This window comes from Kitasatospora phosalacinea (assembly GCF_000717185.1).
Classification (GTDB): domain Bacteria; phylum Actinomycetota; class Actinomycetes; order Streptomycetales; family Streptomycetaceae; genus Kitasatospora; species Kitasatospora phosalacinea_A.
Genome location: NZ_JNYE01000093.1, coordinates 1 through 56,718 on the forward strand (window position 1 = coordinate 1; position 56,718 = coordinate 56,718).

The 56,718-nt window shown below is 76.2% G+C and carries 50 protein-coding genes and 1 pseudogene (2 of these 51 cut by a window edge); 29 read left to right on the forward strand and 22 right to left on the reverse strand.

The window, feature by feature from the left end:
• Positions 1-79: 79 nt before the first annotated feature.
• Positions 80-1,360, reverse strand: a complete 1,281-nt coding sequence (locus OO57_RS30025) for a DHA2 family efflux MFS transporter permease subunit (RefSeq protein WP_234337562.1) — start codon at positions 1,358-1,360, stop codon at positions 80-82.
• 39 nt (positions 1,361-1,399) lie between these two features.
• Positions 1,400-2,854, reverse strand: a complete 1,455-nt coding sequence (locus OO57_RS30030) for an RNB domain-containing ribonuclease (RefSeq protein WP_033255866.1) — start codon at positions 2,852-2,854, stop codon at positions 1,400-1,402.
• A gap of 210 nt (positions 2,855-3,064) precedes the next feature.
• Here OO57_RS30030 and OO57_RS30035 point away from each other — a divergent pair, with 210 nt between their 5' ends.
• Entirely contained in the window at positions 3,065-3,484 is a 420-nt protein-coding gene (locus OO57_RS30035; protein ID WP_033255867.1) for a DUF3995 domain-containing protein, read from the forward strand.
• A gap of 477 nt (positions 3,485-3,961) precedes the next feature.
• Positions 3,962-4,762: a peroxide stress protein YaaA gene (gene yaaA, locus OO57_RS30040; protein WP_033255868.1), complete on the forward strand. Its 801-nt coding sequence runs from the start codon at positions 3,962-3,964 to the stop codon at positions 4,760-4,762.
• Positions 4,763-4,845: 83 nt separating this feature from the next.
• On the opposite strand, the gene OO57_RS30045 is transcribed toward yaaA, so the two are convergent.
• The 3 genes from OO57_RS30045 to OO57_RS30055 are packed head-to-tail and all read right to left on the reverse strand — an operon-like array spanning position 4,846 to position 7,738.
• Positions 4,846-6,117 (reverse strand): bifunctional RNase H/acid phosphatase, encoded by a 1,272-nt coding sequence (locus OO57_RS30045; protein WP_234337563.1) that lies wholly within the window; start codon positions 6,115-6,117, stop codon positions 4,846-4,848.
• A 4-nt stretch (positions 6,118-6,121) separates the two neighbouring features.
• Positions 6,122-6,865 carry a zinc ribbon domain-containing protein gene (locus tag OO57_RS30050; protein WP_033255870.1) on the reverse strand — a complete coding sequence of 248 codons (744 nt, stop codon included), beginning with the start codon at positions 6,863-6,865 and terminating at the stop codon, positions 6,122-6,124.
• 36 nt (positions 6,866-6,901) lie between these two features.
• Positions 6,902-7,738: a Nif3-like dinuclear metal center hexameric protein gene (locus OO57_RS30055; protein ID WP_033255871.1), complete on the reverse strand. Its 837-nt coding sequence runs from the start codon at positions 7,736-7,738 to the stop codon at positions 6,902-6,904.
• 574 nt (positions 7,739-8,312) lie between these two features.
• On the opposite strand from OO57_RS30055, the gene lanL reads away from it, so the two are divergent.
• The 5 genes from lanL (at position 8,313) to OO57_RS47005 (ending at position 17,343) form a co-directional block, all read left to right on the forward strand.
• Entirely contained in the window at positions 8,313-11,114 is a 2,802-nt protein-coding gene (lanL, locus tag OO57_RS30060; protein WP_158715275.1) for a class IV lanthionine synthetase LanL, read from the forward strand.
• A gap of 122 nt (positions 11,115-11,236) precedes the next feature.
• Complete coding sequence (locus OO57_RS39955; RefSeq protein ID WP_051778434.1) at positions 11,237-13,204, forward strand: alpha/beta fold hydrolase; 1,968 nt, start codon at positions 11,237-11,239, stop codon at positions 13,202-13,204.
• 126 nt (positions 13,205-13,330) lie between these two features.
• On the forward strand, positions 13,331-13,474 hold the full coding sequence (locus OO57_RS44235; RefSeq protein WP_158715276.1) for a VenA family class IV lanthipeptide: 144 nt from the start codon (positions 13,331-13,333) through the stop codon (positions 13,472-13,474).
• A gap of 131 nt (positions 13,475-13,605) precedes the next feature.
• A complete protein-coding gene (locus OO57_RS30070) occupies positions 13,606-15,312 on the forward strand; it encodes an ATP-binding cassette domain-containing protein (RefSeq protein WP_158715277.1) in 1,707 nt (568 codons plus the stop codon).
• 156 nt (positions 15,313-15,468) lie between these two features.
• A complete protein-coding gene (locus OO57_RS47005; RefSeq protein WP_158715278.1) occupies positions 15,469-17,343 on the forward strand; it encodes an ATP-binding cassette domain-containing protein in 1,875 nt (624 codons plus the stop codon).
• Positions 17,344-17,484: 141 nt separating this feature from the next.
• On the opposite strand, the gene OO57_RS30080 is transcribed toward OO57_RS47005, so the two are convergent.
• Positions 17,485-18,561 carry a Zn-dependent alcohol dehydrogenase gene (locus tag OO57_RS30080; protein WP_033255873.1) on the reverse strand — a complete coding sequence of 359 codons (1,077 nt, stop codon included), beginning with the start codon at positions 18,559-18,561 and terminating at the stop codon, positions 17,485-17,487.
• Between the two features lie 273 nt (positions 18,562-18,834).
• On the opposite strand from OO57_RS30080, the gene OO57_RS30085 reads away from it, so the two are divergent.
• The 5 genes from OO57_RS30085 (at position 18,835) to OO57_RS30105 (ending at position 24,545) form a co-directional block, all read left to right on the forward strand.
• Positions 18,835-19,884, forward strand: a complete 1,050-nt coding sequence (locus tag OO57_RS30085) for a M48 family metallopeptidase (protein ID WP_051778438.1) — start codon at positions 18,835-18,837, stop codon at positions 19,882-19,884.
• Positions 19,885-20,112: 228 nt separating this feature from the next.
• A complete protein-coding gene (locus OO57_RS30090; RefSeq protein ID WP_234337569.1) occupies positions 20,113-20,703 on the forward strand; it encodes a class I SAM-dependent methyltransferase in 591 nt (196 codons plus the stop codon).
• Between the two features lie 243 nt (positions 20,704-20,946).
• Entirely contained in the window at positions 20,947-22,359 is a 1,413-nt protein-coding gene (locus OO57_RS30095; protein ID WP_033255875.1) for a hypothetical protein, read from the forward strand.
• Between the two features lie 7 nt (positions 22,360-22,366).
• Positions 22,367-23,419, forward strand: a complete 1,053-nt coding sequence (locus OO57_RS30100; protein WP_033255876.1) for an N-acetylmuramoyl-L-alanine amidase — start codon at positions 22,367-22,369, stop codon at positions 23,417-23,419.
• A 247-nt stretch (positions 23,420-23,666) separates the two neighbouring features.
• Positions 23,667-24,545, forward strand: a complete 879-nt coding sequence (locus tag OO57_RS30105) for a hypothetical protein (protein WP_418909922.1) — start codon at positions 23,667-23,669, stop codon at positions 24,543-24,545.
• 188 nt (positions 24,546-24,733) lie between these two features.
• Here the strand turns inward: OO57_RS30105 and OO57_RS30110 are convergent, their stop codons facing one another.
• The 3 genes from OO57_RS30110 to OO57_RS30120 all read right to left on the reverse strand — a co-directional run bounded on the left by OO57_RS30110 (position 24,734) and on the right by OO57_RS30120 (position 28,044).
• The gene (locus OO57_RS30110; protein ID WP_081974065.1) at positions 24,734-25,813 is read right to left on the reverse strand and encodes a prenyltransferase; all 1,080 of its coding nucleotides are present in this window, start codon (positions 25,811-25,813) and stop codon (positions 24,734-24,736) included.
• Entirely contained in the window at positions 25,810-26,550 is a 741-nt protein-coding gene (locus tag OO57_RS30115) for a class I SAM-dependent methyltransferase (RefSeq protein WP_033255877.1), read from the reverse strand. Before OO57_RS30115 ends, OO57_RS30110 begins: the two co-directional genes overlap by 4 nt.
• 174 nt (positions 26,551-26,724) lie before the next feature.
• Positions 26,725-28,044 carry a glycosyltransferase family 4 protein gene (locus OO57_RS30120; RefSeq protein ID WP_033255878.1) on the reverse strand — a complete coding sequence of 440 codons (1,320 nt, stop codon included), beginning with the start codon at positions 28,042-28,044 and terminating at the stop codon, positions 26,725-26,727.
• Positions 28,045-28,264: 220 nt separating this feature from the next.
• On the opposite strand from OO57_RS30120, the gene OO57_RS30125 reads away from it, so the two are divergent.
• The 6 genes from OO57_RS30125 to OO57_RS30150 all read left to right on the forward strand — a co-directional run bounded on the left by OO57_RS30125 (position 28,265) and on the right by OO57_RS30150 (position 35,108).
• Complete coding sequence (locus OO57_RS30125; protein ID WP_033255879.1) at positions 28,265-28,930, forward strand: TetR family transcriptional regulator; 666 nt, start codon at positions 28,265-28,267, stop codon at positions 28,928-28,930.
• 245 nt (positions 28,931-29,175) lie between these two features.
• Entirely contained in the window at positions 29,176-30,639 is a 1,464-nt protein-coding gene (locus OO57_RS30130; RefSeq protein WP_051778440.1) for a prenyltransferase/squalene oxidase repeat-containing protein, read from the forward strand.
• Positions 30,636-31,415, forward strand: coding sequence for an SCO2322 family protein (locus OO57_RS30135; protein WP_234337564.1), 780 nt, complete (start codon positions 30,636-30,638; stop codon positions 31,413-31,415). Before OO57_RS30130 ends, OO57_RS30135 begins: the two co-directional genes overlap by 4 nt.
• Positions 31,416-31,528: 113 nt before the next feature.
• Positions 31,529-32,614 (forward strand): CbiQ family ECF transporter T component, encoded by a 1,086-nt coding sequence (locus OO57_RS30140; protein WP_033255920.1) that lies wholly within the window; start codon positions 31,529-31,531, stop codon positions 32,612-32,614.
• Positions 32,611-34,227 (forward strand): ABC transporter ATP-binding protein, encoded by a 1,617-nt coding sequence (locus OO57_RS30145; RefSeq protein WP_033255880.1) that lies wholly within the window; start codon positions 32,611-32,613, stop codon positions 34,225-34,227. Before OO57_RS30140 ends, OO57_RS30145 begins: the two co-directional genes overlap by 4 nt.
• A complete protein-coding gene (locus OO57_RS30150) occupies positions 34,224-35,108 on the forward strand; it encodes an ECF transporter S component (RefSeq protein ID WP_234337566.1) in 885 nt (294 codons plus the stop codon). The genes OO57_RS30145 and OO57_RS30150 overlap by 4 nt, the downstream gene beginning before the upstream one ends.
• Positions 35,109-35,166: 58 nt before the next feature.
• Here OO57_RS30150 and OO57_RS30155 read toward each other — a convergent pair whose 3' ends face one another.
• Positions 35,167-35,487, reverse strand: coding sequence for an antibiotic biosynthesis monooxygenase family protein (locus tag OO57_RS30155; RefSeq protein WP_033255922.1), 321 nt, complete (start codon positions 35,485-35,487; stop codon positions 35,167-35,169).
• A gap of 65 nt (positions 35,488-35,552) precedes the next feature.
• On the reverse strand, positions 35,553-36,050 hold the full coding sequence (locus OO57_RS30160; protein WP_033255881.1) for a DUF1772 domain-containing protein: 498 nt from the start codon (positions 36,048-36,050) through the stop codon (positions 35,553-35,555).
• Positions 36,051-36,193: 143 nt separating this feature from the next.
• Here OO57_RS30160 and OO57_RS30165 point away from each other — a divergent pair, with 143 nt between their 5' ends.
• Together OO57_RS30165 and OO57_RS30170 are read left to right on the forward strand one after the other, a co-directional pair.
• Positions 36,194-37,144, forward strand: a complete 951-nt coding sequence (locus OO57_RS30165; RefSeq protein WP_033255882.1) for an AraC family transcriptional regulator — start codon at positions 36,194-36,196, stop codon at positions 37,142-37,144.
• A 326-nt stretch (positions 37,145-37,470) separates the two neighbouring features.
• Positions 37,471-39,039, forward strand: coding sequence for a hypothetical protein (locus tag OO57_RS30170; RefSeq protein WP_033255883.1), 1,569 nt, complete (start codon positions 37,471-37,473; stop codon positions 39,037-39,039).
• A 112-nt stretch (positions 39,040-39,151) separates the two neighbouring features.
• Here OO57_RS30170 and OO57_RS30175 read toward each other — a convergent pair whose 3' ends face one another.
• On the reverse strand, positions 39,152-39,739 hold the full coding sequence (locus OO57_RS30175; RefSeq protein WP_033255884.1) for a TMEM165/GDT1 family protein: 588 nt from the start codon (positions 39,737-39,739) through the stop codon (positions 39,152-39,154).
• Positions 39,740-39,842: 103 nt separating this feature from the next.
• Positions 39,843-41,273: pseudogene (locus OO57_RS41635) on the reverse strand (dolichyl-phosphate-mannose--protein mannosyltransferase); the annotation flags it as partial.
• Between the two features lie 169 nt (positions 41,274-41,442).
• Between OO57_RS41635 and OO57_RS30185 the strand changes: the two are divergent.
• Positions 41,443-42,456 carry a MerR family transcriptional regulator gene (locus tag OO57_RS30185; RefSeq protein ID WP_033255886.1) on the forward strand — a complete coding sequence of 338 codons (1,014 nt, stop codon included), beginning with the start codon at positions 41,443-41,445 and terminating at the stop codon, positions 42,454-42,456.
• A gap of 187 nt (positions 42,457-42,643) precedes the next feature.
• On the opposite strand, the gene OO57_RS30190 is transcribed toward OO57_RS30185, so the two are convergent.
• Positions 42,644-43,930, reverse strand: a complete 1,287-nt coding sequence (locus OO57_RS30190) for an MFS transporter (protein WP_033255887.1) — start codon at positions 43,928-43,930, stop codon at positions 42,644-42,646.
• A gap of 140 nt (positions 43,931-44,070) precedes the next feature.
• On the opposite strand from OO57_RS30190, the gene OO57_RS30195 reads away from it, so the two are divergent.
• Positions 44,071-44,634 (forward strand): MarR family winged helix-turn-helix transcriptional regulator, encoded by a 564-nt coding sequence (locus OO57_RS30195; RefSeq protein WP_033255888.1) that lies wholly within the window; start codon positions 44,071-44,073, stop codon positions 44,632-44,634.
• A gap of 113 nt (positions 44,635-44,747) precedes the next feature.
• Here OO57_RS30195 and OO57_RS30200 read toward each other — a convergent pair whose 3' ends face one another.
• The 3 genes from OO57_RS30200 to OO57_RS30210 all read right to left on the reverse strand — a co-directional run bounded on the left by OO57_RS30200 (position 44,748) and on the right by OO57_RS30210 (position 48,032).
• Entirely contained in the window at positions 44,748-46,553 is a 1,806-nt protein-coding gene (locus tag OO57_RS30200) for a glycosyl hydrolase family 18 protein (protein WP_033255889.1), read from the reverse strand.
• Between the two features lie 267 nt (positions 46,554-46,820).
• Positions 46,821-47,339 (reverse strand): hypothetical protein, encoded by a 519-nt coding sequence (locus OO57_RS30205; protein ID WP_033255890.1) that lies wholly within the window; start codon positions 47,337-47,339, stop codon positions 46,821-46,823.
• A 129-nt stretch (positions 47,340-47,468) separates the two neighbouring features.
• Complete coding sequence (locus OO57_RS30210) at positions 47,469-48,032, reverse strand: DoxX family protein (RefSeq protein ID WP_033255891.1); 564 nt, start codon at positions 48,030-48,032, stop codon at positions 47,469-47,471.
• A 115-nt stretch (positions 48,033-48,147) separates the two neighbouring features.
• Here OO57_RS30210 and OO57_RS30215 point away from each other — a divergent pair, with 115 nt between their 5' ends.
• Together OO57_RS30215 and OO57_RS30220 are read left to right on the forward strand one after the other, a co-directional pair.
• On the forward strand, positions 48,148-48,465 hold the full coding sequence (locus tag OO57_RS30215) for a barstar family protein (RefSeq protein WP_051778442.1): 318 nt from the start codon (positions 48,148-48,150) through the stop codon (positions 48,463-48,465).
• Positions 48,466-48,482: 17 nt separating this feature from the next.
• Positions 48,483-49,121, forward strand: a complete 639-nt coding sequence (locus tag OO57_RS30220; RefSeq protein ID WP_033255892.1) for a MarC family protein — start codon at positions 48,483-48,485, stop codon at positions 49,119-49,121.
• On the opposite strand, the gene OO57_RS30225 is transcribed toward OO57_RS30220, so the two are convergent.
• On the reverse strand, positions 49,122-49,553 hold the full coding sequence (locus OO57_RS30225) for an Lrp/AsnC family transcriptional regulator (protein ID WP_033255893.1): 432 nt from the start codon (positions 49,551-49,553) through the stop codon (positions 49,122-49,124).
• Positions 49,554-49,718: 165 nt separating this feature from the next.
• Here OO57_RS30225 and OO57_RS30230 point away from each other — a divergent pair, with 165 nt between their 5' ends.
• Together OO57_RS30230 and kynU are read left to right on the forward strand one after the other, a co-directional pair.
• Positions 49,719-50,546, forward strand: a complete 828-nt coding sequence (locus OO57_RS30230; protein WP_033255894.1) for a tryptophan 2,3-dioxygenase — start codon at positions 49,719-49,721, stop codon at positions 50,544-50,546.
• Positions 50,547-50,565: 19 nt separating this feature from the next.
• On the forward strand, positions 50,566-51,795 hold the full coding sequence (kynU, locus tag OO57_RS30235; RefSeq protein WP_033255895.1) for a kynureninase: 1,230 nt from the start codon (positions 50,566-50,568) through the stop codon (positions 51,793-51,795).
• Positions 51,796-51,866: 71 nt separating this feature from the next.
• Here kynU and OO57_RS30240 read toward each other — a convergent pair whose 3' ends face one another.
• Positions 51,867-53,279 (reverse strand): choice-of-anchor A family protein, encoded by a 1,413-nt coding sequence (locus OO57_RS30240; protein ID WP_158715279.1) that lies wholly within the window; start codon positions 53,277-53,279, stop codon positions 51,867-51,869.
• Between the two features lie 185 nt (positions 53,280-53,464).
• On the opposite strand from OO57_RS30240, the gene OO57_RS30245 reads away from it, so the two are divergent.
• Positions 53,465-54,133: a 4'-phosphopantetheinyl transferase family protein gene (locus OO57_RS30245; protein ID WP_033255896.1), complete on the forward strand. Its 669-nt coding sequence runs from the start codon at positions 53,465-53,467 to the stop codon at positions 54,131-54,133.
• 12 nt (positions 54,134-54,145) lie between these two features.
• Here OO57_RS30245 and OO57_RS30250 read toward each other — a convergent pair whose 3' ends face one another.
• Together OO57_RS30250 and OO57_RS30255 are read right to left on the reverse strand one after the other, a co-directional pair.
• Entirely contained in the window at positions 54,146-54,502 is a 357-nt protein-coding gene (locus OO57_RS30250; protein WP_033255897.1) for a hypothetical protein, read from the reverse strand.
• Between the two features lie 69 nt (positions 54,503-54,571).
• Complete coding sequence (locus OO57_RS30255; RefSeq protein ID WP_033255898.1) at positions 54,572-55,357, reverse strand: inositol monophosphatase family protein; 786 nt, start codon at positions 55,355-55,357, stop codon at positions 54,572-54,574.
• A gap of 104 nt (positions 55,358-55,461) precedes the next feature.
• Here OO57_RS30255 and OO57_RS30260 point away from each other — a divergent pair, with 104 nt between their 5' ends.
• Both OO57_RS30260 and OO57_RS30265 read left to right on the forward strand, forming a co-directional pair.
• A complete protein-coding gene (locus OO57_RS30260; protein WP_033255899.1) occupies positions 55,462-56,448 on the forward strand; it encodes an Lrp/AsnC family transcriptional regulator in 987 nt (328 codons plus the stop codon).
• A 35-nt stretch (positions 56,449-56,483) separates the two neighbouring features.
• Positions 56,484-56,718 carry the 5' portion of a DUF2277 family protein gene (locus tag OO57_RS30265; RefSeq protein WP_033255900.1) on the forward strand. It continues 2 nt past the right edge of the window, so 235 of the gene's 237 nt are visible here — the first part of the coding sequence; it begins with the start codon at positions 56,484-56,486; the stop codon is cut by the window's right edge — 1 of its three bases falls inside, at position 56,718.
• A protein-coding gene (locus tag OO57_RS30270; RefSeq protein ID WP_033255901.1) for a membrane protein crosses the window boundary here: on the reverse strand, positions 56,689-56,718 show its end. It continues 456 nt past the right edge of the window; the window shows 30 of its 486 coding nt (coding positions 457-486); its start codon lies beyond the right edge, outside the window; it ends in the stop codon at positions 56,689-56,691. The genes OO57_RS30265 and OO57_RS30270 overlap by 32 nt on opposite strands.

Genomic DNA, 56,718 nt, shown 5'->3' on the forward strand with positions numbered 1-56,718 from the left:
GCCTGGCTCCACACCTACAATCACCACCGCGGACACACCGCACTCGCCGGCCAACCACCCGCCAGCCGCGTCCCCAACCTCACAGGACAGAACAGCTAGTGACCACGGTGCCGATCACGGCGACGCCGAGCGACTGGCCGACCTGGCGGCTGGTGGAGGCGACCGCGGCGGCCACCCCGGCCTGGGAGAGCGGCATCCCGGAGACCGCGGAGTTGGTGATCGGGGCGTTGACCAGGCCGAAGCCGATGCCGAACAGGGCGTACGCGGGCAGCAGCAGGAGCGCGGAGGAGTCCGCGGTGAGCCGGGTCAGCAGCAGTCCGCTGGCGGCGATCGCCGCACCGGCCACCAGCAGCGGCAGGCGCGGGCCGCGCCCGGCCACGATCCGGCCGGAGAGCGGGGCGGCGAGCAGGGTGAGTCCGGCCATCGGGAGCGTCCACAGGCCCGCCACCACCGGGGTGTAGTGGCGGACGTCCTGCAGGTAGAGGGTGTTGAGGAAGAGGAAGCCGCCGAGCGCCGCGAACGCGCACACGGCGGTGACGGTGGCGCCGGTGAACGGGGCGCTGCGGAAGAACCGGGGGTCGATCAGCGGTTCGGCGACCCGGAGCTCCCAGAGCGGGAAGGCGACGAGCGCGCCGACGGCGAGCGCGACCAGGGCGAGGATGCCGGGCGAGGTCCAGCCGTGGCCGGGGCCCTCGATGATCGCGGCGGTGCCGCAGCCCAGCAGCACCACCATCAGCAGCTGCCCGACCGGATCGAGGCGGCGGGCCCGGGGCGCCCGGGACTCCGGCACGTGGCGGAAGGTCAACAGGCAGGCGAGCAGCCCGACCGGCACGTTGATCAGGAAGATCGACGGCCAGCCCGCGGTGTCCACCAGGAAGCCGCCGATCAGCGGGCCGAGCGCCATGCTGATGCCGATCACGCCGCCCCAGACGCCGATCGCCCGGGCCCGTTCCGCGGGGTCGGTGAAGGTGTTGGTGATGATCGACATCGCCACCGGGTTCATCATCGACCCGCCGACCGCCTGCACCGCCCGGAAGCCGATCAGCCAGCCGAGCCCGGGCGCGAGGCTGCACAGCAGCGAGCCGAGCACGAACAGCACCAGCCCGGTCATGAACACCCGCTTGCGGCCGATCCGGTCGGCCACCGAGCCGGAGAGCATCAGCAGCGAGGCCAGCACCAGCGTGTAGGCGTCGATCACCCACTGCAGGCCGGAGGCGGGCGCGTCCAGGTCCTTCTGGATGGCGGGCAGCGCGATGTTCACGACGGTGTTGTCCAGGCCGACGATGAACAGGCTGAGGCAGCAGATGGCCAGGATCAGCAGCCTGCGACGGCGGTCCGGCACGGCGATCGGTCGGCTCATCGTCCGATCATCCCACCACCTCATGAACGCTTCCTGGGACTACCCGGCGGCCGCCAGCGCGAACCGGACCGTGCGGCTGGCCGGATCCGCCACGGTCAGCCGCACGGTCACCCGGTGCCCCAGCGGCAGCCGCCCCGGCGCGTCGCACTTGGCGACCACCGCCGGGTCGCGCAACTGCACCGTCCCCACGGTGGGGCGGCGCTCGTCCACGTCCACCACCACCGCCTCGAACTCCTCCCCCTCCCGCCCGCGCAGCAGCTCCGCCTCCACCAGGTCCACGCAGGCCCGCTCCACCTCGTGCGCCCGCCGGTCCCCGGCCTCCATCAGCCCCGGCACCAGCGGCAGGACGTCCCGCACCCAGCCCGGCACGTCGGTGCCGCCCGCCACCGCCAGGCACACCTCCAGCGCGTACCGGTCGCCGAGCCGCCGCAGCGGCGCCGTGCAGTGCGCGTACGGGGCGGCCAGCGCCGCGTGCACCGGGTCGGCGGGCGGGGCGGTGCCGCGGGCGGTGTCGAAGGCCCGGTAGCCCGCGCCGCGCAGCAGCCCGGTGCACTCGTTGAGGAAGGCCGCGTCGGCGGTGCGGCCCGGGTCCAGGGAGCGGACCAGCTCCGGGTACGGCAGGCCCTCCGGCCAGTCCACGCCCAGCGCGGCGGCGGTGCGGCGCAGCCGGGCGTACGCGGACTCCGGCGCCGCGGGCAGGGTCCGCAGCAGGCCGATCCCGGCGTCCAGCATCAGCTCGGCGGCGGCCGTGCCGGTGAGCAGCGAGACCTGCGCGTTCCAGCCCTCGGCGGGCAGCGGCGCCCGGTAGCCGGGCCGGTAGCCGCCGTCCTCGGCCGTCACCTCCTGCTCGGGGACGGGCAGGCTGACGCCGCCGCGCCGCTGCTCCTGCGCCTCGCGCAGGGCGCCGACCTCGGCGAGCAGGGCCAGCTGCCCGTCGGCGGCGCCCGCGTCGATCCGGCCCTGGACGCCCGCGTAGTCGAGCCGGCGGCGGGAGCGGACCCGGGCCCGGCGCAGGTCCGCCAGGACGAGGGCGCCGTCCGCGTCCAGGTCGAGCTGCCAGAGCAGGGCGGGCCGCAGCTCGCCGGGCAGCAGGCTGGCCGCGCCCTCGGACAGCCGGGCCGGGTGCAGCGGCACGTTCCCGTCCGGGAAGTACAGGGTCTGCACCCGGTGCCCGGCCTCGGTGTCGATCGCCCCGCCCGGGGTGACGTACGCGCCGACGTCGGCGATCGCGTAGTGCACCCGGTAGCCGGTGCCGCGGCGGGACAGCTGCATCGCCTGGTCCAGGTCCCGGGAGCCCGGCGGGTCGAGGGTGAACAGGTCCAGGTCGGTCGCGTCGAACTCCGGCAGCCGGGGCAGCGCGGCTGCCCGGTCGGCCTCCGCGAGCACCTCCGGCGACCAGTCGGTGCGGATCTCCAGACGGGTCCTGAGGTCGGCGAGCTCGGTGTTGATCCTGGCGGTCTGGGCGGCCCGGACGCTGAGGTGTCGGCGCGGCATGGTCGCAGCGTAAGCGGCGGTAGCGTGGAAGGCGCGGTGAAACAGCCGTGAAGGCGGTTGTGGCGCACGGGGATTGGCCACGAGGAGGGGTGGGGGCACGTGACGGTGCGAACGGGTGCGGGGCGGTCGGCCTGCGACGGGTGCGGGCAGCCGGAGCGGGACGGGGACGGAACCGCGGGGGCGGACGCGACAGCCGGTACGGCCCGCGGGGTGCGGACCACCGCGGTCGCGGTGGCGGGCGCGCTCGCGGCGGTCGGCGGGCTGCACGCGCTGTGGGCGCGCTCGCCGTGGCCGTGCCGCAGCCGCGCCGAGTTCGCCGACCTGGTGGTCGGCACCACCCCCGAACACCTGCCCTCCCCCGCGGCCTGCCTGGGGGTCGCGGGCCTGCTCGGCACCGGCGCCTACCTGGTCGCCGCCCGCGGCGGGGCCCTCCCCGCCACCGGCCCCCGCTGGCTCCGGACCGCGGGCGCCGCCGGAGTCGCCACCGTCCTGCTCGCCCGCGGCCTGGCCGGCCCCCGCCTCCTCACCGACCGCTCCCCGGGCTTCGTCCGCCTCGACCGCCACCTGTACGCCCCGCTCTGCGCCGCCCTGGGCACCGGCGCAGCAGTCGTCGCCGCCCGCGGCAGGTGAGACCCACCACCGGAGACCACCCCCACCCAGCCACCGGGGGCCCGCCCAACAGGGGCGACACCCCCACCACCCGGCAGGCCCGGAATTCGGGACACCACCCGCCCCACCCCTCGCGCGCAAGCGCGGCAAGCAGCTCCGCCACCACCCACACCACGCCCGCCCTGCGCGCAAGCGCGGCAACCGCCAACAGCTGGGACACCCCCAGGCGCAAGCGCGGCAAACAGCCCCGCTGCCCCCTCCTCCCCCGGCGGGCCCGGGATTCGGGGCGCTCACCCGCCCCCGCCCCGTACACGCAAGCGCAGCAATCGCCAACGGCAACAGCTGGGACACCTCGTCCACCCCACTCCCGCGCACAAGCGCGGCAAACAGCCCCACCGCCTCCCCACTCCCCCGGCGGAGCCGGGATTCGGGGTGGGGGCGGGCGGGTCGTTAGGGTGGTCGGGTTCGGGTGCTACAGGTTGTTGAAGGGGTGTCGCCGTGCTGGTTCTGCTGCCGCCGTCGGAGGGGAAGGCTGCGCCGGAGGCGGGTGTGCCGGTGGAGTTGGCGGGGTTGTCGCTGCCCGGGCTGGCCGGTGCCCGGCGGCGGGTGCTGGGGGCGCTGGTGGAGCTGTGCGCCGGGGACGGGGAGCGGGCGGCGGAGGTGCTGGGGCTGAGCAAGGGGTTGCGCGGGGAGGTCGACAAGAACGCCGGGCTGCTGACGGCGGGGGCCCGCCCGGCGGGCGAGGTGTACACCGGGGTGCTGTTCGACAACCTGGGCCTGGCCAAGCTGGACGAGGCCGCCTACGCCCGGGCCGAACGTTCGCTGCTGGTGTTCTCCGGCCTGTGGGGCGCGGTGCGGATCGGCGACCGGATCCCGCCCTACCGCTGCTCGATGGGCGTGAAGCTGCCGCCGCTGGGCGCACTGGGCCCGTACTGGCGGGGCGAGTTGGACGCGGCGCTGCCGGCGGAGGCCGCGGACGGGCTGGTGCTGGACCTGCGCAGTTCGGCCTACGCCGCGGCGTGGAAGCCCGCGGGCGCGGTCGCGGGCCGGACGGTGACGGTGCGGGTGCTGCAGGAGCGCGAGGTGGACGGGGTGCTGAAGCGCTCGGTGGTCTCGCACTTCAACAAGGCGACCAAGGGCCGCCTGGTGCGCGACCTGCTCGCGGCCGGCCTGGAGCCGACCGCCCCCGGCGAACTGGTCGACGCCCTGGAGCAGTTGGGCCACCGGGTGGAGGTCTCCGCGCGCGGCACCGAGCGCAAGCCGTGGCAGTTGGACGTGGTGGTGGCGGACGTCCACTGAGCGGCGCGGCGGACGTCGGCCGGTTGACGAGCATCAACTGTTTGACGTTCGTCAATTGACTGACATACGCCCCCGGACGGTGCTCAGCGCAGGTGCGAGGTGTCGTTGAGCAGCCGCAGCGAGGCGTTGCCGTCGCGGTAGTACTGGACGGCGCAGAGCGAGGCGGCGGACAGTTCCATCCGGTGCACGGCGTCCGGCGGGGCGCCCAGGGCGAGCCGGACCAGGGTCTTGATCGGGCTGACGTGGGAGACCACCAGGACGGTCTTGCCGGGGTGGCGGGCGATGATCCGGTCGCGGGCCTGGGCGACCCGCTGGGCCAGGGTGGTGAGGGACTCGGTGCTGCCGGTGGGCTTGGCCTTGGCGGAGCCCAGCCAGGTGGTGAGGTCGTCGGGGTGGCGTTCCATCACCTCGGCGAAGGTGAGGCCCTCCCAGGCACCGAAGTCGAGTTCGCGCAGGCCCTCCTCGATCCGCACCTCCAGGCCGAGGCGCCGGGCGGTGGCCTCGGCGGTCTGCCGGGTGCGCAGCATCGGGGAGGCGACCACGACCTGCACGGTGCCGCGGGCGGCCAGCGAGTCGGCGGCGCGTTCGGCCTGCCAGCGGCCCTTCTCGGAGAGGCCGGGGTCGCTGCCGGTGCTGCCGGAGAAGCGCTTGTGCGGGGTGAGCGGGGTCTCGCCGTGGCGCAGCAGCACCAGGGTGGTGGGGGTCCCGAGGTCGGCGGGTCCGGCCCAGCCCGCCCGGGGGGCACCCGCAACGGACCCGGCGGCCGTAGCCGTCCCGGCGGCCCCGGCGCCCGGCACGGTCCCGGCGCCCGTCACGGCCCCGCTGCCCGCCACCGCCCCGGCGCCCGCGGCGGGCAGCGGTTCGTCGGTGGCGGCCACGGTGGAGACGGCGGGCGCGGCGGGCCGGGGGGCGGGCTCCCACTGGCGGCCCTGTCGGCCCGCGTCCATCGCCTCGTTGGCGAGCCGGTCGGCGGCCTTGTTGCGCTCGCGCGGGATCCAGTCGTACGTGACGTTCCCGGCGGGCAGGACGGCGCGGGCCTCGGCGGCCAGCGGCCGCATGTCGGGGTGCTTGACCCGCCAGCGACCGGACATCTGTTCGACGACCAGTTTGGAGTCCATCCGGACCGTGACCCGGGCGTCCGGGTCGAGGTCGCGGGCGGCCTTCAGCCCGGCGATCAGGCCGCGGTACTCGGCGACGTTGTTGGTGGCGTGGCCGATGTACTCGGCGGCCTCGACCAGGACCTGCCCGGTGTCGGCGTCGCGGACCACCGCGCCGTAGCCGGCCGGCCCCGGGTTGCCCCGGGAGCCGCCGTCGGCCTCGACGACGTACCGGGCGCCCGCCACCGGATCCGCCACGGTCTCAGACGCCCGACTCGCCGGTGCGGACCAGGATCCGGCCGCAGTTCTCGCAGCGCAGCACCTTGTCGGCGGGCTCGGCCTTGATCGCGTTGAACTCGGTGATCGAGAACTCGGTGCGGCAGCCCTCGCAGCGGCGCTGGTAGAGGCGGGCCGCGCCGACGCCGCCCTGCTGCTCGCGCAGCCGCAGGTAGGCCTTCATCAGGTCGGCGGGGATGACGTTGGCGATGGCCTCGCGGTCGCGGCGGACCTTCTCGACCTCGGCGTCGATCTCGGCGAACACGGCGTCGCGGCGGGCCTCGGCCTCGGCGACGACCACCGAGGAGTGCTCCAGGCGGGCGGTCAGCTCGACGACCCGGGTCTGGGCGGACTCCAGGCGCTCCATCACCTCGAGGACGATGTCCTCCAGGTCGCCCTGGCGCTTGGCCAGCGAGGCGTTCTCGTGCTGGAGGTTCTCCAGGTCCTTGGGGGAGCCGACCGCACCGGAGTCCATCCGCTGCTGGTTGCGGGCGGCCCGGGCACGGACCTGCTCGACGTCGGCCTCGGCCTTGGCCTGCTCGCGGGTGGTGTCGCCGAGCTGGGCCTGGGCGGCGACGACCAGGTCCTTGAGGGCGTTGTGGTCGGCGCCGGCCTTGTCGATCTCGGCGTGCTCGGGCAGGGTGCGGCGCCGGTGGGCCAGCTGGTCGAGGCGGGAGTCGAATGCCTGCAGGTCGAGCAGGCGGATCTGGTCGGCGGGCGCGGCGTTCACGCGGCAGGGCTCCTGTTGAGTTGGTTCGGCGGGAGGTCAGGGGGCGTACGGCATCGGCGCGTGCGCCGTCCACGGGTCGGTGACCCGGGTGGAGACGCGGGTCTCCAGCGGCCAGCCGCGGCTCTCGGCGCGGCCGGTGAGTTCGCGGGCGGCGAGGGTGAGCCAGGGCCACTCGGTGGCCCAGTGCGCGGCGTCGACCAGGGCGACCGGGGCCGCCTCGGTGGCTTCGGAGGCCGGGTGGTGCCGCAGGTCGGCGGTGACGTACGCGTCGACGCCGGCCGCGCGGGCCTCGGCCAGGAAGGAGTCGCCGGAGCCGCCGCAGACCGCGACCCGGCGGACGAGCCGCTCGGGGTCGCCCGCGGCGCGCACGCCCGCCGCGGTGGCGGGCAGCCCGGCGGCGACCTGCGCCGCGAACGCGGCCAGGGTCACCGGCTGCGGGAGCTCGCCGATCCGGCCGCTGCCGCGGCGGCCCGCCGGGTCGGTCGGGTCGGCCACCAGCGGGCCGGTGACCTTCAGGCCGACGGCCTCGGCGAGGGCGTCCGAGACGCCGGGGTCGGCGTGGTCGGCGTTGGTGTGCGCGACGTGCAGGGCGATGTCGTGCTTGATCAGGGTGTGCACCACCCGGCCCTTGAAGCCGGTCGCGGCGACCGTGGTGGTGCCGCGCAGGTAGAGGGGGTGGTGGGTGACCAGCAGGTCGGCGCCCCATTCGACGGCCTCGTCCACCACGGTCTGCACCGGGTCGACGGCGAAGAGCACCCGGCGGACCTCGGCCTCCGGGTCGCCGCAGACCAGGCCCACCGCGTCCCAGGACTCCGCCCACTGCGGGGGGTAGACCTCTTCGAGCACGGCGATGACGTCGGAGAGTTTCGGCACCTGTCGAGACTACCGCGTGCCACGGCCGGGCCCGGTCGCGCTCCCGGCGTGCGGACCGGGCCCGACCGTCGTACACCTGCGCGTCAATCAGGCGGGAGGCGGCGGACGGGAGCTCCGGCGGCCCTCCGAGCGGCCCCGGGCGCGGAAGCGGCCGGTGGCCGCGCGGTGCGCCCTGGTCACACGCCCCGGGGCGAACGCATTCGAAAACGAAACCGGATCACCCTTACGGGTGAAGTGACCCGGCCGGTGTTGAGTCGCACCCTCCCCGAAAGTAACTTCTAGTCCTGCGAACGAGAGTTGCCTCGACCAGGGGGGTCGAAAAGGCGACCGGCCGGAATTCCCGCGTTGCGAAGCGTTGTGAAGCGTGGAGACCCACGCGGAGAACGGCGGACGTGGAATTCGGCGGGCGCCGCCGAGGCTCTCGTGACTTCCGCAGACCGTTCGGTCGAGTCCACCGCGAAGGGGTGTGAAGCAGATGGGGGCGGGCACACCGCTGCGCAGGGCAGGGGGGCCGGGGCCGGTCGACGACGGGTCGGGTGTGGACGGCACGTTGGTGGAGGTGGCGCGGGCGGCCGTGACCGACAGCAGGGCCCGGGGAGGCGGCGGCGACTGGACGGTCGCGGTCGAGGGCTTCTGGTGCACGGTGCGGCCGCCCGGCCGCGAGCTCCCCGCCCAGGGCTGGAAGCTGCACGTCAGCGCGGCCTCCTCGGTGGCGGTCGAAGTGCTGTCCGCGGTCGCCTCGGCGGTCGCCGACGACCCGTGCGCATTCAAATTCACCGCCGACCTGGAGAAGCTCCACGAAATCAATTCCCGGAACAGCGAGCGCGGATCGGCCGGGAAATTCCTCACCGTCTACCCGGGCGACGACGAGCAATTCCGGCGGCTCGCCGAGGAACTCCACCGCGCTACCGCGGGAATGCCAGGCCCGGTGATTCTCTCCGACCGCCCGTACCGTCCCGGCAGCCTGGTGCACTACCGCTACGGCGCGTTCGCCGGGCGGTCGGCGCTCGGCAACGACGGCGCCTACCGCTCGATGCTGCGCGCCCCCGGCGGCGCCCTGGTCGAGGACGTCCGCACCGCCGTCTACCGCCGCCCGCCCTGGGTGGCCGACCCCGTCGAGGGGGCGGGATCGACCACCGGCGGCAAACCGGCCCCGGCCCCGGCCACCGGCAGCGGGCAAGTGCCCGCCCAGCCCGGCCCCGGCCCTCAGCCCGGCCCCGGCTCTCAGTCCGGCCCTCAGCCCGGCCCCGGCGCCCGGCGCCCCGGCGGCGTGCTGCTGGACGGCCGCTGGGCGCTGACCGCCGCGCTGCGGCACAGCGCCAAGGGCGGGGTGTTCCTGGGCAGCGACCGCACCACCGGCGCGGAGGTGGTGGTCAAGCAGGCCCGGGCGCACATCGAGGTCGACCGCGCCGGGACGGACGCCCGCACCGCCCTGCGGCACGAGGCCGAACTGCTCGGCCGGCTCGCCGACAGCGGCCTCACCCCCCGGGTGCACGCCCTGGTCGAGCAGCAGGACTCGCTGTTCCTGGTCCAGGAGCGCGTCCCCGGCCAGGCCCTGGGCAGCTGGGTCGCGGCCCGGCTGCGCCGCGACGGCACCCCGGACGTCCGCTGGGCCGAGGCCGGGCCGCTGGCGCTCGCCCTGCTCGACCTGGTGGAGCGGGTGCACCGCCGCGGGCTCGTCCTGCGCGACCTCTCCCCCGGCAACGTGCTGGTCACCCCGGACGGCGACGTCCGGCTGGTCGACCTCGAACTCGCCGTCCCCGCCGGGGCGCTGGCCGGTTCCGCGGGCACCCCGGGCTACCGCGCCCCCGAGCACTCCGGCCCGCACCTGACCGGACGGGCCGCCCGCAGCACCGACCTGTACGCGCTCGGCGGCCTGTACTTCCTGCTCGCCACCGGCCACGACCCGCTGCTGCCCGACGACCTGCCACTGGCCCGTCCGGTCGGTGAACGGCTGGGCCGCTGGCTGGCGCTGGCCGCCCGCGAGGGCGACACCGCCCGCCGGCTCGCCCCGCTGGTGCTCGGCCTGCGCGCCGAGACCGCCGACCAGCGCTGGAGCCTGGAGCGCGTCCGCACCGCGCTCGCCGCCGAGACGTCCCCCGCCACCGGCGCCACCACCGGGACGTCCACCACCGGCGCGCCCACCGCCGCCCCGCCCGCCACCGCCCCGCCCGCGCTGGACCGGCTGCTGCACGACGGCCTGCGCGACCTCGCCCGCAGCGCCACCCCGCAGCGCCGCGACCGGCTCTGGCCGACCGTCCCGAACGGGCTGCTCACCGACCCGTGCAACGTCCAGCACGGCGCCGCGGGCGTCCTCGCCCTGCTCGCCCGGGTCGCCCTCGCACCGCTGCCCGACCCGGCCCGGGAACGCGCCCGCGCCACCGCCGCCGTCGCCGCCACCTGGATCGAACGCCGCTGCGCCGCCGAACCCGTGGTCCTCCCCGGCCTGCACTTCGGCCGGGCCGGCACCGCCTGGGCCCTGTTCGACGCCGCCGACGCCCTCGGCGACCCCGGCCTCGCCGAACGCGCCGCCGGACTCGCCGCCCGGCTCCCGCTCGACTGGCCCAACCCCGACGTCTGCCACGGCGTCGCCGGAGCCGGCCTCACCCAGCTCCGCGCCCACCGCGCCACCGGCGCCCGCACCTTCCTCGACCGCGCCGCCCGCTGCGTCCGGCACCTGCTCGCCGCCGCCCGCGAGGAGCCGTACGGGACGGTCTGGCCGGTGCCCGCCGACTTCGACTCGGCCCTCGCCGGGGCCACCCACCTCGGCCACGCCCACGGCGTCGCGGGCGTCGGCGGCTTCCTGCTCGCCGCCGCGGACGCCCTCGCGGACAGCGGCGACCCCGCGCTCGCCGCCACCGCGGCGGACGCCCGGGCCGCGGCCGACCGCGCCGCCCGCACCCTGGCGGCCACCGCCCGCTGCGACGGCCCCGCCGCGTGGTGGCCGCAGAGCCACGGCGACCCCGACCACGTCCGCCTCGCCCACTGGTGCAGCGGCTCCTCCGGCGTCGGCACCTTCCTCGTCCGGCACTGGCGGGCCACCGGCGACCCCGACTCCCACCGGCTCGCCCTCGCCGCCGGCCGGGCCGTCCTGGACGCCCGCTGGCACGCCGGCACCAGCGCCTGCCACGGCCTGGCCGGGAACGGCGAGTACCTGCTCGACCTCGCCGAAGCCACCGGCGAGACCCGCTTCCGCCACGGCGCCCAGGACCTCGCCGCACTGATCGCCGCCCGCACCGCGCTGCGCGACGGCCTCCTCGTCCTCCCCGACGAGACCGGCACCACCGCCACCCCCGCCTACGGCACCGGCACCTCCGGCCCGCTCGCCTTCCTGCTCCGCCTCCGCCACGGCGGGCCCCGGATCTGGTTCCCGTAGGGCACCTCCGCCCGCGCCCGCAGCCCCCGTCCGCCCCGCCGCTCCCCCGGGCCCGCCGCTCCCCCGGTCGGCCGTTCCCCGGGCCCCGATCTCGCGTCCCGTCCCCCGAAAGGTGATCCCCGATGAGCACGCAGACCGTGCACCTCGCGTTGCGTCGGCTCAGCTTCACCTTCGCCGGTGACGGCTCGCACGCCGCCTGCCTCGCCGCCGGGGCCGACGGCGGGTGGTACGCGGAGAGCTGGCGCCTCCCGGCGGACGGTCCGGCCGTGCCGGTCGCGCTGCCGTCGGAGGAGGGGCTGCGGGCGCAGTTGCTGGCGCTGCCGGACGGCCGGGTGCTGGTGTGCCGGCACGACGGGGACCGGCACGCGCTGGTGCTGCTGGCGGCCGGGGAGCCGGAGGTGCCGTTGGCGGCGCTGCGGCTGCCGGGCCTGCGGATGCTGGCGGTGCCCGGCGGGGCGGCGTCCGCGGACGGGCCGGTCGCGGTGCTGCTGGGGACGGACACCCGTCCGGTGACGACGGTGTGGCTGCTGGCGGCGGACGGGTCGGCGCCGCGGGAGGTCGCGCAGTTGCCGGGGTTGCACGGCGGCGGGGTGTGGCTGGACGCGGCGGGGCGGCTGCTGGCGTTGGACCGGGTGGTCGGCGGGATGGTGAAGACCGTCGTGCTGGATCTCGAACTGGGCACCACCACCGCGCTGTTGGAGTTGGGCGAGAGCAGCAACGACCGGCTGGTGCTGTTCGATCCGGCGACGGGCTTCGGGATGCTGCGCAGCGACGCGCCGGGGGTGGACCGGCTCGGCTGGGCGCTGATCGGCGGCGGCGAGCCGGTGCGGTTCCCGGACTGCCTGCACCAGCCGGGGCGGCTGCTGCGTCCGGTCGCGGCGGCGCCCGGGCTGGTGGCGGGCGCGGAGCCGCAGGTGGTGCTCCAGGTCGACCACGGGGCGGCGTCGGCGCTGGTGCTGTGGCGGGCGGGCGAGAAGCAGTTGTGCCCGCTGCCGGTGCCGCCGGGCCGGCTGGGGGCGGTGGGGCACTGGTCGGCGGCGGGGCTGCGGATGCCGTACTCGGCGCCGGACCGCCCGGCGGCGCTGGCCACGCTGGACGTGGCGGCGCTGCTGGCGGCGGAGCCGCTCCCGGCGGGTGCTCCGGTGGCGCTGCCGCTGCCGTTGGCGCCGCTCGGCTTCCCGGCCTCCCAGCGGCCCGGCCCGGCGGCTCCGGCGGCTCCGGCGGCTCCGGCGGCTCCGGCGGCTCCGGCGGCTCTGGCGGGGTGGCGGCTGGACGGGTCGGCGGAGCCGGGGGACGGCGGCCGGTGGCGGTCGGCGCAGTGCCTGGAGCTGGCGGGTCCGGCCGGTCCGGTGGAGGCGGTGGTGTACGGCGGCGAGTCGTGGCTGTCGGCGCCGCACCTGGTGCTGGCGCTGCACGGCGGCCCGGCGGACGCCTGGCGGCTGGAGTTCGATCCGGCGCTGCAGCGGATGGCGGCGGACGGGCTGGCGGTGCTGGCGCCGAACCAGCGCGGTTCGACGGGGTACGGGCCGGAGTTCGCGATGGCGATCCGCGGCGCGTGGGGCGGGCCGGACCTGGAGGACGTGCTGGCGCTGCTGGAGGGCGTGGCGGGGCAACGGGCCGCGCTGGGGCTGGAGCCGCCCGCGCTGTTCGGGGTGAGCTACGGCGCGTTCCTGGCGCTGCTGGCGGCGGCGCACGCCCCGGTGGGGGCGGTGGCGCGGTGCGCGGTGGTGGCGCCGTTCCTGTCGGGCGGGCGGCTGCTGGCGGAGGCGGCGGCCCCGGTGCGGGCGCTGACCACCCGGTTGGGCGGCGACCGGGAGCTCGACGACGCCCGCGGCCCGCGCGACGTGCTGCGGGTGGCGCACCGGCTGCACGCGCCGCTGCTGGTGGTGCACGGGGACCGGGACGAGGTGGTGCCGGTGGGCCAGTCCCGTTCGCTGCGGCACGAGTTGCTGCGGCTGGGGCGGGTGGAGGGCGTCGACTTCCGGTACGTGGAGGCGGCGGGGGCGGGGCACGAGGTGCTGGCCGAGGAGGGCGCGGCAGCGGTGCACGAGCTGCTGGCGGGCTTCCTGCGGACCGGCCGTCCGACCTGACGCCGTCCCAGGAACGCACGGACTTCCCGGCGCCGGGCGCGTGCGGGAGCAGGATCCGCGGTGGTGCGCCGCCGCGGTCGTCGGGCACGCCCGTGCTCGGCGGAACCCCATAGGGAGGGAAACACCATGGAGAACACGACCTCGTTCGAGACCGACCTCGCGGCCCTGCAGGAGCTGCCGGAGCTGGAGACCGTCGAGCTGGGCGGCCACGGCGGCGGGTGCCAGTACACCTGTCTGATCCTGACCTGCCTGATCTTCACCATCAGCTGAACCACCGGCTGAGCCGTCAGCTGACGTCGGGGCGCCTCGCCCGGGCCGTGTCCGCTCCCGTTCGCGGGGGCGGGCACGGCCCTCCCGTGCCCGGTCCGTCCTCGTCCTTCTTTCTTCCAACGGGAGTTCTCGTGCGTGGGTCGTCGGTCGCGCTGACGGTGTCGGTGCCGCTGGAGGCGGCGGCGACGCTGGCCCTGCCGGGGGTGGCGGGGGTGGTGCTGGACGCGGTGCTGGCGGGCCGTCCGGTGGGGTGGGCGGTCGGGGGGTTGGCGGCGCTGCTGGCGGTGGGTGCGGCGGCGTCGGCGCTGGCCGCGGTGGCGGGTCCGGCGTGCACGGCGGCGGACACGGTGGCGTTGCGCGGCGCGCTGGTGCGGCGGGTGCTGTGGCTGCGTCCGTTCCCGTCGGCGGTGGAGCGGTTGTGCGGGGAGCGGCCCGGCCCGGGTGACCTGACGGCCCGGCTGGTGGGTGCGGCGGCGGACGCGGGGGCGGCGCGGGCGGCCCGGTTGGCGGCGGCGACGGCGCTGGTGACGTCGGCGGGGGCGGTGCTGGGGCTGGGGGTGCTGTCGCCGTGGCTGGCGGTGGCGTTCTTCGCGGGGGTGCTGCCGGGGGTGGTGCTGGTGCGGTTGTTCATGCGGACGGCGGAGGACGTGTTCGTCCGCTACCAGGAGGCGCAGGGGCGGTTGGCGGACCGGCTGGCGGACGCGCTGGCGGGGGTCCGGACGGTGCGGGCGGCGGGGGCGCAGCGGCAGGAGGCGGCGCGGGTGCTCGGCGTGCTGCCGGAACTCGGGGACGCGGGGCGGGCGTTGTGGCGGGCGCAGCGCCGGACGGTGGGGCAGGTGACGCTGCTGGTCGCGGCGGTGGAGCTGACGGTGCTCGGTACGGCGGGGCAGTTGGTGGCGGCGGGGCGGCTGCCCGCGGGGGCGTTCGCGGCCGCGGCGGGGTGGGCGGCGTTGGGGCTGGGGTTCTTCGAGCAGGTGGAGGCGCTGGTGGGGGTGGCGCACGCGCGGGCCGGGCTGGCCCGGGTGCGGGAGGTGGCGGGGCTGCCGGGGCCGGGCGCGGGCGGGCGCGAACTTCCGGACGGGCCTGGTGAGTTGGTGTTCCGTTCGGTACTGGTGCGGGACGACGAGGGTGCGGTGGTGTTCGGCCCGCTGGAGCTGACGGTGCCGGGCGGGGCGACGGTCGCGGTGGTGGGGCGCTCGGGTGCGGGCAAGTCGCTGCTGGCCGCGCTGGCGGGCGGGTTGCGGCTGCCGGACGGCGGCGAGGTGCTGGTCGACGGGGTGCCGGTGGCGGCGCTGTCGGTCGCGGAGCGGCGGCGCGCGGTCGGCTACGCCTTCGAGCGCCCGCTGCTGATCGGCCCGGCCCTGGACGAGGCCCTGGAGGGCGCGGACCCGGCGGCGCTGGCGGCGGCCCGGGCGGACGGCTTCCTGGCCCGGCTGCCGCACGGCGGCCGTACGCCGGTGGGTGAACTCCAGCTCTCCGGCGGCGAGTTGCAGCGCCTGGGGCTGGCCAGACTGCTGGCCGGGAACGCCCGGGTGGTGGTGCTGGACGACGCGACGTCCAGCCTGGACGCGGCGACCGAGCACCAGGTCGACCGGGCGCTGCACGAGTCCACCCGGGGCCGCACCCGCCTGGTCGTCACCCACCGCGCGGCGGTCGCGGCCCGGGCCGGGCTGGTGGTGTGGCTGGACGGCGGCCGGGTCCGCGCGATCGACACCCACGGCGCGCTGCTCGCCGACCCGGCGTACCGGGCGGTCCTGTCGGGCGCGGCCGCGGACGCGGACGAACGGCGGGACGGAAGGAGCCGGGGGCCCGGGGAGCGGCGGGCCCGGGTCCGCTGACGGCGCACTGCCGTTGCACGCAGCAGCACGGGCCTCCGACGGGCTCCGGCCGTCAGCAGCATCGACTCGCCGCTCCCCGGCCCCCTGTCAGGGCACTCGGGGCACTCGGGGCACTCGGGGCGCACGTCAACTACACACGCGGGAGGAGCGGTTTTCGTGGGGCGGCATCGGCGGGCGCTGGGCGGGCGGGGGTTGCGGGAGCTGGCCGCGGTGGTGCCGGGGCGGGCGGTGTGGCGGCTGGCGGGGTGGTCGGCGGTGGAGGCGCTGCCCGCGCTGTGCTCGGGGCTGCTGGTCGCGGCGGCCGCGGACCGGGGCTTCCTGGCGGGGCGCCCGGGGGCGGGTTTCGCCTGGCTGGGGGCACTGGGGGCGGTGACGGCGCTGCGCGCGCTCGCGGCGCGGGCGGTGTTCCCGCACCTCGCGGAGGTGGTGGAGCCGCTGCGGGACGCCCTGGTGGCGCGGGTGGTGCACGGGGCGCTGTCGCGGCCCGTCCCGGACGGTCCGGCGGAGATCGCCCGGCTCACCGAACAGGTGGAGTCCGCCCGGCAGTTGACCGCCACGCTGCTGCGCAGTGCGCGCGGGGTGGGCTTCGGGCTGCTGGCGGCGCTGCTGGGGCTGGGGCTGCTGGCGCCGCCGGTGCTGCCGCTGGTGCTGGTGCCGCTGCTGCTGTCGGGGGCGCTGTTCGTCCGGCTGCTGGGGCCGCTGGTGGTGCGCCGCCGGGCGGTGGTGCTGGCGGACGAGCGGATCGCGGCCGAGGCGGGCCGGGCGTTCGCCGGGCTGCGGGACGTGGCGGCGTGCGGGGCGCAGCAGCGGGTGTCGGCGCACCTGTCGGCGCTGGTGGAGGCGCAGGGCGAGGCGCTGCGGGCGGTGGGCCGGGCGGCGGCGGCCCGGTCGCTGACGGTCGCGGTGGGCGGGCGGCTGCCGCTGCTGGCGGTGGTGTGCGCGGCGCCGTGGATGGTGGGCCGCGGCTGGCTGACGGCCGGGCAGGTGCTCGGCGTGGCGACCTACCTGCTGCAACAACTGGAGCCTGCGGTAAGGGCGTTGGCGGGCATGCTGGGCAGTTGGCTGCTCGACCTGGCGGTGGTCCTGGACCGGCTGACGACCGCCTGCCCCGCCCCCGCGTCGCCCACGCCGCCCGTTCCGTCCGTTCCGTCCGTTCCGTCAGACGACAGTTCGTTGAGCGTCGAAGGGTTGCGGTACGCCCACCCGGGGAGCGCCGAACCGGTGCTGGACGGCGTGCGGTTCGAGCTCCGCCCGGGCGCGCACCTGGCCGTGGTCGGCCCGAGCGGCACCGGGAAGTCAACGCTGGCGGCGCTGCTGGCCGGGGTGCTCGTCCCGGACGCGGGCCGGGTCCTGCTCGGCGGCCGGGACGCGGCCGCCCTCCCCACGCCGGAGCGGGCCGCCCGGCTGGCGCTCGTCCCACAGGAGGCGTACGTCTTCGCGGGCACCGTCCGGGAGAACCTGTGCTGGCCGTCCGGCGACCGCTCGGACGCCGAACTCGCCACCGCCGCCCACCGGGTGGGCTCCGCCCGCCTGCTCGCCCGTCTCGGCGGCCCCGACGGCCGGATCGCCGCCCCGGCCGCCCTGTCCGCGGGCGAACGCCAACTCCTGGCCCTGACCCGGACGTTCCTCTCCCCCGCGCCGATCGTCGTCCTGGACGAGGCCACCTGCCACCTCGACGCGGAAGCCGAACGCCGAGCCGAAGAGGCGTTCGCCGCCCGCCCCGGCACCCTGGTCGTCATCGCCCACCGCATCAGCTCCGCGACCCGCGCCGACCGCATCCTCCTGCTCGACGCCCCCGGCCCCCTCCTCGCCACCCACGCCGACCTCCAGGTCCTCTCCTCCTTCTACCGCGCCTGCTCGGGCCACCTCCCGCCAGCCGACGGGGAACGGCAGACCACCCCGCCAGAGGCCCGGGAAACAACCACGAGCCCGAGCCCCGGAAGGGCCCCCTCAGGAACCCGAGGAACGGCTGAGCCGAGCCGCGAAAGGGCCCCGTCAGGGGCCCGGGGAACGGCGGGGCCGAGCTGCTGACGGCCGGAGCCCACCGGAGGTCCGAGCTGCTTCGGGCCGCCGCAACAGAACCCGCAGCCACCGCACGCACCGCCACTGCACCCCTCGCAGCCCCGAGCCCACCGGCCCACCGGCCCACCGGTCCGCCAGTCCGCCGGTCCGTCAGTCCGTGAGCAGGACGGTCCGCAGCCCCTCCCCGGCCCGCATCTGGGCGACCGCCTCGTTGACGCGGGCCAGCGGCAGCCGGTGAGTGATCATTCCGGCGAGGTCGAGCCGCCCCGCGCGCCACAGGTCGATCGCGAGGCCGACGGTGCGGCGGACGTCGCCGCCGCCGTACATCGAGGGCAGCAGGCGCTTCTCGTTGAAGAAGAGTTCGCCCATGCTGAAGGCGACCTTGTCGTCCTGGGCCCCGGCGCCGATCACCACGACCGCGCCGCCGCGGCGGGCCGCGTCGTAGCCGGCCCGGACGGTGGCGGCGCGGCCGACGGCCTCGAAGACGTGGTCGTAGCCGCCGGGCAACTCGCGGGCGGCGTGCTTGAGTTGTTCGGGGGCGATGGCGTCGGTGGCGCCGAAGCCGAGGGCGCGTTCGCGGCGGGAGGCGACGGGGTCGACGACGGTGATGCGGGTGGCGCCGCTGATCCGGGCGCCCTGGACGGCGGCGATGCCGACGCCGCCCGCGCCGATCACGGCGACGGTCGAACCGGCTTCCACCCGTGCGGTGTTGACGACGGCGCCGAGTCCGGTGGTGACGCCGCAGCCGATCAGGGCGGCGAGTTCGTGGGGCAGGTCGGCGGGCACCGGGATGACGCTGTCGGCGGCGACGACGAGTTCCTCGGCGAACGCACCGGTGCTGTAGAAGCCGTACACGTCGGTGTCGCCGCCGATCCGGAAGGCGGGGGTGGTGAGGCGGCGGATCGAGGCGGTGCACAGGTGGGTGCGGCCGGCCCGGCAGGCGGGGCAGTGGCCGCACGGGGGCATCCAGCAGAGCACGACCCGGTCGCCGGGGGCGAGGCCGGTGACGCCGGGGCCGACCTCGACGACGTCCCCGGCGCCTTCGTGGCCGGGCACGAAGGGGGCGGGCTGCGGCAGGATCCCGGCCATCGCGGACAGGTCGGAGTGGCAGAGGCTGGCGGCCCGCACCCGGATCCGGACCCGGCCGGGCCCGAAGCCGACGGCTTCGACGTCGTCGCGGACGTCCAGGGTGTCCTGTCCGGTCTGCTGCAGGATCGCTGCGCGCACGGGCTGCTCCCAGGGTGATCGGCCGCCGGTGACGGCAGGGTGACGGCACCGGGCGGAACGCGTTCCACCGCGGCCGCCCCTGTATAGCGCATCCCCGGCTCCCGGCGGGCGGTTCGGGTGCCGACCTGCCTCCCCGACCCGCTTCCCGCAACCCGCTTCCGCCGGCCCGTCGGCTGTGGCAGGATCCGCCGCCGTGTCCACTGCCGAAACCCCGCCCGTCCCGGCCCCGGCCGAACCGGCCCCCACCGTTCCCGCCTGCGGCACGGCGCGTCGGTGGGCGCGTTCCTGCTCGCGGGGGCGGTGCACCTGGTGTCGCTGGCGGTGCTGCTGGCCGGGGTGTGCCTGGTGGTGGGGTGGCCGCTGGGCGGCTGGCCGGCCCGGGTGCTGGGCGTGGTCGCGCTGGCGGTGGCGTTCCTGCTGCGTCCGCGGCTGGGCCGCCCGCGGCGTTCCGGGGTGCTGACCCGGGAGGCCGCGCCGACCCTGTACGGGCTGGTCGACGCGGTCTCGGCGGAGCTGGGCGCGCCGAAGGTCGACTCGATCGTGGTGGACTCCGACTTCAACGCCGCCTTCGGCGTCCTCGGTCTGCGCCGCCACCGGCAGTTGGTGATCGGCCTGCCGCTGTGGACGGTGCTCACCCGGCAGCAGCGGGTCGCGCTGCTCGGGCACGAGATCGGGCACTGCGTGAACGGGGACTCCCGGCGCGGCGTGTGGACGGCTTCCGCCATCGGCGCGCTGAACGAGTGGTACGTGCTCACCTACCCGTCGCGCGACAACGAGACGAACGCCAACCTGGTCGTCGCCATCGCCTCCGCCGTCACCGTCCTGCTGCTGGGCGTGCTCAACTTCGGGGTGCGGGCGCTCAGGAGGCTGATGTACCGCCTGTACCTGCGCAGCGGGCAGGCGGCCGAGCACCGGGCCGACCTGATGGCCGCGCGGCTGGCGTCCCCGCGGGACGCGCGGGGCATGCTGCAGGCGATGCTCAACGACTCCACGCTGGACGCGGTGCTGACCCGGCAGCGGGCGCTGCCGCGGGCCGGTGGCCGGGCGGTGCGGGCGGCCGGGCCGATGCCGGGGCTGTGGGACGCGCTGGCCGAGGCGGCCCGGACGGTCCCGCCGACCGAGGTGGAGCGCCGGGTGCGGCTGTCGGAGCGGGAGGTGTCCGCCACCGACGTCTCGCACCCGCCGACCTACCTGCGGCTGCGGCTGCTGGCCTCGGCCCCTCCGGCCGACCGTCCCCCGCTGGTGCTGGACGCCGGGCGGGACGCCCTGATCGACGCGGAGCTGGCGCCGAGCCGGGCCCGGATCGCCGCCGAGCTGCTGTGACCGCCCGGGAACCGTCCTGCGGCGGGGGCGTTCCTACCATCCAGTAGGGTCCTGGGGCAGCCACCCCCGGCCCGGCAGGAGCGCCCGATGACCGACCCCACCCCCGCCGCCCCGTCCCCGTCCGCGGCCCTCCCCGCGTCCCCGTCCCCTTCCGCCGCCCCGTCCGCGGCCGGCGGGCCCGTCCCGGCCCCGCCGGTCCTGGCGGCCTTCCGGGCCGCGACCGGTTTCATGCCGGAGGACGAGGGCCTGGCCCTGTACGCGGCGGCGCTCGACGCGGCCGGGCGCACCGGCCTGCCGCTGCTGGAGATCGGCACGTACTGCGGGCGTTCGGCGATCCTGCTGGCGGACGCGGCCCGCCGGGCCGGGACGGTCGCGCTGACCGTCGACCACCACCGCGGCTCGGAGGAGCAGCAGCCGGGCTGGGAGTACCACGACCCGTCGCTGGTCGACCCGGAGGTCGGCCTGATGGACACCCTGCCGCGGTTCCGCCGCACCCTGCACGCGGCGGGCCTGGAGGAGCACGTGGTCGCGCTGGTCGGCCGGTCGCCGCAGGTCGCGGCGGTGTGGCGGGGCCCGCTGGCCCTGGTGTTCGTGGACGGCGGGCACACCGACGAGCACGCGACGGGCGACTACGAGGGCTGGGTGCCGCACCTGGCCGCGGACGGCCTGCTGGTGGTGCACGACGTCTTCCCCGACCCGGCGGACGGCGGCCAGGCGCCGTACCGGGTGTACCTGCGGGCGCTCGCCGAGGGCTTCGAGGAGGTGTCGGTGACGGGCTCGCTGCGGGTGCTGCGCCGCGCCGCCGCGACGTCCGGCTGACTCGCACCGGGCACGTCCGACCCCGTCCGGGAGCGAAATTCCCGGGCCCGGACGGGAACGATCACCGCCGCTGCGGCGTCGTCCCCACCGCGACGCGTTGCCGATCCGCCGTGACCGCGCGCACCGGCGGCCGGTACGGTGTCGGCGGCAGACGACGAACGGCCCGTACGGGGAGCGGCCCGTACGGCGCACGGGCACCGGCCACCCGGTGCGGGACCGGTCAGTTGGGGGCGAGGTCAGGGCATGACGGAACAGGGCAGTGCCGCGAGGGCGGTCTGGGACCCGACCGCGAACAACGGCGCGGGCGGCTGGGTCCGCCGCCCGGTGGCGGCCGACCCGGCTGCGGCGGGGCCGCCCACCACGGCGATCCCGCTACCGCCGATCCCGCCCGGCCCGGCGGCCCCGGCCGCGCCCGTGCCCCCGCAGGCCGGGCAGCAGCCGCCCGCGGCCCCGTTCCAGCCCGGTCCGCCGCCGCAGGGCCTGCCGCCCCAGCAGCAGGCCCCCCAGCCGCAGCAGCAGGGGTACGGCTACCCGCCGCAGCAGACCTTCGGCGGCCAGCAGCCCGGCTTCACCCCGCCACCCGGCCCCGGCCCCGGCCCCGGCCCGCAGCAGGCGCCACCGCAGCAACAGCAGCCGCCGGGCTACGGCTACCCGCCGCAGCAGCCGCCCCAGCAACAGCCGCCGCAGCCGTCCTTCGGCGGCCCGCCGCCAGGCTTCGGCGGCCCGCAGCAGCCGGGCTTCACCCCGCCGCCCGGCCCCGGCGGCCCGTCGTTCGGCGGGAACCAGGGCTTCGGGGGCAACCAGAGCTTCGGCGGCCAGCAGTCCTTCGGCGGCCAGCAGCAGTTCCCGAACGGCCCGGGCGGCCCGGGCGGCCCGAACAACCCGGGCGGCTACGGCGGCTACCAGGAGCCGGAGTTCGACTACGAGGAGGATCCGCGCCGCCACCGCACCCCGCTGCTGATCGGCGCGGCCGTGGCGCTGGTCCTGCTGATCGGCGGGGCCGTGGTGCTGGTGCTGCAGAACAGCGGCTCGAACGACTCCCCGTCCGCCGGCGGCAGCAGCAACCCGACCGCGGCGCAGCCGAGTCCGGGCGCGGGCGGGTCGGGCGGCAGCCAGGGCGCTTCCCCGGCGGCGTCCGCGTCGCCGTCGGCCTCGGCGTCGGCGTCCGCATCGGCCTCGCCGTCGGCCGGGCCGGAGGCGCAGGCGCAGGCGCAGGCGCTGGACGCGCTGCTGAGCGAGGGCGAGGACGCGAAGGCCCCGATCGGCAACGCGGTGGCGAAGGTGCGCAGCTGCCCGGCGAAGGCGGAGGTCGACAGTGCGGCGCAGGTGTTCGACACCGGTGCGCAGCAGCGCGAGACGCTGCTGGGCAAGCTGGCCGACCTGAAGACCGACAGCCTGCCGGGCGGTGACGCGGCGGTGGCTTCGCTGCGGACGGCCTGGCAGACCTCGGCGGACATCGACCGGGCGTACGCGGCCTGGGCGCGCACCGTCTCGGAGAAGGGCTGCACCAACAACCAGGTGCCCAGCACGGCCGATCTGAGCCGTGCCAACGACCTCAACCCGAAGGCCACCCAGTCGAAGCAGGACTTCGCGGCGAAGTGGAAGCCGATCGCCCAGGCCTACGGGCTGACGCCCCGCACCGGGGACAGGATCTGAGGAACACGTGACAGGCCGTACCACCCCGCACCACGTCCGTCCCGACGGTCCCGAGGACCCGGACCCGTACGCCGACCCGTACGCCGACCCGGCGCGGCGGGCCGCGCGCTGGCGGCCGGCCGCGAAGGTGGCGGCCGTGGTGCTGCCGGTGTGCCTGATCGGCTGGCTGGGCTGGCAGGCCGTGGCCAACAGCTCGCGGGACGTCACCTCGAACGCCTCGGCGCCGCGCACGCCGAGCTACGCGGAGGGCGACCGGGTGGACGGTTCCGACGCGGACGGCGGCTCCCCGGCGGCCTCCGCCGCGGGTCCGGGCGCAGCGGCCGCCCCGTCGGCCGCGCCGTCGCCGTCGGCCGGGGCCTCGGCCGCGGCCGCGCCGGGCGGGGGGCCGAAGCCGCTGGCCGGGCGGACGGTGCTGCTCGACCCGGGCCACAACACGGGCAACGCCGAGCACACCGCCGAGATCGGCCGCAAGGTGGACATCGGCAACAGCCGCAAGGAGTGCGACACCACCGGCACCTCGACCAACGCGGGCTACCCGGAGGCCGAGTTCACCCTGGACGTGGTGCACCGGGCCCGGCAGATCCTCCAGGACCGGGGCGCGACGGTGGTGCTCACCCAGGACGGCGACCGCCCCTGGGGCCCGTGCATCGACGAACGCGCCCGGCTCGGCAACGACGCGAAGGCGGACGCGGCGGTCTCGGTGCACGCGGACGGCGCGCCGTCCTCCGGCACCGGCTTCCACGTGATCATGCCCGCCCGGGTGGTCGCCGGACCGGCCGACACCTCCGCGATCGTCGAGCCCTCGCACCGGCTGGGCGTGCTGCTGCGCGACGCCTTCAAGGCCGGCACCGGGGAGCCGTACTCCAGCTACATCGGCCAGCAGGGCCTGGACACCCGCAGCGACCTGGGCGGCCTCAACCTGTCCAAGGTACCGAAGGTGTTCATCGAGTGCGGGAACATGCGCAACTCGGGCGACGCCCAGCGGATGGCCGACCCGCAGTGGCGGCAGAGCGCCGCCCAGGCCCTGGCCGATGCCCTGACCAGCTATCTCACCGGGTGAGCCGACCGGCCCGCCCCCGATCCCACCCCGATTCCCGGCGCCCCCTCCCGTACCGATTCGGTGCGGATCCGGAGGGCGCCGTGCACGCGGCGTCGCCTTGGCTCTAGGCTTTTGCCCCGTCGTACCGACCCGGTACCACGGGGGCCCGGTCAACCGCCCGCCGACCACGACTACACCAATGAGGGGAACGTCAGTGAATCTGCGCGCTCTCACCAGGGGAGACGCCGCCGTCGCCGGTGCGGCCGTATTGCTCCTGATTTCATCCTTCCTGCCGTACCGGAGTGTGGACTGCGGTTCGTACTGCCGGGGCGACAACTCCCGCAACGCCTGGACGTCGGACTACTTCCCGGTGCTCCAGTCGATCTTCCTGCTCGGCATCATCGGTGCCGCGCTGATCGTGCTCGGCGCCCTGCAGAAGGCGACCCTGGGCAACAAGGAGTTCCTCGGGCTGCGCCTCGACCAGTGGGGCGGCGCCGCGATCGTGATCGCCCTGTGGAACTCGCTGTGGGCCCTGGGCGGCAGCGCCCCCGAGGGCGTGGACATCGGCGGCGGGGCCTGGCTCGGCCTGGTCTCGGTGCTGGTGATGGCCGGTGTCGTGATCGCGGGCCGCGCGGTGCCCGCGCTGCAGGCCCCGCTGAGCACCGGCGCCCCGGCCGTCGGCCAGCAGTACCCGCCGTACGGCGCCCAGCAGCAGCAGCCGGGTGCGGCCGGCTACGGCTACCCCGGTGCGCAGCAGCAGCAGTTCCCCGGCCAGCAGCCCGAGCAGGGCGGCCAGCCGTTCGGCCAGCAGCAGCCCGCTCCGGGCGGCTACGGCTTCCCGCAGGCCGCCCAGGCCGCGCCGTCCCCGGCCGCGGCCGCGGTCGCGCCGCTGCCCACCGCGGTGCAGCCCGCCGTCCAGGAGCAGGTCCCGGCGCAGGGCGGCGCCCCGTTCGCGCCGTTCTGGTTCGCCGTCCCGGCGGTGCGCCAGCTCGCCAACAAGGACAACCCGGCCGCCCCGGCGGTCGGCGAGCTCGTCCCCGGCACCTGGTACCTGGCCGTCGACCAGCGCGGCGCGGCCCTGGTCGCCCAGCTCCCGGACGGCACCCACGGCGTCCTGAACGACACCACCGGCATCCAGCGCGGCTGACGCCCCCGTCGCCCTCGGGGCACGCACGGCGTGCACCCGGGGGCGCGGGGAACTGCGCGCAGCGGCAGGATCCGGTGCCGAAGGCCCGCCCCGAGAGGGAACTCCCCTCCCCGGGCGGGCCTTCGCGTTGCGTTCACCGCGCCCCGCGCCCCGCACCCCGCGCCCCGCACGGCCCGGCGCCGGAACCGCTAGCAGCAGTCGCTGACCACCAGCCCGCCCGGCAGGTGCTCGCCGCCGAAGACGCTGACCGTCGCGTGGTCGCCGCCGAGGGCCGCGACGGCGAGCAGCAGCGCACCGGCCGTCCAGGTGGTGCGTTCCTCGGGCCAGATCGCGTGGTCCTCGTAGACGTAGCCGGTCCAGTAGGAGCCGTCCTGGTGGCGCAGGTGCTGGATCCAGCGGAGGATCTCGACGGCCCGGTCGGACTGCCCGGCGGCCCACAGGGCGAGGGCGAGTTCGGCGCTCTCGCCGCCGGTGACCCAGGGGCGGTCGCTGACGCAGCGGACGCCGAGGCCGGGGACGACGAAGCGGTCCCAGTCGGCGGCGAGGCGGCGGGTGGCGTCCTCGCCGCGCAGGGCGGTGCCGAGGACGGGGTAGTACCAGTCCATGGAGTAGCGGTCCTTGTCGAGGAACCGCTCGGGGTGGCGGGCGATGGCGTGCCGGAGGCGTCCGGCGGCGAGTTCCCAGTCGGGTTGCGGCCGGTCGAGGTGGTCGGCGACGGCGAGTCCGCAGCGCAGGGCGTGCAGGATGGAGCAGGAGCCGGTGAGCAGGGCGTCGGTGGCGGCGGTGCCGTCCTCGTCCTGGCGCCAGGCGACGGCGCCGCCGGGGAGGCTGAGCCGGACGGTGTGGTCGAGGGCGCGGCTGACGGTGGGCCAGATCCGTTCGAGGAAGCGGTCGTCGCCGGTGGCGAGGTGGTGGTGCCAGGCGCCGACGGCGACGTACGCGCAGAAGTTGGTCTCGCGGGCGAGGTCGGTGGCGGTGCCGTCGGGGGTGCCGGGCTGTCCGTAGGCGTAGGCGGCGTACCAGGAGCCGTCGGGGTTCTGCCGGTCGGCGAGCCACCGGTAGGCGGCTTCGGCGGCGGCGTGCTCGCCCGCGGTGTCGAGGGCCATGGCGGCCTCGGTGTGGTCCCAGGGGTCGAGGTGGCCGCCGTGGAACCAGGGGATCGCGCCGTCGGGCTGCTGGTGGGCGAGGATCGAGCGGACGGTGTCGGCGGCCTGCGCGGCGTCCAGGACGCCGTCGAGCAGCAGGGCGGCGGGGACGGCGGCCGTCACGCGCCCGCTCCGGGCTCGTGCGGCTTGCTGGCGTAGACGACGAAGGACTTGCCGAGGACGGGGTTGAGGGCCTTCTCGGCGGCCTTGGTGAGGGTGGAGATGACGGGGGTGCCGACGATGTCCCAGACCAGCAGTTGGTGGTAGGCGCGCACCGGCAGGGCCTTGTCGTTGTTGACGCCGACCGCGCACTTGATCCACCAGTAGGGAGCGTGCAGGGCGTGCGCGTGGTGGGTGCCGTACGGGGTGAGGCCGGCTCCGCGGACCTTCTCGACGAGTTCGTCGCCCTTGTAGATCCGGATGTGGCCGCCCTCGACCTCGTGGTACTCGTCGGACAGCGCCCAGCAGATCTTCTCGGGCAGGTAGCGGGGGACGGTGACGGCGAGCAGTCCGCCGGGCTTGAGGACGCGGACCATCTCGGCGAGGACGCCCTCGTCGTCGGGGATGTGCTCCATCACCTCGGAGATGATGATCTTGTCGAAGGTGGCGTCGTCGAAGGGCAGGTTGAGCGCGTCGCCCTCCATCGCGGTGGCGCCGGCCCCGGCGGGGGCCTCGCCGGCCTGCTCCATGGCGGCGAACCACTTGCGGACCTCGGCGATCTCCTCGGCGTTCCGGTCGAGGGCGACCACGTTGGCGCCGCGCCGGTAGCACTCGAACGCGTGCCGGCCGCCGCCGCAGCCCAGGTCGAGCACCCGGTCGCCGGGGGCGAGCGGGAAGCGGGAGAAGTCGACGGTCAGCACTGCGGGCTCCCATTCGCGGAGGGGTGGGGTACTTCGGAGTTGACGGTTCGTCACCCGACGAAGTGTCGTCCGACACGGGGCCGGTCGGCACGGGGCCGGTCGGCACGGGGCCGGTCGGCACGGGGCCGGTCGGCCGGAGCTGCGCGGGTCGGCGCTGCGCGGGCCGACCCGCCGTCAGCCGACGTAGCGCCAGCCGGGGCCGGAGCGGGCGGCGGCGCCGGTGCCGGTGGCGATCGCGGCCCGGTAGCGCTCGACGGTGAGTTCGGCGGCCCGGGCCCAGGTGAACCGGGCCAGGACGCGCTCGCGGCCGGCCGCGCCGAGCCGGGCGCGCAGGCCGGGGTCGTCCAGCAGGCGGCCGAGCGCGGCGGCCAGCGCGCCCGCGTCGCCGGGCGGCACCGCGAGGCAGGTCTCGCCGTCGGGCCCGGCGACCTCGGGGATGGCGCCGCCGGTGGTGGCGACCAGCGGGGTGGCGGTGGCCATCGCCTCGGCGGCGGGCAGCGAGAAGCCCTCGTACAGGGACGGGACGCAGGCGGCCTCGGCGGAGCGGTACAGGTCGACGAGGTCGGTGTCGCTCAGGCCGGTGCGGAACTCGATGTGCTCCTCCAGGCCGAAGCGGCGCACCGCCGCGGCGACCGGCCCGTCCTCCTTCTGCGGCTTGCCGACCACGACCAGGTGGGCGTCGCGTTCGGTGCGGACCTTGGCGAGCGCCTCGACCAGGTGCACCAGGCCCTTGAGCGGGACGTCAGCGCTGGAGGTGGTGACGATCCGGCCGGGGATGCGGGCGACGGCGGCGGACGGCGACCACAGGTCGGTGTCGGCGCCGACCGGGACGACCGAGACGGCGCCGGGCGCGGTGCCGAGGTGCTCGGTGATCTCGGCCTTCGAGCTCTCCGAGACGGTGACGACGTGCTCCAGCCGGGCGGCGACCCGGCGCTGCATCCGGGTGAAGGCGTACCAGCGGCGCTTGCCGAGCCGCTCCAGCCGGGTGCGGGCCGCGTCGATCTCCAACTGCCGGTCCACGGTGACGGGGTGGTGGACGGTGGTGACCAGCGGGAAGCCGTGCCGGGCCAGGCCGAGCAGGCCGTAGCCGAGGGTCTGGTTGTCGTGGACGACGTCGTAGCGGCCCTTGTGCCGGGCCAGGAAGGCGCGGGCGCGCAGCGAGAAGGTCAGCGGCTCGGGGAAGCCGCCGGTGCGCATCACCGCGTACTCCAGCAGGTCCACCGGGCCGCGGAACTCGGCGGCGGCGGGGGTGCGGAACGGGTCGTCGGCGCGGTACAGGTCGAGCCCGGGCAGTTCGACCAGGCGGACGGTGCCGGGGCCCTCGACCTCGTCGAGCACCGGGTACGGCTGGGCGCCGATCACGTCGACGTGGTGGCCGAGCCGGGCCAGCTCCCGCGACAGGTGGCGCACGTACACGCCCTGGCCGCCGCAGAACGGGTCGCCGCGGTACGACAGCAGGGCGATCCGCAGCGGCGGCGGCGACACAGCGGTCATCCCCAGTCCCCTTCTTCGCTACTCACCGGGACCGGCGACGGAGGCGGCCGCCGACCGGTAAAGTAGATCACGTTTCACAGTGGTGCGGGCTCGTCGTTGGAGAAAGTGAACAACGAGGGACCTCGAAGATTACCGGCCCGTAGCTTGTGGTCAGGAGCCGCGGCGGGTGATTCGCACCACGCCGTGCCCGCCTCCCCGCGACCTCGTTCCTGGAGCGCCCGTGACCGCCACCGCCGCCGACGGGCCGCTGACGCCGCGCCAGGCCGAGCGCCGCCGGGGCATCCTGCGCTCGGCCACCGCGCTGGCCGCCCGGGGCGGGTACGAGGCGGTGCAGATGCGCGAGGTCGCGGAGGGCGCGCAGGTCGCGCTCGGCACCCTGTACCGGTACTTCCCGTCCAAGGTGCACCTGCTGGTCGCGGTGATGCGCGAGCAGTTGGAGCGCCTGCACGAGCAGGTGCGACGCCACCCCCCGGCCGGGCCGGACCCGGCGGCCCGGGTCGCCGAGGCGCTCACCGCCGCCTTCCGCGCGCTGCAGCGCGAACCCCGGCTGGCGGAGGCCATGGTGCGGGCGCTGTCCTTCGCGGACCGCTCGGTGGGCTCCGAGGTCGACGAGGTCAACCAGGCCACCGGCGCCATCGTGCTGACCGCCGCCCGGCTGCCCGGGCCGCCCACCGCCGAGCAGCAGGCGGCCCTGCGGGTGGTCGGCCACACCTGGCACGCCACCCTGCTGGCGTGGCTGTCCGGCCGGGCCTCGCTGGCCGAGGTCCGGGCCGACCTGCACACCGCCGCCCGGCTGCTGGAGGCCGCCGCCCCGGCCCCCGCCGCCCGGCCGGAACTGCAACCCGTTCCACCACCTGCCGCCGGGGCGTCCCGGGCCGAGGGCTAGAGTCTTGGGGTCGCGGCCCGGCCCCGCCGGACCGCGCGACAACTCCACATCCGCCTCCGAGGCCGGGGGAAGCCGGTGCGATTCCGGCACTGACCCGCAACCGTGAGCCGCCCCCGCCCCGCGGGGCGCGGCGCAGTCGGACTGCCCGGCCGGAGGCGAGCGGCCCTCATCCGTCGTGGGTCTACGGGCGAAACCGGGGCGTGCCCCGGCCCGCTGCGACCGCTCACCGAAAGGCTTCCCCACTCATGCCGACCGCCGCCCGCCTGGGCGCCGCCGCGCTCGCCGGCGCCCTGCTCGCCGGTACCGCCGCCGCGCCCGCGCTCGCCGACACCGCCGCGCCGTCCCCGTCCACGACGTCCTCCGCGTCCTCCGCCGCGACGTCCGCCACCGCGACGGCCTCCTCCTCGTCCACCGCCTCCCCCTCGCCGACCTCGGGCGTGCCCGCGGGGCTGTACGGCAAGGGCGACCCGCAGTACGACGGGGTGTGGCGGCAGTCGCTGGCCCTGATCGCGCTCCGGCAGGAGCAGGTCGAGCCCGCCGAGGCCGCCGTGCAGTGGCTGCTCGGCCAGCAGTGCGAGGACGGCGGCTGGCCGTCCTACCGGGCCGAGGGCGCCCCGTGCACCCCCGCCGCCGAGGACACCAACGCCACCTCGATGGCCGTCCAGGCGCTCACCGCGCTCGGCGGCCACCAGCAGCCCGTGACCCGCGCCACCGACTGGCTGCGCGCGCACCAGAACCCGGACGGCAGCTGGGCGTACAACCCGGGCGCGCCCGGCGACGCCAACTCCACCGCGGTCGTCCTCAACGGCCTGCTCGCGGCCGGCCTAGACCCGGCCCAGGTCGCCGTCGGCGGCCGCAGCGGCTGGGACGGCCTGGCCTCGTTCCAGCTCGGCTGCGCCACCGCCGCCGACCAGCGCGGCGCCTTCCTCTACCAGCCCGCCGCGGGCGTCCCCGCCGCCGCGGACACCATCGCCTCCGCGCAGGCCCTGCTGGCCGCCGCGGGCGGCCACCTCCCGGTCACCGCCACCGACCGCAAGGACGCCCCGCCGAAGGCCCTCGCCTGCGACGGCGGCCAGGCCGCCGACCAGGCCGCCGGGCCGGTCGCCCGCGCCGACTCCGCCGAGGCCGACGCCGCCTGGCTCACCGCCCGCCTCGCCGCCGACGGGCAGCGCCTGCTCGCCAAGACCCCCGGCTCGGACACCGCGACCCCCGCGTACGACTCCACCGCCTGGACCGTCCTCGGCCTGGTCGCCGCCGGGCACTCCGCCGAGGCCGCCAGCGCCGCCGACTGGCTCGCCGGGAACGCCTTCCCCTGGGCCGCCCAGGGCCCGGACGGCACCAACCCGGCCGCGACCGCGACCCTGGTGATCACCGCCCGCGCCGCCAAGCTCGACCCGTACAACTTCGGCGGCGCCAACCTGGTGCAGCTGCTCCTCGACTCCGGCCCCAAGCCGAAGTCCGCCCCCGCCGTCGGCGACCCGCAGGCCACCCGCGCCCCCGGCTCGGCGATCACCGAGCCCGACGAGAACAGCGGCTTCTCGGCCGGCTGGCTGATCGGCGTCGGCCTCCTGGTCGGCGTCGGCGCGGGACTGCTGCTCAGCCTCAACCGCCGCCGCCACAAGCCGACTTCCCCCGCCGACACCGCCGACGCCTCCGGCACCTCGGGCACCTCCGGCACCTCCGACGACCAGCCGGAGCAGGACCGATGACCGGCCGGGCCCCCCGCGCCACGCCCGCCCCCCTCGCACCGCTCCTCCTCGCCCTCCTCGCCGCCTGCGCCACGCCCTTCCGCCCGGCGGCACGGAACTCCTCGGCCACCGACCGCCCCACCCACCGCGCCACCCCCCTCCTCGCCCTCCTCCTCGCCCTCCTCGCCGCCTGCGCCACGCTCCTCGGCCCGGCGGCCGGAGCGTCCTCGGCGGCCGACTACCGGTACTGGTCGTTCTGGAAGGGCGGCGCGGACGGCTGGGCCTACCAGCAGGTCGGCCCGGCCGGGAACGTGCCGGCGGACGGGGCGGTGGACGGCTGGCGGTTCGTGCTGAGCCCGGACGGCGGCCAGGACACCCCGCGGCCCGGCCCGGCCCCCGACTTCGCGGCGGTCTGCGCGGACACCGCGCCGAGCGGCGGCCACAAACGGGTCGCCGTGGTGCTGGACTTCGGCACCGCGCAGGACGCCCCGGGCGGCGAACAGCCGCCCGCCGCCCGCTCGTTGTGCGCCTCGGTGCCGACGGCGGCGAACTCCGCCGAGGTGCTGGCCGCGGTCGCCGCGCCGCTGCGCTACGACTCCGGCGCGATGCTGTGCGCCATCTCGGGCTACCCGCACGCGGGTTGCGGCGAGCAGGTCGCAGCGGGAGCGAACTCCGCCTCCACCGAGGGAAGTTCGGGCGACGGCGGCCCGTCCCTGGGCCTGTACGCCGGAGTCGGCGCGGTGGTCCTGCTGGCCGCCGGAGCCGTCTGGCAGGCCCGTCGCCGCCGCACCCGCTGACCGTGTCCGTCCACCGCCTGCTCCGCGCAGCCCCCACCGCCCCCTCCCCCGACTCCTCCCCCGCCCCCTCCCCCGACTCCAACTCCGCTCCCCCGCGCGGCCGTTCGGCCGCCGTGCACAGCCGGGCGCTGGCCCGGCAGTTGCACCCGGGGGCGTGGTGGCTGTGGTCGCTGGGCCTGGCCGCGGCGGCCAGCCGGACCACCAACCCGCTGCTCCTGCTGCTGATCCTGGCGGTCGCGGGCTACGTGGTCGCGGCCCGCCGCGGCGACGCCCCGTGGTCGCGTTCGTACGCGGCGTTCCTGCGGCTGGGCCTGCTGGTGCTGGCCGCCCGGATGGTGTTCGCGGTGCTGCTGGGTTCGCCGGTCGGCGGCACCCACGTGCTGTTCACGCTGCCCCAAGTCCCGTTGCCCGCCTGGGCGCAGGGCGTGCGGCTGGGCGGCTCGGTGACGCTGGAGGGGGTGCTGTTCGCGCTGTACGAGGGGCTGCGGCTGGCGGTCCTGCTGGCGTGCGTGGGGGCGGCGAACGCGCTGGCCTCGCCGTCGCGGCTGCTGCGCTCGCTGCCGGGCGCGCTGTACGAGGCGGGCGTGGCCGCGGTGGTGGCGATGACCTTCGCGCCGAACCTGGTGGCGGACGTCCGGCGGCTGCGCGCGGCGCGGCGGCTGCGCGGGCGCTCGGACCGGGGGGTGCGGGCGGTGCTGTCGGTCGGACTGCCGGTGCTGGAGGGCGCGTTGGAGCGTTCGGTGGCGCTGGCCGCGGCGATGGACACCCGCGGTTTCGGCCGCACGGCCGCCGTCCCGCGCCGACTGGTGCGCACCGCGGGGGCGTTGACGCTGGCGGGGCTGCTGGCGGTGTGCTCGGCGACGTACGGGCTGCTCACCCCGGGCGCTCACCCGTGGGCGCTGCCGGTGCTGCTGGCGGGGGCCGGTGCGGCCGCCGCGGGCCTGGTGCTGGGCGGTCGGCGCAGCGTCCGGACCCGCTACCGGCCGGATCCGTGGGCGCTGCCGGAGTGGCTGACGGCCGCCTCGGGGGCACTGGTCGCGGCCGCGCTGATCTGGTACGCGGGCCGCTGGCCGGAGGCGCTGACCCCGAGCGTCGTCCCGCCGACCGCGCCGTCCCTGCCGCTGCTGCCCGCGCTGGCCGCGCTGGTCGGCCTGCTGCCCGCCTTCGTCACCCCCGAGCCGCCCCGGAGCACCCGGTGATCACTTTCGAGCAGGTCGGCGTGCAGTACGCCGACGCCCCCGCCCCGGCCCTGTCGGGCGTCGAACTGACGGTGCCGGAGGGCGAGTTGTGCCTGCTGGTCGGACCGTCCGGCTCCGGCAAGTCGACGCTGCTGGGCACCGTCTGCGGCCTGGTGCCGCACTTCACCGGCGGCACCCTGACCGGCCGGGTCACGGTCGCCGGGCGGGACACCCGCACGCACCGGCCGCGCGACCTCGCGGACGTGGTCGGCACCGTCGGGCAGGACCCGGCGGCGCACTTCGTCACCGACACCGTCGAGGAGGAACTCGCCTACGGCATGGAGTCGATGGGCCTGGCCCCGGCCGTGATGCGCCGCCGGGTCGAGGAGACGCTCGACCTGCTGGGCCTGGCCGAACTGCGCGGCCGCGCGCTCTCCTCGCTGTCCGGCGGGCAGCGCCAGCGGGTGGCGATCGGCTCGGTGCTGACCGTCCACCCGAAGGTGCTGGTGCTGGACGAGCCGACCTCGGCGCTCGACCCGGGCGCCGCCGAGGAGGTGCTGGCCGTCCTGCAGCGCCTGGTGCACGACCTGGGCACCACCGTGCTGCTGTCCGAGCACCGGCTGGAGCGGGTCGTCCAGTACGCCGACCAGGTGCTGCTGCTGCCCGGCCCGGGCGAGCCGCCGGTGCTCGGCGACCCGGCCGCGCTGATGGCCCGCTCGCCCGTCCGGCCGCCGGTGGTCGACCTCGGGCTGCTGGCGGGCTGGACGCCGCTGCCGCTCACCGTCCGCGACGCCCGCCGCCGCGCGGCCCCGCTGCGCGGACAACTCCCGCCACCCGAGCCCAAGTTGCCGCCCGCCCCGGCCGTCCCGGCCGAGCCCGTGGCCACCGCGAGCCGCCTGGTGGTCTCCCGGGGGCGCGTCCCGGCCCTGCGCGGCGTCGAACTCGCCCTCGCCCCGGGGCAGATCACCGCCCTGATGGGACGCAACGGCGCCGGGAAGTCCACCCTGCTCGGCGCCCTGGTCGGCCTGCACGCCCCCGACTCCGGCACTGTCCGGGTCAACGGCCTCGTCCCGCACAGGTCCCGCCCCAAGGACCTGATCCGCTCCGTCGGCCTCGTCCCGCAGGACCCGCGCGACCTGCTGTACGCCGAGACCGTCGCCGAGGAGTGCGCCGCCGCCGACCGGGACGCCGATGCCGGACCCGGCACCTGCCGCGCCCTGCTGGCCGCCCTGCTGCCCGACGTCGCCGACGACCGGCACCCCCGCGACCTCTCCGAGGGCCAGCGCCTCACCCTCGCCCTGGCCGTCGTCCTGACCGCCCGCCCGCCCGTCCTGCTGCTCGACGAGCCCACCCGCGGCCTCGACTACGCCGCGAAGGCCCGCCTGGTGACCGTCCTGCGCGCGCTCGCCGCCGACGGCCACGCCGTCCTGCTCGCCACCCACGACGTCGAACTCGCCGCCGAACTCGCCCACCGCACCGCCGTCCTGGCCGAGGGCGAGATCGTCGCCGACGGCCCCACCCCCGAAGTCGTCCTCGCCTCCCCGACCTTCGCCCCGCAGACCGCGAAGATCCTCCCGCCCTACCTCACCGTCCCCGAGGTCGCCGCCGCCCTCGCCGCGGAGCCGCCGCGATGACCCAGCCGCCCCCTCCCCCCACCACGCCCTCGTCCCCGCCCTCCCTGTCCTCCCCGCCCTCCCTGTCCTCCCCGCCCGCGCTCGACCGTCCCGTCCCGCTGGGCCGCCGCTCCGCCCTGCTGCTCGCCCTGGTCTCCGCGATCGGTGCCGCCGCCTTCGGCTGGCCGCTGCTCGCCGCCCGCAGCTCCGACCTGGTCGGCCACTCCGCCGACGCGCCCTGGCTGTTCGCCCTGCTGATGCCGCTGCTGCTGGCCGTCGCGGTCGCCCAGCTCTCCGAGAACCGCGACGCCACCGGCGCCCCCGGGCTCGACGCCAAGGCCGTCGCGATGCTCGGCGTCCTCGCCGCGGCCGGTGCCGCCCTGCGCCCGCTCGGCGGGGGCACCGCGGGCCTGGAGCCGATGTTCTTCCTGATGGTCCTGGCCGGCCGCGCCCTGGGCCCCGGCTTCGGCTTCGTCCTGGGCGCGCTCGCCATGTTCGCCTCCGGTCTGCTCACCGGCGGCGTCGGCCCCTGGCTGCCGTTCCAGATGCTCACCATGGGCTGGGTCTGCCTCGGCGCGGGCCTCCTGCCGGGCGCCACCCGGCTGCGCGGCCGCCCCGAGCTGCTCCTGCTCGCCGCCTACGGCGTCCTCGCCTCCGTCGGCTACGGCACCGTCATGAACCTCCAGGGCTGGCCGTACATCGGCGGCCTCGGCCTGTCCATCTCCTTCGTCCCCGGCGACCCGCTCCCCGCCAACCTCACCCGCTTCGCCCTCTACTGCCTCACCACCTCCCTCGGCTGGGACCTCTCCCGCGCCGCCCTCACCGCCGTCCTCTGCCTCACCGTCGGCGGCCCCCTCCTGCGCACCCTGCGCCGCGCCACCCGCCGCGCCGCCTTCCGCTGATACCGGAACGGGGGCGGGACCGGCCTCCCCGAGACCGGCCCCGCCCTCCCCGGCCCCGCTACGCCTTCGGCCCGGCCTGCTGCACGACCTCGAACGACCACACCTGCGACCCGCTCGCCGCCGGACGCGGCCGCTCGCCCCCGCCCCCGCCCTGGTGCGCCTCCTTCATCGGCCCCTCCATCCACGCCCGGAACGACTCCTCGTCCCGCCACCGCGTGTACACCAGGTACTGGTCCGTCCCCTCCACCGGCCGCAGCAGCTCGAACCACTCGAACCCGTCCGACCCCTCCACCGCCCCGGCCCGCGACGCGAACCGCCGCTCCAGCACCTCCCGCTGCTCCGCGGGAACCGTCAGCACGTTGATCTTCACTACGCTCATGCCCCCCATCCTCCCCCACCTCACGCCCACCGCCCAGGCTTCCCCGCCGCCCGGGCCGGGGGTGGTCAGGGGGTGCGGCCGGAGAGGGCGAGGGCCCAGGTGAGGCAGCCGAAGGCGGCGGCGGAGGCGAGGGTGCGGACGAGGTTCCAGCGGACCCAGACGTCCTCGAAGGCGGCGCGGACGGCGGCCGGGTCGGTGAGGGAGTCGGGGGAGCCCGCGGCGGCGAGCTTGTCGTTGAGCGGGACGTTGACCGCCCCGGTGACGACCAGCATCACGAGGTACAGGACCGCGGCGGCGGCGATCCACAGCAGGACGGTGCGGTTGCCGCCGCGCCACTGGAGCAGGCCCGCGGCGACGATCAGCACGAGCGCGCCGAGGAAGCTGAGCATGAACCAGCCGTTCAGGATGGCCGTGTTGATGCGCTGCATGGTGTCGACGAACGCCCGGTCGCCGACCTGGGCCAGGCCCGGCATCACCGAGCAGGCGTAGGAGTAGAAGAGTCCGGCGCTGAGCCCGGCCAGCAGGACCGCCCCGACCAGCGTCGCCGTGCGGAGAACTGCCATGGCGGGAACCCCCGTTCGTGTCGTCATGCCCTCAATTCAACCGGCACCCCGGCTCAAGATCCATGGCCCGGAAGCTCGTTGGCATGCGCGAGCGTCCACCGTCCGCGCGGCCCCGGCCGCTCCGGCCGTCTACCCTGGCGGGCATGGACGCGCTCACCGCCCTGCTGACCGGTCCCCGGGCCCACGGGGCGTTCCTGCTGCGGTCGGTGTTCGACCCGCCGTGGTCGCTGCGGATCGAGGACCGGGCGCCGCTGACGGTGCTGATGACGGTGCGCGGCGGCGGCTGGGTCGTCCCGGACGGCGCGGAGCCGGTGCCGCTGCGCCCCGGCGACCTGGTGATCGTCCGCGGCCCCGAGCCGTACACCGTCGCGGACCTGCCGCAGACCCCGCCGCAGGTGGTGGTCCACCCCGGGCAGGTGTCGACCACCGTCGACGGCGAGCGGATGTGCGAGGAGCTCGACCAGGGCGTCCGGACGTGGGGCACCGGCCCGGACGCGGCGACGGTGCTGATCAGCGGGACGTACCAGTTGCACGGCGAGGTCAGCGGACGGCTGCTGCGGGCCCTGCCGCCGGTGCTGCGCCTGGACGCCGCGGAGTGGGGCTCGCCGCTGGTGGCGCTGCTGGAGGCGGAGATCGGCCGGGACGAGCCGGGCCAGGACGCGGTGCTGGACCGGCTGCTGGACCTGCTGCTGATCTCCGCCCTGCGCTGCTGGTTCGCCCGCGCCGACGACCGCGCCCCCGCCTGGTACCGGGCCCACTCCGACCCGCTGGTCGGCCGCGCCCTGGGCCTGCTGCACGGCGATCCGGCCCGCGCCTGGACGGTGCACGACCTGGCCGCCGAGTGCGGGGTCTCCCGGGCCGCCCTGGCCCGGCGCTTCACCGACCTGGTCGGCGAACCCCCGATGGCCTACCTCACCGACTGGCGCCTCGCCCGGGCCGCCGACCTGCTCGCCGAACCCGACGCCACGCTGGCCGCCGTCGCCCGCCGGGTCGGCTACGGCAGCGGCTTCGCCCTCAGCGCCGCGTTCAAACGGGTCCGCGGCGTCAGCCCGCAGCAGTTCCGCGAACGGGCCGGAGCGGCGGTAGACGCCTGAGTCCTGGCCGCAGCGAACCCCCCGACCGCGGCGGACCCCCCGCCTGCGGCGGCGGACCTCCCGCCCGCGGCTTCGCCCTCACGCAGGTCCGGGGCGCCACCCCCGGCGGTTCCGCGCACGGCGGCGGACGCCCGGGACCCGACCGCGGCGAACGCCCCCGGCGACGGCGGAAACCTGCGCGGCCGCGCCCCCGGCGGCGGCCGGAAACCGGCGGAAACCCCGGCATACCGGGCGGGAAGCGCGTCCCGGCCAGGTCGTCCCTGTTGCCCCGGGGATTGCTCCTGCATAATCACCCCGTTCGATTCCGACCCGAGGAGGACCGGCCCATGCCGGCAGAGCGCTGCCCCCGCTGCGGCACCGCACGCACGGCCGGTAGCTGCGCGTGCAACGCCACCTCCCCGGTCGAGGACACCGCGGTCCTCCCCCACCTGGAGGGCCCGCCGCTGGTCCGCCCGTACGTGGCCGGGGCGGCCGTGGTGGAGCCCGGCGACCCGGCGGGCGACCCGTTCGCCACCCGGGGCGGCCAGCCGCCGGTGCAGCCGCTCGCCCCGCAGCCCGCCGCGGTGGCGCCCGTCGCCGTGTCCCCGGTCGCCGTGCCGACGGCCGCCGCGCGACCGCCCGCGGTGCAGCCGATCACCGGCCCGCCCACCACCGCTGGTCCGCCGCCGCCGGGCCGGCCCCCGCACGTCCCGCAGGCCGCCAGCCCGTTCGGGCCGCCGCAGAACCTCCCGCCGCAGTCCGCCGCCCCGGCCCAGCCGCACCCGGACGCCGCCGCGACCCAGCTGCTGCCGCCCGTGCCCCCGCAGGACCTCCCGCCGCAGAACCTCCCCCCGCAGGACGGCGCCCCCAAGGGCGCCCCCGGCCGTTTCGTGCCGATCCCGCCCCCGGGGCAGCGGCCGGGCCAGGTGCCCGCCGCCGAGCAGACCATGCCGCTGACCCTGGGCCCGGTCGTCGCCCCGCCGCCGCCCTCCCCGATCGCGGCCTCGTACCCGCCCGTGACCGCCGGACCGCCCGTGACCGCGGGGCCGCCCGTGACCGCGGGGCCGCCCGGCGCCGGGGAGGTCGACGCGACCCAGCTGATCGACCTCGACGGCTACGACCCGGCCCACGACGCACCGTCCGACCGGCCCGCCCGGCCCGCCCGGCCCGGCGACCGGCCCCCGTACGAGGACGAGCAGTGGCCCGCGCCGCCCGGCCCCGACCTCGGCATGTTCACCTTCCGCGAGGACGACGCGGACGGTCCGGTCAGCCGGGCCGACCGGCGCGAGCGGCGTCGGCAGAGCGCCGACCGCCGTCGGCTGGTGATCGCGGGCGGTGCGGTCGGGGTGACCGCGCTGGGGGCGAGCCTGGCGATGCTGCTGTCCTCCTCCCCGGCGAAGGTCGACAACGCGCTGCCCGCGCCGACCGGCCCGGCGGTGTCCTCCCCGGCCGAGGTGTCGCCGGACCCGACCGGCCCGGCCCCGACCGCCGAGTCCTCCGCCCCGGCCGCGGAGAAGAGCCCGTCGCCGTCCCGCACCACGGCCCGTCCGACCCAGGCGGTGACCACCAAGGCCGCGGCCGCCCCGACCGGCGAGGCCCCGCCCGCCCCGAGCACCCCGGCCGCGCCGTCCACCCCTCCGGCGGCCGGCAAGGTGCTGAAGTTCGGGGACACCGGCCCGGAGGTGACGCAGATGCAGCAGGCGCTGATGGCGTACCGGTGCAACCGGATCGGGCCGCTGACCATGGACCGCACCCGCAACAACCAGCCGGGCTTCGGCGACTGGACGCGGCAGGTCCTGCAGGGCGTCCAGGAGGACCTGTTCGGCGAGGGCAAGCCGCGGCAGTACCAGGACGGCGTCTACGACGCGGCCACCCAGGCCGCACTGGCCCAGACCCCGCGGAGCCCGGACTGCTGACGGCCCCACCAGCCGGCCCCGACCGGCCCGGGCCGGTCCGCCGGTCCGGCCCGGACCGCTGACGGCCCCGCCCCGGCACGCCGGTCCGACCGGCCGGACCGCCCGCGCCGCGTCAGCCGGTGAGCGCCTTGAACAGGCTCCACCCCGCCAGCGCGACCATCACCAGCGCGGCGACCCGCACGACGACCTTCATCGGCACGTGCCGGAGCAGCTTCTGCCCGCCGACGATCGCGAGCCCGCTGACCGCGCACAGCGCGAGCCAGGCGCCGAGGCCGACGGCCAGCGGCTCACCGTACTTGGCGGCGAGATTGGCGGTCATGATCTGGGTGAGGTCGCCGAACTCGGCGACCGCGACGACCGCGAAGCTCGTCCCGGCGACCTTCCAGAAGGAGTCGTCCGCGGGTTCCCGGCCCTCGGCGCCGTCGTCCTCGTCCTCCTGGTGCCACAGCAGCATGGCCGCGCCGCCCAGGAAGAGCAGGCCGGTGATGCCCTCGACCCAGCGCTGCGGCAGCAGGGCGAGCAGGCTGCCCGCGGCCAGGGCGAGGCCGACCTGGAGGGCGAACGCGGCGGCGGTGCCCGCGAAGACGTAGCCCGCGCGGTACTTGGTGCCGAGGACCAGGCTGGCCAGGGCGGTCTTGTCGGGGAGTTCGGCGAGGAAGACGACGCCGAACGTCAGCGCGGCGACGGACAGGCTGTGCATCGGTGGTGGGGTCCCTCCGTCTCGGGGCCGCCCGGCCCGGCGGCACTGGTGCGCGGCCACGGCACCGCGGCCGCAGGTTCCCCCACCCCCGGACCCCCGGGCGCCCGGCCCCGGCCGCGCCCCAGCGCCGCCGGCTCGGCGTGCTGCCGGCCGGGCCGAGCATCGCGCCGAGCATCTGGGCGACGGCCAGGCACAGGAACGGCACCAGCACGACCATGTAGAAGGAGAAGACGGTGCGCTGCTGGTACTGGAACCAGGGCAGGTAGACCGCGACGACGGCGGCGAGGATCGCGCCGGAGCGCCAGTCCCGCCGGAAGAACCAGCGGTAGAGCGCGTACGCGAGCGCGAAGCAGGCGGCCCACCACAGGACGGGGGTGCCGAGGGCGAGGATCTGGCTGGCGCAACCGTCGGGGGCGGTGCAGCCCTTCTCGCCGGTCTTCAGCTGCTCCCAGTACATGGAGACGGGGCGGCCCTGGACCAGCCAGCTCCACGGGTTGGACTGGTAGGTGTGCGGGGAGGTCAGGGTGGTGTTGAAGTGCCAGATCTCGGAGTGGTAGTGCCACAGGCTGCGCAGCGGCGCGGGCACCCAGCCGAAGGCCCCGCCCCGCCCGTCCGCCCAGTGCCGGTCGTAGCCGCCGTCGGTGGCCAGCCAGCCCGTCCAGGACAGCAGGTAGGCGGCCAGCGCGGCGACGGGCATCGACAGCGCGGCGGGCCACAGGTCGCGCCGGAGCATCGAGCGCCAGGGCCGGTGCGCTCCGGCGGCGCGGCGCCCGGCCTGGTCCCAGAGCAGGACGAGGACGGTGAAGACGGCGAGGACGGGCGCGCCGGTCCACTTGACGGCGCAGGCGGCGCCGAGCAGGACGCCCGCGGCGAGCCGCCAGGGGCGCAGGCCCAGGCGGGCCTCGTCGGCGGCCCGGCCGCCCTCGGCGCGGGCGGCGCGCAGCAGGTCGCGGGTGCGGTCGCGGTCGACGAGCAGGGCGCCGAACGCGGCGAGCACCAGGAAGGCGGAGACGCCGTCGAGCAGGCCGACCCGGCTCATCACGAACTGCAGGCCGTCGACGGCCATCAGCAGTCCGGCGGTGCAGCCGATCAGGGTGGAGCGGAACAGGCGGCGGCCGATCCGGGCGACCATCAGCACGCTGAGGGTGCCGAGCAGGGCGACGGCGATCCGCCAGCCGAAGGGGTGCAGGCCCCAGAAGTGGGTGCCGAGGCCGATGACCCACTTGCCGAGCGGCGGGTGGGCGATGAACGCGGCGGCGTGGCTGAGCGGGATCACCTGCGGGTCGCCGAGGATCAGCTGGTTGGCGTTGTCCGGCCAGGCCGACTCGTAGCCCTGCTGCCACAGGGACCAGCCGTCCTTGGGGTAGTACGTCTCGTCGAAGACGAAGGCGTGCGGGTGGCCGAGGTTCCACAGCCGCAGCACCCCGGCGAACACGGCCACCGCCAGCGGGCCCCACCACCGGTACCTGTCCTTCGCCGGTGCGGCGTGCACCGTCTCCCGTTCCTGCCGCCGCTCCGCTACCGCCAGCGCCATGTCCTCCCCGTTCGACCGCAGTTGACGACTTGTCCGCAATGTCCGCATCCTAGCCTGCGGCCGCGCGCGCTCGCGGGTGCCGGTCCAGGGTGCCCGGAGCATTCTCCCCCGCGCGCCCTCCGCCGCTACGGTTGACCCTCGACCAGGTCGAGGGACCAGGGTCGGACCCGTGGAGAGCACCATGCGCAGCATCGGCGAGATGGCCCGGGCCAGTGGCCTGAGCCCCGGCACCCTGCGGTTCTACGACGGCGCGGGCGTCTTCGTCCCGGCCGAGGTGGACCGGCACACCGGGTACCGCTGGTACGCGGACGAGCAGCTGCCGGACGCCCGGCTGCTGGCCCGGCTGCGCCGGGTCGGGATGCCGCTGGCCGGGATCACCCGGGTGCTGACCGGCTCCCCGGCCGAGGCCCGGGCCGAGCTGGACGCGCACCTGCGCCGCCTGGAGGACGGGCTGACCGACGCCCGCCGGGAGCTCTCCACGGTCCGCGCCCTACTCGACTCCCGGGAGTTCCCCGTGCCGTCCACCCGCCTGACCGTCCCCGCCCCCGCCCTGGCCGCCGCCCTGGACGCGGTGCGCTTCGCCGCCCCGGCGGACGCCGCGCTGCCCGCCGTCGCCGGGATCTTCCTGGACGCCGAGGACGGCGTCCTGCACCTGGTCGCCACCGACCGCTACCGCCTGGCGGTCGCCGACTGCCCGGCCGACCTCGACGGGCCGCCCGTCTCCGCCCTCCTCCCGACCGCCCTGGCGGACGCCGCCCGGGCCCTGCTCGGCGACGCGGAGGAGGCCGAACTCACGCTCGACGGCGGCCAGTTCACCATCCGCGCGGCCGGGCGCGCCCTCTCCGGCGAACGCGCCGAGGCGGACTTCCCGGACTACCGCCGCCTGCTGCGCCTGGAGCCCACCCACCGCATCACCCTGACCGCCGCCCAGCTGCGCGCCCTGCCCGAGGACACCGACGCCGACACCCCCACCGCCACCCTGACCGCGACCCCCGCCGACGCCCTCCCCGACGCCCCGGCCCCCGACGGCCTGCTGGTCCACGTCAACCGCGACTTCCTCCTCCAGGCCGCGGGCACCGCCGAACAGCTCGTCCTCGAACTCGGCGGCCCGATCGGCCCGCTGGCCATCCGCTTCCCCGCCCGCACGGACACCTTCTCCCTGCTGATGCCGATCGCCCGCTGACCGCTCCCCGGGCCCCGTCAGGGGCTCGGGGAACGGCGAGTCCGAGCTGCTGGCGGCCGGAGCCCGTCGATGCGTCCGTGCTGCTTCGGGCCGCCTGAACAGAACCCGCAGCCACCGCACGCACCGGCAGTGCACCGCCGGCAGCCCCGGGCCCGCCGCTCCCCGGGCCCCTGAAGCTCACGTCGTCCTACGCCGCCGTCTGCAGCTCCCGCGCCGTCCGCGGCTCGCGCTGCGGGACGGCCAGCACCCGGACGTTGTCCTGCGCGGGCGTGAGGTGCTCGCGCAGGCGGACGGCGAGGGCGACGATCAGCAGCGTGCACAGCGCCATCGCGGCGAGGTACAGCGGCCACGTCCCGGAGCCGACCAGGAGCACGCCGACGGCGGGGCCGACGGCGACCGCGATCTGCTTCACCAGTGCGTACCCGGCGTTGTAGGTGCCGAGCAGCCGGGTGGGGGCGAGGTCGGCGACGATCGGGCCCATGGTGGGGGCGAGCAGCGACTCGCCGACGCCGAACAGGGCGTAGACGGCGACGATCGCGGCCGTCGCGGCCGCCTCCTCGGTGCGGACCAGCCCGGCGACCGCGGCGGTGCCCCAGGCGGCCAGCCAGACCGCTCCGGCGGCGGCCATCGCGGTGGTGCGGCGGCGGCGCTCGGTGATCCGGACGACGAACATCTGCAGCAGCACGATGGTCAGCGCGTTGGCGCCGATGGCCAGGCCGAGGGTGGAGGGCGGGGTGCCGACGGTGTCGGTGGCGAACGCGGCGACGCCGGACTCGAACTGGCCGTAGCAGGTGAAGAAGATCAGCCCGGCGAGCACGCACAGCCGCAGCATCGCCTTGTCGGCGACCATCGCCCGCAGTCCGCCGCCGTTCTCCGCCGCGCCCCCGGCCGGGGCCGGTTCGACGGCCGCCGGGGGCATCTTCGCGGTGCCGGTGACGGCGGCCAGGCCGAGGAAGGCCAGGGCCTCGATGGTGAAGAGCCTGGTCAGGCTGGCCGGGTCGGAGGTGTCGACGACCTGGCCGCCGACCAGGGCGCCGATGCCCATGCCGAGGTTGACCAGGGTGAACTGGAGCGCGAAGGCGCGGGAGCGCTCGGTGCGTCCGGTGCAGCGGACGATCATCGTGGCGAGCGCGGGCTGGCAGGTGGTGACGCCCGCGCCGAACAGGAAGGAGGAGAGCAGCAGCGCAGTGGTGCCGGTGGCCTGCCCGAAGGCGAACGCGCCGACCGCGGCGATCGCGGTGCCGGCCAGCAGCACCGGCCTGGGCCCGTACCGGTCGATGCCGCGGCCGGTGAACGGCAGCACGGCCAGCGCGGCGAGCGCGAACACGGTGAACACCGCGCCCGCGGCCGCGGCGCCGAGGCCCCGCACCTGGTCCACGTACACGAACATGTACGGCAGGGTGAAACCGCTGCCGAACGCGCTGATCGCGTTGCCGATCTGGACGCGACGCAGTCGGCCGCCCCACTCCTTCACTGCACACCCCTCTTCACCTGCGGCGGACCGAATCCCCGGCCCGGCCTTTACTCCGTAAGATTTCAGACCTAAAGTCTTACCATCCGAACCTTAAGGCGTCAAAGGCTTAACGGCTGCACCCTGCGTGGGAGGATGAGCACATGAGCGCACGCAGAGCGGAGCCCCAGACCGCCACCGAACTCGGCATCGCCGAACAGGTGGCCGTCTACCAGCGGGAATTCCCCACCGTGGACCCGCAGGTGGAGACGATCGTCTCCACCCTCTCCCGGCTCGCCCGCCGGATGAACGTGGCGTACGGCCGCCAGTTGGCCACCCTCGGCATCACCTCCGCCGAGTGGGAGGTGCTCAAGGCGCTGGTGTTCGCGGGCGCCCCGTACCGGCTGGGCCCGGGCGAGCTGGCCAAGCGGCTCGGCCTGACCCCGGCCGCGATGACCCACCGGATCGACCGGATGGTCGCCGAGGGCCTGGTCACCCGGGACCGCGACGAGGCCAACCGGGTCCGGGTGATCGTCGAGCTGACCGCCGAGGGCCGCGACAAGTGGCTGGAGCTGATGCGGATGGCCGCCGTCTTCGAGGCCGACCTGCTCCAGGACGTGCCCGGCGGGGACCGCCCCGAGCTGGCCGCCACCCTGACCCGGATGCTGCGCCGGATCGAGGAGACCCAGCCGGACGCCCTGGGCCGCACCGACGACCTGACCTGCTGACCGGTCGGCCACCCCCACCCGGCGGGAGAACGGGAAAAGCGGACGAGGGGCGCGGGGAGATCCCTCTCCTCGCGCCCCTCGCGGGGTTCAGCTCAGCCGATCAGTGGAGTCGATCAGCAGGCGCCGTTGTCGGTCCAGACGCCCCACTGGCCGCTCAGGCTCGGGTCCTCGTTGGTGGTCCACCACTTGTTGGTGTAGTAGTGGCCCTTCCAGGAGACCTTGGTCGGGGTGGCGTACACGGTGGCGGCGTTCCAGCTCGGGGCACCGGAGCAGGTGCCGGTCGAGGCGGAGGCCGACGCGGAGACCGAGGCCGACGCGGAGGCCGACGCGGAGGCCGACGCGGACGCGGACGGGCTGGCCGACTGCGAGGCGGAGGCCGAGGCCGACGGGGAGGCCGACTGGGTCGGGGCGGCCGGGCAGTTCGCGGCGGAGCCGTTGGTGGCGGTCACCGTCTTGTCGAACAGCGCGGTCTGGGTGCCCAGGTCGTACATCGAGAACATGAACGAGCCGCCGAGGCCGTTGCAGTGCGCGTAGTCGAGCTTGGCCTGGATGGACTGCGCGTTCTCGCCGGACCAGAAGGTGGTGCCGTCGTAGAAGTAGGCGGCCTTCGCGGCGTCGTCCCAGTAGGTGTAGCTGGGGTTGTCGACGAAGCCGTTCAGCTCCTTGTACATCTTGATGCCGGCGACGCCGCCGGAGTAGGTGCCGCCGGGGGCCGGGGCGGACGCCTTCTGGAACAGGCCGTGGGTGGTGCCGGCCGAGACGCCGGTCCAGCCGCGGTAGTAGAACGGGACGCCGACGTTGATCTTCTTCGCCGGGAAGCCGCCGGGGATGCCGTACTGCGGGTCACCCACGGTGTAGGCCTTGACCGCCGCGTCCACCGAGTACTTGCCGTTGCCACCCGGGACGGGGTTCATCGGGTCGTTCGGGTTGGTGTAGATCGGGGCCTGGTGGTTGGTCGGGCCCTGGGCCTCCCAACCGCCGTGCATGTCGTACGTCATGATGTCCAGGAAGGTCAGGTACTGACCGATCTTGTCCGTCTCGACGTTCTTGATCTTGTCCTGGCCGGCGCCGACCGCGGCCGCGAGGCCGTAGGTGCGGCCGTCCGCCTTGGTCTGGGCGTCCAGCTGGCTGCGGAACTCGGCGAGCAGCGCGGTGAAGTTCTGCTTGTCGTTGGGCGAGGCGTGGTTGCCGGTGTGGCCGCCGCCGCCCGGGTACTCCCAGTCCAGGTCGAAGCCGTCGAAGATGCCGGCCGCGGTGCCCGCGCCGCCGTAGCCGCCCTCGACGGGCAGGTTGCCCTTGATGAACATGTCGACGCAGGAGGAGACGAACTTCTTGCGCGCGGCGTCGCTGGCCGACACGTCGGAGAAGTACTTCGAGTAGGTCCAGCCGCCGATCGACATCAGGACCTTGAGGTTCGGGTTCTTCGCCTTCAGCTTCTTCAGCTGGTTGAAGTTGCCGACGATCGGCTGGTTCCAGGTGTCGCCCACGCCGTCGACCGAGATGTCGGCGCCGAAGCTCTTCTGGTAGTCGGCGAAGGAGTCGCCCGCGCCGTCACCGGCGTTGGGGTCGTCCTCGTTCTGCGACGCGGCCTTGTTGGCCTCGAAGCAGGTGCCGTTGGTCGGGTGGATGTTCGCGAAGTCGTAGATGATGTAGTCGAGCTTCCCGGCGGCGCCCGTGTCCTGCATCGTCTTGAGGTAGTACGCGTTCGAGTAGATCGACCACTGGTCGAAGTACGCGACCTTGATGCCGCCGCTGGTGGCCGGGGCGCCCGTCGAGTTGGTCGGCGCGGCCTGGGCGGTGCCGCCGGTCAGCGCCAGGGTGCCGCCGAGCAGCAGGGAGGCCGCGGTGCCGGCCGCGAGGGCGGCCCAGCTCTTCGGCCGCCGCCGCGCGGGCGACTGGGGGGAAACGGAACGAAGCATGGCTGCGAGACTCCTGGTTGTGGGGGTCCTGCCGAGTCCGGGCGCGAAACCGTGCGAGGTGGGGTCGCACGACCTGGACATGACAGGGGAATCGAGCGTTGGCCTGCACAAACACCAGGTGCGGGTAAGCCGAACCGGCGCCGGTGGTCTAAACCACCGGCGCCGGCCCAGGGGCTCCCTGCACCTGTCAAGTAAAATGGACTAGACCAACTCGGCCGTCAAGAGCGGGATCTCACGCTTACGCCACGCTTAAGGTTCGGTGTCCGGTCAGTACCGCAGGGCGTTGGCCACCACGGGAGTCACCTCGCCCTCCAGCGAACGGTTGCTCTCCGCCGTGGCCTGCGCGGACGCCCCCGCCGCCACCTCCGGCACGTTCACCACCACCGCGTCGAGCAGGTTCCCCGACCCGTCGTCGAAGTTGACCTGAATCGTGTACTTGCCGGACTGCGAACCGTGGTTGGTGATCTTCAGCGGCACCGACAGCTTCCCGTCCGAACCGGTGGTGGCGGTGCCGAGCTCCACGTCGTCCTTCGCGTCCAGCCCGCCCTTCACGCTCGCCAGCGCCGAGGACGCGGCGGCCTGCGCCGAGGCGCCCAGCGAGGCCGCGGCCGAGCCGATCGCCGCCGTGGCCGAGGAGGCCGCCGAGGCCACCGCCGACTTGGCGCCCTCCAGCGCCGAGGACGCCGCCGGGGACGGCGAGCCGTCCGAGGAGCAGCCCGCCAGGGCCGCGCCGCCCAGCAGGACGGCGGCCGCCCATCCGGCAGCGGCCCGCATCGATCGCTTCATCAGTGGAGATCCCTTCGCTCGTGAACGTCCGTGGGTGCTCGCAGGAGCCGTGAACAGCCGGCCGGGCCGGGCGGAACGGGGGACGGGCCGGGGCGGGACGGGGGCGGGGCGGGACGAGGGCGGGCGGGCTCAGGAGAGCCCGGTGCCGTCCTCCCGGGCCGCCTCGTCCGCGGCCCGCGCCTCCCGCCTGCGCACCTCGTCCTGGCGGCGGGCCACCACCGAGGCCGCGCCCAGCGCGCTCGCCGCGAACGCCAGCGCGCCCACCCACGGGCGGGCCAGCCGGTGCCCCAGCGCGGCGTCCAGCGAGTAGCGGCCCGCCCCGGCCACCCCCAGGGCCAGGCCGCAGGCGCCCAGCAGGGCCGGGTACTCGTAGCCGCCGCCGTGCGCGAAGAAGCCCGCGGGGGCGTGCACCGAGATCGCGCCCGCCATGGTGCCGGCCACCACCGCGCCCGCCGCCGGGGTGGCCAGGCCGACCGCGAGCAGCGCGCCGCCGCCCGCCTCGCCCAGGCCCGCCGCCCGGGCGCTGCGCTCGCCCGGGAGGAAGCCCATGTGCTCCATGGCCTGCGCGGTGCCCTCCGGCCCGGCGCCGCCGAACCAGCCGAACAGCTTCTGCGTCCCGTGCGCGAACAGGACACCGCCGACGGCCGCGCGCAGTGCCAGCAGACCGAGATCCTTGCGGTGCAGACTGGTCATGGTGTTGCCCCTGGTGTGGAAGAGAAGACTTAGCGCCCATCCCATCGCGTGCACCGGCCCCGTTCGACCCGGCGAACCCATCCGGGCGACGCGCGCAAGGAGACTGGAGGACCCGATGCCCACCGCACCGCAGCCGCCCGAGTACGTCCTGCACGGCGAGCGGGTCGCCGACGAGCCGTCCTTCTGGGGGGAGCTGGGCCGCGCCGTGCAGGCCCCCGACGGCTACTACGGCCGCAACCTGGACGCCCTGGCCGACTGCCTGCGCGGCGGCTTCGGGCCCGAGCCGCCGTTCGTGCTGGTCTGGCAGCGGGCGATGGTCTCCGCGCAGGCCCTGACCCGCCGGGTGACCGGCCCCGACGAGGAGGAGCGCTCCTACTTCGACGCGGTCCTCGACGTGCTGCGCCAGGGTGGCGTCACCGTTCGGCTGCGCTGACGGCCCATCATGGGCGCATGTCGGCGATCACCCTGAGCACCGTCTTCGTCACCTTCTTCGCCGTGGTCGGCCCGCCCAAGGTGCTGCTCGCGTTCGCGCAGCTCAGCCAGAGCCGCACCCCGGCCGAGCTGCGCAAGCTCACCCTGGTGTCCTCGCTGGTCGCGGCCGTGGTCGGCCTGGTGCTGGCCTACAGCGCGGACTTCACGGCCGCGCTGTTCCACATCTCCGACCAGTCGCTGCAGATCGCCGGCGGGGTGATCTTCTTCATCTACGCGGTGGCCCTGGTCCTCGGCATCCACCTCGGCGGCAGCAGGGAGGACGCCCACCTCGCCAACCCGCTGGCCGACGGCATCCGCGAACTGCTGCTGCCGTACGTGGCCAGCCCGCTGGCGATCACCGCCCTGCTGGTCGAGTCGCTGACCCGGGACACCCTGGGCTGGCACTCCACCGTCGCCGCCATGTACGTGGCGGTGATCGCGGTGGACTGCCTGTGCGTCCTGCTGCTGGCCCCCCTGCTGCGGGCCAGCCGCCGCACCTCGCTGGAGGTCCTGTCCCGGCTGCTGGGCCTGCTGCTGGCGGCGGTCGGCGTGGAGATGGTGCTGTACGGGCTGGAGAGCCTGGGCGTGCACCTGGCCGAGTCGAAGAACGGCCACTGATCAGGGGCTGAGCGGCCGCCAGGGCACCGGGCTGGACAGGATCATCGAGCTGGTCGGCTGCCCGTAGCCGCCGAGCCGGTCGGTCAGCCGCTCGAAGGCGGGCATGTCCGGCACCCCGACCAGCAGCACGCAGCACGCCCCGCCGGTGACCCGGTGCAGTTGGAACACCTCCGGCCAGGCGGCCACCTCCGGGTCGCGCAGCAGGCAGCGCACCCCGTAGCACTCCACCGTGACCAGCGCCATCACCGCCGCCCCGGCCTTCGCCGGGGCCAGGTGGGCGTGGTAGCCGGTGATCACGCCGTCCGCCTCCAGCCGTCGCACCCGCTCCGCGACGGCCGGCGGGGAGAGGTTCACCCGGCGCGACAGCTCGTTGTACGACAGCCGCGCGTCGGCCTGCAGTTCGGCCAGCAGCAGGCGGTCCACCGCGTCCACGGCGGCTCCTTCACGATCGTCAGGCGATCGGGGCCGAACGCCTCGCGAACGAAAGGCGGGTGCCCCCATCCGGGCTACGACGCCCATTCAAGAGCAGGGCGCCGCGCCGCACAATGGTGTCCGCCCGCCGCACCCCGGGCGGGCGGACCCGAGGAGGTACCGGCCATGACCGGCCAGACCCACCGACCCCACCTGCGGTTCGACCCCGAGCAGAGCCCCGGCGCGGCCACCCCGTACGCCCGGTACGTGCACCTGGCCGAGCTGCACGCGCTGCAGCGGCCGCGCAGCGAGGAGCCCGCGGAGTACTCGTTCATCGTCACCACCCAGGTGATGGAGCTGCTGTTCGACCTGCTGCACCACGACTGGACCGCCGCCCGCACCGCCCTGCGCGCCGACGACCTGGACGCCGCGCTGGCCGCGCTGCGCCGCGGGCAGCACACCCAGGACGTGCTGACCGGCTCCTGGGACCTGCTGGCCACCATGACGCCCGCCGAGTTCGGCGCCTTCCGCCCGGCCCTGGGCGAGGCGTCCGGCTTCCAGTCCTCGGCCTTCCTGCGGCTGGAGTTCCTGCTCGGCAACCGCAGCGAGGGCCTGCTGGAGATGTACCGGGACTCCCCCGCCGAGTACGACGAGCTGTTCGCCGCGCTGCGCACCCCCGGCCTGTACGACGAGGCGCTGGCCGTGCTGGCCCGGCGCGGCCTGGCGGTGCCCGCGAAGCCGGTCACCGCCAGGCACCGGCACGACGAGGCGGTCGAGGCCGCCTGGCGGGCCGTCTACACCGATCCGCAGCTGGCCGACCTGGTGCGGCTGGGCGAGGCCCTGCTGGACACCGCCGAGCGCGTCACCCGCTGGCGCCAGCGCCACTACTCCGCCGTCAAGCGCACCATGGGCGGCAAGCCCGGCACCGGCGGCTCCAGCGGCCTGAGCTGGCTGAAGCAGTCCGCCGACCAGGACGTCTTCCCCGAACTGTGGGCCGTCCGCAACGACCTCTGAGCACCCCGGGAGCAATGCCGTGACCCCCACCCGCGAGCAGTGCGCGGCCCGCGACGCCGCCGATCCGCTGCACGCCCTGCGCGCCGAGTTCGACCTCCCCGCCGGGGTGCTCTACCTCGACGGCAACTCGCTGGGCGCGCTGCCCCGCCGCACCCCCGGCCACCTGGCGAGGGTGGTGGCCGACGAGTGGGGCACCGGGCTGATCCGCTCCTGGAACGAGGCCGGCTGGTTCCACCAGCCCGGTCGGCTCGGCGACCGGCTCGGCGCCCACCTGCTCGGCGCCGCGCCCGGGCAGGTGGTGGTCTGCGACTCCACCTCGGTCAACCTGTTCAAGGTGCTGGGCGCGGCCCTGCGGCTGCGCCCGGGCCGCCCGGCGCTGCTCGCCGAGCGGCACGCCTTCCCCACCGACCTGTACATCGCCGACGGCCTGAGCGCCCTGCACCCCGGCGCCCGGCCGGTGCTGCTGGACTCCGCCGCCCAGCTGGACGCCGTGCTGGACTCCGAGGCCGCCGTGGTGCTGCTCTCGCACGTCGACTACCGCACCGGCGAGCTGCTCGACATGGCGGCCGTCACCGAGCGGATCCACGCCGCCGGGGCGCTCGCCGTCTGGGACCTGTGCCACACCGCGGGCGCGCTGCCGGTCGAACTGGACGCGGCGGGCGCCGACTTCGCCGTCGGCTGCGGCTACAAGTACCTCAACGGCGGCCCGGGCGCGCCCGCCTTCCTGTACGCCGCGGCCCGCCACCAGGCGGACGCCCGGCAGCCGCTGACCGGCTGGTTCGGGCACGCCCGGCAGTTCGACTTCGAGCCCGGCTACCGGCCCGCCGAGGGCGTCACCCGCTTCCTGACCGGCACCCCGCCGATCCTCGGCCTGGCCGCGCTGGAGGCCGCGCTGGAGGTCTGGGAGCTGGCCGACCCGGCCGCCGTCCGCGCCAAGAGCCTCGAACTGTCCGACCTGTTCCTGGAGCTGACCGCCGACCTGGACGTCGAACCGGTCACCCCGCGGGAGCACGCCCGGCGCGGCAGCCAGGTCGCGCTGCGGCACCCCGGCGGCTACGCGGTGGTCCAGGCGCTGATCGCCCGCGGCGTGGTCGGCGACTTCCGCGCCCCCGACCTGATGCGCTTCGGCTTCACCCCGCTCTACCTCTCCCGCACCGACGTGCACGACGCCGCGGCCGCGCTGCGCGAGGTGCTGGCGAGCGGCGAGTGGCGCGCGGAGCGCTTCGCCCGCCGCGGCGAGGTCACCTGACGGCCCGTCCGCGCACGCCGGGACGGCCGGAGCCCCGCGGGGCTCCGGCCGTCCCGGTTCCTGCCGTGCGGCTAGCTGTGGCGACCCCGGTTGCGGCGGGCCAGCGCGATCACGGCGCCGCCCAGGCCCAGCAGCACCGCGGCGGCCCCGGCCGCCGGGGCGACCAGGTCACCGCCGCCGGTGTCCGGCAGCGGGTGCGGCGGGCGGGTCCTGCTGCCGGTCGGCTCGGGCGTGCTCTGGCTCGGCGACGGCTCGGGGGTGGTCTGGCTCGGCGACGGCTCCGGCGTGGTCTCGCTCGGCGACGGGGACGGGCTGTCCGACGGCGAAGGGCTCGGGCTGTCCGACGGGCTGGGGCTCGGGGACGGGGACGGGGACGGGGACGGGGACGGCGACGGGCTCTCGCCGCAGACCGGCAGGTCGCCGTTGAACGGGTAGTTGTGGATCTCGGTGCCCGCGCTGCCCTGCTGCAGCAGGTTGCCCGCCAGGTAGGCGCGGCCGTTGGTGCCGGGGTTGGACAGGGTGGTGTTGCTCGCCGGGTTGCCGGTCATGATCGAGCCCTGCCACTGGGCGGTGCCGATCACCGACACGTTCGTCGCGGTCGGGAAGTTCCACATCAGGTTCGGCCGCAGCACCGTCAGCGGGTCGTCGACCGCGCCGGTGCCGCTGCTGGTGTTGACCGTGACGTCGCTGCCCGTCATGTTGACGATCACCGTGGCGCCGGTCGGGATGCCGGCGAACGAGATCTGCCGGATGCCGCCGTCCGTGCCGATGTTCTGGCCGTAGTTGAACACCTGCCGGGCGCTGGTGCCGTCGCCGGTGAAGGTGACCGTGGTGCCGTCGTCCACCACCGTGCCGGTGGCCGTCTGCTGGGCCATGCAGGCGGAGTCGTTCTCGATGACCGTCCGCAGCGGCTCGAACTGGTCGATCCGGGTCGGGTCCTGGATCGCCTGGCCGGTCGGGGTGATGTCGTAGGCGCCGGTCAGCGTGGTGCCGTAGACCAGGTTGCCCCACAGCGCCGCGGGCGGGTTGGCGAAGAAGTCGGTGCCGCCGATGAACAGCCGGCTGGGGTTCTCCTGCGAGTTGTCCATGGCGACCGAGCCGCCCACCGTGACGTGGTCCGAGCCGTTCGGCGGGGTGACCATCGAGCCGACGCCCACCACGCCCATGTTGAACGCGCCGCCGATGGCCTTGTTGATGTCGAGGTTGCCGAGGATCGCGATCTTGCCCTCGGCCTCGGCCGCGTTCTGCCGCACGAGGTAGTTGCCGCCGACGAAGATGTTGAGCGAGGCGTCCGCCCCGTTGAAGGGGCCGGTGTGCGGCGGGTCCCACTGGCTCGGGCAGCTCGGGCCCGAGCACGGGCCCAGCGGCGGTGCCATCTGGTCGGCCTGGCCGACCGCGGCCATGGTGATCAGCGGAGCGGCGGCGAGTGCCGCCACCACCGCGAAGCGGAGCAGTGGGTTCTTGCCACGGACGCCGTGTCGCACGGACACCCCTCTCGTTGACGGTGGGTCAGCAGGCAGTAGACCCGGCCAGCAAAGAGGAGGCGCCGCGCCGCCCCGCCCAGGGGGACACCGACGCGCTGAAACAATCATTCGAACGGACTATGACGGACTATTTTGGTTCAGCAGTCGTGGAGCCCGTCGCCGGGCCCGTCCGGAAAGGGAGAACCGTGTCGAACCCCCCGTTGGCCGTGCTCGCGACCACCGCCGAGGTGCTCGCCCGGCCGGACGCCGACGAGCGGCTGCTCACCGCGTTCGAACGCGAGCGGCTGCAGCGCTTCCGCCGCCCCGCCGACCGCGAGGACTACCTCGCCGCGCACCTGCTCGTCCGGTACTGCGCGGCCGCGCACCTGGGCACCGCGGCCTCCGCGGTCGCCTTCGGCCAGCAGTGCCCCGGCTGCGGCGCCACCGGGCACGGCCGCCCGCACCTCACCGACCGCCCCGGCACCCACCTCAGCCTCTCCCACACCAACGGCGTGATCGCCGCCGCGGCCGCCCCCGTGCCGGTCGGCGTGGACGTCGAGCACCGCGGCCCGCGCACCACCGACCCGGCCGCCCTCCGCCACGTCCTCACCCCCGCCGAGGCCGCCCTCGTCCAGGGCCACCCCGACCCGACCGCGGCCTTCCTGCGCCTGTGGGTCCGCAAGGAGGCCCTGATCAAGCTGGGGCGCGCCACCCTCGACACCCTCGCCTCGGTCGACCTCTCCCACCTCCCCCTCGACCTGCCCGCCGACCACTGCGACGGCGGGCTGCACTACCTCGAACTCACCACGCCCACCGCCGTGTTCACCGCCGCCGCCGAGCTGCCCGTCCGGCTCGTGCAGCTCGCCGAGCTGTAGCGGCGGGGGCCCTCAGCGGCAGCGCTCCGGGTCCGGCGGCTGCTCCGCGCCCTCGGCGGCGGTGAGGAGGGCCCAGCAGTCCGGGCGGCTGCCGTCGAGGTCGGTGAAGCCGTGGTGGCGGGCCGGCTCCCCGCTGGAGGTGGAGCGGCCGTTCCAGCGGGCGTGCTGCTCGTCCGCGGCGAGGTGGGCGACCGCGCGCCCCACGTACGCGGTGGACTCGGAGATCGCGAACTGCGGCTCCCGGGCGACGTCCTCGCGCCAGGTCGGCCCGGCGGCGCCGAGCTGGACGGCGATGCCGCGGCCCGCGCCCCGGGTGCCGCCCGCGACCAGGGCGGCCTTGTCGGCGAGCGAGGGGTGCGGGGTCGTCACGGGCGGACCTCCTGGTGTGCGGGACGGGACCCCGTCCCCGTGCTCGCCGACGCCACTGACAGCCGCCCGTCACACCTCCCGCAGCACCGCCACGAGTTCGGCGTGCACGCCGGGCGCGGCGGCGAGGAAGGAGGCCGCGCCGGGCGTCCACGGGGCGCCCTGCGCGTCGCTGACCAGGGCCCCGGCCTCGGCGGCGATCAGCGCGCCGGGCAGCAGGTTGGCCGGGTCGGCGCCGTACTGCCAGAACGCGGTGAGGTGGCCGGAGCCGACCAGGGCGACCTGCAGCGCGGTCGGGCCGAGGTTGCGGACGGCCGCCACGTGCGGCAGGACGGCGGCCAGCGACGCCCCGGCGGCGTGCCGCGCCCGCGGGTCGCGGGCGGCGTGCGGGGGCTGGGAGGTGGCGGCCACCGCGGTGGCCGGGGTGCGCGGGCGGGGCGCGCAGCGGCGGCCGTCCAGCCGGGCTCCGCCGCCGGCCAGCGCGGTGCAGGTGACGCCGAGCAGCGGGGCGTGCACCACGGCGAGGACGGGGGCGCCGTCGCGCAGCAGGGCCGCGGTGACCGCCCAGTGCGGCAGCGCGCTCAGGTACTGGACGGCGCCGTCGGTGGCGTCGCACAGCCACCACTCGCCCTGCTGCGGCACCTCGCGCGCCCACTCGTCGTCCAGCCAGCCCGCCCGCGGGCGCAGCGCGGTGAGGCGTTCGCGCAGCATCCGGGCGGCGGGCCGGTCGACGGCGTCGAACGCGGCGCGCGCCGCGGCGGGGGCGGCGGCGGCGAGCGGCTCGGCGAGCTGCCGGTCGGCCAGGTGGCGGCCGACCTCGCGCGCGGCCCGTTCGGTGGCGTCCAGGACGTCCTGCACGGCGGTTCCTCCTCGGTCCCGTTGGTCTCGGTGCGGGTCCAGGAGTACCGTCGGGGCGGCGCGGCCGGACGTCGGAGCCGCCGGAACGACGGGGATCGGACGACATGGACACCGGGACGGCGGATCCCGCCACCGTGCTGGACGCGCTGGACCGGCAGCTGGTGCACGCCCTGCAGGTGGACGGGCGGGCCGAGCCGGGGCGGATCGCCGGGGTGCTGGGGGTCTCGGCGCGGACGGTGACCCGGCGGCTGGGGCGGCTGCTGGGGACAGGCGCCGTCCGGGTGGTGCGGATGCCGGACGCCCGGGCGGCCGCGCTCGGCGCGCTGCTGCTGCGGGTGCGGGTGCTGCGCGGGCGGGTCGACGCGATCGCGCTGGCGCTGGCCGCGCAGGACGCGGTGCCGTTCGTCGACGTGATGCTCGGCGGGCAGGAGGTGTCGGCGGTGGTGCTGGCCGACGCGTCCGCCCGCGACCGGCTGCTGCACGGGCGGCTCCCGGCCACCGACGCGGTGCTGGAGTCCACCGCGCACGCCGTGCTGCACCTGTTCGCGGACGCCTCCGCGTGGCGCTGCGGCGCGCTGACGGGCGCTCAGGAGGCCGAGCTGGCAGCGCCGTTGCCGACGGGGCCCGTCCTGCCGCCCGTCCTGGACGCGCTCGACCACCGGCTGCTGGACGCGCTGGGCGTCGACGCCCGCCGCTCGCACGCCGCGCTGGCCGCCGCCCTGGAGGTGCCCGAGTCGACCGTCCGCCGCCGCCTGCACCGGCTCGGCGCGGGCGGGCTGCTGCGCACCCACGTCAGCGTGGACCCGCGGCTGCTCGGCGTCACCGTGGACGCCAACCTGTGGCTGGACGTCGAACCCGGGCGGCTCGCCGCGACCGGCGAGGCGCTGGCCCGGCACCCGCAGGTGCACGGGGTGCTGGCCACCAGCGGGCCGAGCAACCTGATGGCCGCCGTGTTCTGCCCCGACCACGCGGCGCTGTACCGGTTCCAGACCGAGGTGCTGGGCCCGCTCGGGGTGCGGCGGGTGGAGACCGCGATCGTGGCCCGCGCGGTCAAGCGGGCCGGCGCCCGGCTGCGCCAACTGCCCGACTGAGGGCCGCTGTCGGCGGGGCGGGGCAGACTGGGGGCATGTGCCGAAGCATCAAGACGCTCCGCCCGCCGATGACGCCCGACGCCACCCCCGAGGAGGTGCACGCGGCGGCGCTCCAGTACGTCCGCAAGGTCTCCGGGTTCCGGGCGCCCGCCGCGCACAACCGCGAGGCGTTCGACGCGGCGGTGGCCGCCGTCGCGGCCGCCACCGCCGAGCTGCTCGCCGCGATCGAGGTCCGCGGGGTCACGCCCCGTTCGTCGACCCCGGCCGGAT

Excerpts from the sequence above, each read along its gene's own strand:
- OO57_RS30025 (WP_234337562.1), bottom strand. The coding sequence starts at position 1,360 with ATGAGCCGACCGATCGCCGTGCCGGACCGCCGTCGCAGGCTGCTGATC.
- OO57_RS30030 (WP_033255866.1), bottom strand. The coding sequence starts at position 2,854 with ATGCCGCGCCGACACCTCAGCGTCCGGGCCGCCCAGACCGCCAGGATC.
- OO57_RS39955 (WP_051778434.1), top strand. The coding sequence starts at position 11,237 with ATGAGCACGCAGACCGTGCACCTCGCGTTGCGTCGGCTCAGCTTCACC.
- OO57_RS44235 (WP_158715276.1), top strand. The coding sequence starts at position 13,331 with ATGGAGAACACGACCTCGTTCGAGACCGACCTCGCGGCCCTGCAGGAG.
- OO57_RS30090 (WP_234337569.1), top strand. The coding sequence starts at position 20,113 with ATGCCGGAGGACGAGGGCCTGGCCCTGTACGCGGCGGCGCTCGACGCG.
- OO57_RS30095 (WP_033255875.1), top strand. The coding sequence starts at position 20,947 with ATGACGGAACAGGGCAGTGCCGCGAGGGCGGTCTGGGACCCGACCGCG.
- OO57_RS30120 (WP_033255878.1), bottom strand. The coding sequence starts at position 28,044 with ATGACCGCTGTGTCGCCGCCGCCGCTGCGGATCGCCCTGCTGTCGTAC.
- OO57_RS30130 (WP_051778440.1), top strand. The coding sequence starts at position 29,176 with ATGCCGACCGCCGCCCGCCTGGGCGCCGCCGCGCTCGCCGGCGCCCTG.
- OO57_RS30135 (WP_234337564.1), top strand. The coding sequence starts at position 30,636 with ATGACCGGCCGGGCCCCCCGCGCCACGCCCGCCCCCCTCGCACCGCTC.
- OO57_RS30150 (WP_234337566.1), top strand. The coding sequence starts at position 34,224 with ATGACCCAGCCGCCCCCTCCCCCCACCACGCCCTCGTCCCCGCCCTCC.
- OO57_RS30155 (WP_033255922.1), bottom strand. The coding sequence starts at position 35,487 with ATGAGCGTAGTGAAGATCAACGTGCTGACGGTTCCCGCGGAGCAGCGG.
- OO57_RS30160 (WP_033255881.1), bottom strand. The coding sequence starts at position 36,050 with ATGGCAGTTCTCCGCACGGCGACGCTGGTCGGGGCGGTCCTGCTGGCC.
- OO57_RS30165 (WP_033255882.1), top strand. The coding sequence starts at position 36,194 with ATGGACGCGCTCACCGCCCTGCTGACCGGTCCCCGGGCCCACGGGGCG.
- OO57_RS30170 (WP_033255883.1), top strand. The coding sequence starts at position 37,471 with ATGCCGGCAGAGCGCTGCCCCCGCTGCGGCACCGCACGCACGGCCGGT.
- OO57_RS30175 (WP_033255884.1), bottom strand. The coding sequence starts at position 39,739 with ATGCACAGCCTGTCCGTCGCCGCGCTGACGTTCGGCGTCGTCTTCCTC.
- OO57_RS30195 (WP_033255888.1), top strand. The coding sequence starts at position 44,071 with ATGAGCGCACGCAGAGCGGAGCCCCAGACCGCCACCGAACTCGGCATC.
- OO57_RS30200 (WP_033255889.1), bottom strand. The coding sequence starts at position 46,553 with ATGCTTCGTTCCGTTTCCCCCCAGTCGCCCGCGCGGCGGCGGCCGAAG.
- OO57_RS30205 (WP_033255890.1), bottom strand. The coding sequence starts at position 47,339 with ATGAAGCGATCGATGCGGGCCGCTGCCGGATGGGCGGCCGCCGTCCTG.
- OO57_RS30210 (WP_033255891.1), bottom strand. The coding sequence starts at position 48,032 with ATGACCAGTCTGCACCGCAAGGATCTCGGTCTGCTGGCACTGCGCGCG.
- OO57_RS30215 (WP_051778442.1), top strand. The coding sequence starts at position 48,148 with ATGCCCACCGCACCGCAGCCGCCCGAGTACGTCCTGCACGGCGAGCGG.
- OO57_RS30220 (WP_033255892.1), top strand. The coding sequence starts at position 48,483 with ATGTCGGCGATCACCCTGAGCACCGTCTTCGTCACCTTCTTCGCCGTG.
- OO57_RS30230 (WP_033255894.1), top strand. The coding sequence starts at position 49,719 with ATGACCGGCCAGACCCACCGACCCCACCTGCGGTTCGACCCCGAGCAG.
- OO57_RS30260 (WP_033255899.1), top strand. The coding sequence starts at position 55,462 with ATGGACACCGGGACGGCGGATCCCGCCACCGTGCTGGACGCGCTGGAC.